56 protein-coding genes and 2 tRNA genes (2 of these 58 cut by a window edge) are annotated in these 57,671 nt (G+C 36.2%); 36 read left to right on the top strand and 22 right to left on the bottom strand.

Annotation, left to right across the window (positions count from 1 at the left end):
- Nucleotides 1–645, bottom strand: the 5' portion of a protein-coding gene (locus FC66_RS04410; RefSeq protein ID WP_057974177.1) for a VIT1/CCC1 transporter family protein. The gene continues 39 nt to the left of window position 1, outside the view; 645 of the gene's 684 nt are visible here — the first part of the coding sequence; the start codon lies at nt 643–645; its stop codon lies beyond the left edge, outside the window.
- Between the two features lie 12 nt (nt 646–657).
- Nucleotides 658–1,335 carry a VIT1/CCC1 transporter family protein gene (locus FC66_RS04405; protein ID WP_157051990.1) on the bottom strand — a complete coding sequence of 226 codons (678 nt, stop codon included), beginning with the start codon at nt 1,333–1,335 and terminating at the stop codon, nt 658–660.
- A gap of 269 nt (nt 1,336–1,604) precedes the next feature.
- Between FC66_RS04405 and FC66_RS04400 the strand changes: the two genes are divergently transcribed.
- Nucleotides 1,605–1,677, top strand: a tRNA-Ala gene (locus tag FC66_RS04400).
- 67 nt (nt 1,678–1,744) lie between these two features.
- On the opposite strand, the gene FC66_RS04395 is transcribed toward FC66_RS04400, so the two are convergent.
- The 7 genes from FC66_RS04395 to FC66_RS04370 all read right to left on the bottom strand — a co-directional run bounded on the left by FC66_RS04395 (nt 1,745) and on the right by FC66_RS04370 (nt 9,136).
- Nucleotides 1,745–2,080: an ArsR/SmtB family transcription factor gene (locus tag FC66_RS04395; RefSeq protein WP_057974175.1), complete on the bottom strand. Its 336-nt coding sequence runs from the start codon at nt 2,078–2,080 to the stop codon at nt 1,745–1,747.
- 7 nt (nt 2,081–2,087) lie between these two features.
- Nucleotides 2,088–2,687, bottom strand: coding sequence for a cadmium resistance transporter (locus FC66_RS04390; protein WP_057974174.1), 600 nt, complete (start codon nt 2,685–2,687; stop codon nt 2,088–2,090).
- A 176-nt stretch (nt 2,688–2,863) separates the two neighbouring features.
- Nucleotides 2,864–3,784: a WxL domain-containing protein gene (locus FC66_RS04385; RefSeq protein WP_057974173.1), complete on the bottom strand. Its 921-nt coding sequence runs from the start codon at nt 3,782–3,784 to the stop codon at nt 2,864–2,866.
- A gap of 167 nt (nt 3,785–3,951) precedes the next feature.
- Nucleotides 3,952–4,104, bottom strand: coding sequence for a hypothetical protein (locus tag FC66_RS07960; RefSeq protein ID WP_157051989.1), 153 nt, complete (start codon nt 4,102–4,104; stop codon nt 3,952–3,954).
- Complete coding sequence (locus FC66_RS04380; RefSeq protein ID WP_057974172.1) at nt 4,088–5,143, bottom strand: WxL protein host-binding domain-containing protein; 1,056 nt, start codon at nt 5,141–5,143, stop codon at nt 4,088–4,090. Before FC66_RS04380 ends, FC66_RS07960 begins: the two co-directional genes overlap by 17 nt.
- A complete protein-coding gene (locus tag FC66_RS04375) occupies nt 5,143–6,186 on the bottom strand; it encodes a WxLIP family cell surface protein (RefSeq protein ID WP_057974171.1) in 1,044 nt (347 codons plus the stop codon). The genes FC66_RS04380 and FC66_RS04375 overlap by 1 nt, the downstream gene beginning before the upstream one ends.
- A 13-nt stretch (nt 6,187–6,199) precedes the next feature.
- Nucleotides 6,200–9,136 (bottom strand): lectin-like domain-containing protein, encoded by a 2,937-nt coding sequence (locus FC66_RS04370; protein WP_057974170.1) that lies wholly within the window; start codon nt 9,134–9,136, stop codon nt 6,200–6,202.
- A 339-nt stretch (nt 9,137–9,475) separates the two neighbouring features.
- Between FC66_RS04370 and FC66_RS04365 the strand changes: the two genes are divergently transcribed.
- The gene (locus FC66_RS04365; protein WP_057974169.1) at nt 9,476–10,486 is read left to right on the top strand and encodes a YdcF family protein; all 1,011 of its coding nucleotides are present in this window, start codon (nt 9,476–9,478) and stop codon (nt 10,484–10,486) included.
- 210 nt (nt 10,487–10,696) lie between these two features.
- Nucleotides 10,697–10,918 carry a hypothetical protein gene (locus tag FC66_RS04360; RefSeq protein WP_057974168.1) on the top strand — a complete coding sequence of 74 codons (222 nt, stop codon included), beginning with the start codon at nt 10,697–10,699 and terminating at the stop codon, nt 10,916–10,918.
- On the opposite strand, the gene FC66_RS04355 is transcribed toward FC66_RS04360, so the two are convergent.
- Nucleotides 10,913–11,224, bottom strand: a complete 312-nt coding sequence (locus tag FC66_RS04355; protein WP_083478962.1) for a helix-turn-helix domain-containing protein — start codon at nt 11,222–11,224, stop codon at nt 10,913–10,915. The two genes, FC66_RS04360 and FC66_RS04355, sit on opposite strands and share 6 nt — an antisense overlap.
- Nucleotides 11,225–11,487: 263 nt before the next feature.
- On the opposite strand from FC66_RS04355, the gene FC66_RS04350 reads away from it, so the two are divergent.
- Both FC66_RS04350 and FC66_RS04345 read left to right on the top strand, forming a co-directional pair.
- Nucleotides 11,488–13,023 carry a zinc ribbon domain-containing protein gene (locus FC66_RS04350; protein WP_057974167.1) on the top strand — a complete coding sequence of 512 codons (1,536 nt, stop codon included), beginning with the start codon at nt 11,488–11,490 and terminating at the stop codon, nt 13,021–13,023.
- An 18-nt stretch (nt 13,024–13,041) separates the two neighbouring features.
- On the top strand, nt 13,042–13,938 hold the full coding sequence (locus FC66_RS04345) for a zinc ribbon domain-containing protein (protein ID WP_057974166.1): 897 nt from the start codon (nt 13,042–13,044) through the stop codon (nt 13,936–13,938).
- An 89-nt stretch (nt 13,939–14,027) separates the two neighbouring features.
- Here FC66_RS04345 and mnmG read toward each other — a convergent pair whose 3' ends face one another.
- The 4 genes from mnmG to jag all read right to left on the bottom strand — a co-directional run bounded on the left by mnmG (nt 14,028) and on the right by jag (nt 18,755).
- On the bottom strand, nt 14,028–15,938 hold the full coding sequence (gene mnmG / locus FC66_RS04340; protein ID WP_057974165.1) for a tRNA uridine-5-carboxymethylaminomethyl(34) synthesis enzyme MnmG: 1,911 nt from the start codon (nt 15,936–15,938) through the stop codon (nt 14,028–14,030).
- Between the two features lie 24 nt (nt 15,939–15,962).
- Nucleotides 15,963–17,351: a tRNA uridine-5-carboxymethylaminomethyl(34) synthesis GTPase MnmE gene (mnmE, locus tag FC66_RS04335; RefSeq protein WP_057974164.1), complete on the bottom strand. Its 1,389-nt coding sequence runs from the start codon at nt 17,349–17,351 to the stop codon at nt 15,963–15,965.
- 194 nt (nt 17,352–17,545) lie between these two features.
- A complete protein-coding gene (locus tag FC66_RS04330; RefSeq protein ID WP_057974163.1) occupies nt 17,546–17,998 on the bottom strand; it encodes a MarR family winged helix-turn-helix transcriptional regulator in 453 nt (150 codons plus the stop codon).
- Between the two features lie 25 nt (nt 17,999–18,023).
- Nucleotides 18,024–18,755 (bottom strand): RNA-binding cell elongation regulator Jag/EloR, encoded by a 732-nt coding sequence (gene jag / locus FC66_RS04325; protein WP_057974162.1) that lies wholly within the window; start codon nt 18,753–18,755, stop codon nt 18,024–18,026.
- A gap of 172 nt (nt 18,756–18,927) precedes the next feature.
- Between jag and FC66_RS04320 the strand changes: the two genes are divergently transcribed.
- On the top strand, nt 18,928–19,782 hold the full coding sequence (locus tag FC66_RS04320) for an aldo/keto reductase (protein ID WP_057974161.1): 855 nt from the start codon (nt 18,928–18,930) through the stop codon (nt 19,780–19,782).
- A 54-nt stretch (nt 19,783–19,836) separates the two neighbouring features.
- Here the strand turns inward: FC66_RS04320 and FC66_RS04315 are convergent, their stop codons facing one another.
- The 4 genes from FC66_RS04315 to rpmH form a co-directional block, all read right to left on the bottom strand.
- Nucleotides 19,837–20,034 (bottom strand): PspC domain-containing protein, encoded by a 198-nt coding sequence (locus tag FC66_RS04315; protein ID WP_225416502.1) that lies wholly within the window; start codon nt 20,032–20,034, stop codon nt 19,837–19,839.
- 85 nt (nt 20,035–20,119) lie between these two features.
- Nucleotides 20,120–20,959 carry a membrane protein insertase YidC gene (yidC, locus tag FC66_RS04310; protein ID WP_057974159.1) on the bottom strand — a complete coding sequence of 280 codons (840 nt, stop codon included), beginning with the start codon at nt 20,957–20,959 and terminating at the stop codon, nt 20,120–20,122.
- Between the two features lie 22 nt (nt 20,960–20,981).
- Complete coding sequence (gene rnpA, locus FC66_RS04305; RefSeq protein WP_057974158.1) at nt 20,982–21,320, bottom strand: ribonuclease P protein component; 339 nt, start codon at nt 21,318–21,320, stop codon at nt 20,982–20,984.
- A 65-nt stretch (nt 21,321–21,385) separates the two neighbouring features.
- Nucleotides 21,386–21,520 (bottom strand): 50S ribosomal protein L34, encoded by a 135-nt coding sequence (rpmH, locus tag FC66_RS04300; RefSeq protein ID WP_057974157.1) that lies wholly within the window; start codon nt 21,518–21,520, stop codon nt 21,386–21,388.
- 508 nt (nt 21,521–22,028) lie between these two features.
- On the opposite strand from rpmH, the gene dnaA reads away from it, so the two are divergent.
- The 15 genes from dnaA (at nt 22,029) to FC66_RS04225 (ending at nt 38,726) form a co-directional block, all read left to right on the top strand.
- On the top strand, nt 22,029–23,378 hold the full coding sequence (dnaA, locus tag FC66_RS04295) for a chromosomal replication initiator protein DnaA (protein WP_057974156.1): 1,350 nt from the start codon (nt 22,029–22,031) through the stop codon (nt 23,376–23,378).
- A 173-nt stretch (nt 23,379–23,551) separates the two neighbouring features.
- Complete coding sequence (dnaN, locus tag FC66_RS04290; protein WP_057974155.1) at nt 23,552–24,691, top strand: DNA polymerase III subunit beta; 1,140 nt, start codon at nt 23,552–23,554, stop codon at nt 24,689–24,691.
- A gap of 323 nt (nt 24,692–25,014) precedes the next feature.
- Nucleotides 25,015–25,242 (top strand): S4 domain-containing protein YaaA, encoded by a 228-nt coding sequence (yaaA, locus tag FC66_RS04285; RefSeq protein ID WP_057974154.1) that lies wholly within the window; start codon nt 25,015–25,017, stop codon nt 25,240–25,242.
- A gap of 8 nt (nt 25,243–25,250) precedes the next feature.
- Nucleotides 25,251–26,384 carry a DNA replication/repair protein RecF gene (recF, locus tag FC66_RS04280; RefSeq protein ID WP_057974153.1) on the top strand — a complete coding sequence of 378 codons (1,134 nt, stop codon included), beginning with the start codon at nt 25,251–25,253 and terminating at the stop codon, nt 26,382–26,384.
- Between the two features lie 19 nt (nt 26,385–26,403).
- Complete coding sequence (gene gyrB / locus FC66_RS04275) at nt 26,404–28,341, top strand: DNA topoisomerase (ATP-hydrolyzing) subunit B (protein ID WP_225428600.1); 1,938 nt, start codon at nt 26,404–26,406, stop codon at nt 28,339–28,341.
- 86 nt (nt 28,342–28,427) lie between these two features.
- A complete protein-coding gene (gene gyrA, locus FC66_RS04270; RefSeq protein ID WP_404825120.1) occupies nt 28,428–30,878 on the top strand; it encodes a DNA gyrase subunit A in 2,451 nt (816 codons plus the stop codon).
- Nucleotides 30,879–31,074: 196 nt separating this feature from the next.
- Nucleotides 31,075–31,368 carry a 30S ribosomal protein S6 gene (gene rpsF, locus FC66_RS04265; protein ID WP_057974150.1) on the top strand — a complete coding sequence of 98 codons (294 nt, stop codon included), beginning with the start codon at nt 31,075–31,077 and terminating at the stop codon, nt 31,366–31,368.
- Nucleotides 31,369–31,406: 38 nt separating this feature from the next.
- Nucleotides 31,407–31,940, top strand: a complete 534-nt coding sequence (gene ssb, locus FC66_RS04260) for a single-stranded DNA-binding protein (protein WP_057974149.1) — start codon at nt 31,407–31,409, stop codon at nt 31,938–31,940.
- A gap of 18 nt (nt 31,941–31,958) precedes the next feature.
- A complete protein-coding gene (rpsR, locus tag FC66_RS04255) occupies nt 31,959–32,213 on the top strand; it encodes a 30S ribosomal protein S18 (RefSeq protein ID WP_057974148.1) in 255 nt (84 codons plus the stop codon).
- A gap of 122 nt (nt 32,214–32,335) precedes the next feature.
- Nucleotides 32,336–34,348 carry a DHH family phosphoesterase gene (locus FC66_RS04250; protein WP_057974147.1) on the top strand — a complete coding sequence of 671 codons (2,013 nt, stop codon included), beginning with the start codon at nt 32,336–32,338 and terminating at the stop codon, nt 34,346–34,348.
- Nucleotides 34,349–34,354: 6 nt separating this feature from the next.
- Nucleotides 34,355–34,810 (top strand): 50S ribosomal protein L9, encoded by a 456-nt coding sequence (rplI, locus tag FC66_RS04245; protein ID WP_057974146.1) that lies wholly within the window; start codon nt 34,355–34,357, stop codon nt 34,808–34,810.
- An 85-nt stretch (nt 34,811–34,895) separates the two neighbouring features.
- Nucleotides 34,896–36,287, top strand: a complete 1,392-nt coding sequence (gene dnaB / locus FC66_RS04240) for a replicative DNA helicase (RefSeq protein WP_057974145.1) — start codon at nt 34,896–34,898, stop codon at nt 36,285–36,287.
- Nucleotides 36,288–36,471: 184 nt separating this feature from the next.
- On the top strand, nt 36,472–37,758 hold the full coding sequence (locus tag FC66_RS04235) for an adenylosuccinate synthase (protein WP_057974144.1): 1,287 nt from the start codon (nt 36,472–36,474) through the stop codon (nt 37,756–37,758).
- 138 nt (nt 37,759–37,896) lie between these two features.
- Entirely contained in the window at nt 37,897–38,307 is a 411-nt protein-coding gene (locus FC66_RS04230) for a hypothetical protein (RefSeq protein WP_057974143.1), read from the top strand.
- A gap of 17 nt (nt 38,308–38,324) precedes the next feature.
- The gene (locus FC66_RS04225; protein ID WP_057974142.1) at nt 38,325–38,726 is read left to right on the top strand and encodes a hypothetical protein; all 402 of its coding nucleotides are present in this window, start codon (nt 38,325–38,327) and stop codon (nt 38,724–38,726) included.
- A 189-nt stretch (nt 38,727–38,915) separates the two neighbouring features.
- On the opposite strand, the gene FC66_RS04220 is transcribed toward FC66_RS04225, so the two are convergent.
- Nucleotides 38,916–38,988: transfer RNA gene (locus tag FC66_RS04220), tRNA-Lys, on the bottom strand.
- A gap of 194 nt (nt 38,989–39,182) precedes the next feature.
- On the opposite strand from FC66_RS04220, the gene yycF reads away from it, so the two are divergent.
- The 12 genes from yycF to FC66_RS04160 all read left to right on the top strand — a co-directional run bounded on the left by yycF (nt 39,183) and on the right by FC66_RS04160 (nt 51,528).
- On the top strand, nt 39,183–39,893 hold the full coding sequence (yycF, locus tag FC66_RS04215) for a response regulator YycF (protein ID WP_057974141.1): 711 nt from the start codon (nt 39,183–39,185) through the stop codon (nt 39,891–39,893).
- A gap of 21 nt (nt 39,894–39,914) precedes the next feature.
- Nucleotides 39,915–41,768, top strand: coding sequence for a cell wall metabolism sensor histidine kinase WalK (walK, locus tag FC66_RS04210; protein ID WP_057974198.1), 1,854 nt, complete (start codon nt 39,915–39,917; stop codon nt 41,766–41,768).
- Nucleotides 41,755–43,074: a YycH family regulatory protein gene (locus tag FC66_RS04205; RefSeq protein WP_057974140.1), complete on the top strand. Its 1,320-nt coding sequence runs from the start codon at nt 41,755–41,757 to the stop codon at nt 43,072–43,074. Before walK ends, FC66_RS04205 begins: the two co-directional genes overlap by 14 nt.
- 12 nt (nt 43,075–43,086) lie before the next feature.
- Nucleotides 43,087–43,908 carry a two-component system regulatory protein YycI gene (locus tag FC66_RS04200; RefSeq protein ID WP_057974139.1) on the top strand — a complete coding sequence of 274 codons (822 nt, stop codon included), beginning with the start codon at nt 43,087–43,089 and terminating at the stop codon, nt 43,906–43,908.
- A gap of 33 nt (nt 43,909–43,941) precedes the next feature.
- Nucleotides 43,942–44,751 (top strand): MBL fold metallo-hydrolase, encoded by an 810-nt coding sequence (locus FC66_RS04195; protein WP_057974138.1) that lies wholly within the window; start codon nt 43,942–43,944, stop codon nt 44,749–44,751.
- Between the two features lie 114 nt (nt 44,752–44,865).
- Complete coding sequence (locus tag FC66_RS04190) at nt 44,866–46,170, top strand: S1C family serine protease (RefSeq protein WP_057974137.1); 1,305 nt, start codon at nt 44,866–44,868, stop codon at nt 46,168–46,170.
- A 408-nt stretch (nt 46,171–46,578) separates the two neighbouring features.
- Nucleotides 46,579–47,058, top strand: a complete 480-nt coding sequence (rlmH, locus tag FC66_RS04185; protein WP_057974136.1) for a 23S rRNA (pseudouridine(1915)-N(3))-methyltransferase RlmH — start codon at nt 46,579–46,581, stop codon at nt 47,056–47,058.
- A 133-nt stretch (nt 47,059–47,191) separates the two neighbouring features.
- Nucleotides 47,192–48,646: an MFS transporter gene (locus FC66_RS04180; RefSeq protein ID WP_202812834.1), complete on the top strand. Its 1,455-nt coding sequence runs from the start codon at nt 47,192–47,194 to the stop codon at nt 48,644–48,646.
- Between the two features lie 231 nt (nt 48,647–48,877).
- Nucleotides 48,878–49,768, top strand: a complete 891-nt coding sequence (locus FC66_RS04175) for an ABC transporter ATP-binding protein (RefSeq protein WP_057974134.1) — start codon at nt 48,878–48,880, stop codon at nt 49,766–49,768.
- 1 nt (nt 49,769) lies between these two features.
- Complete coding sequence (locus FC66_RS04170) at nt 49,770–50,639, top strand: ABC transporter permease (RefSeq protein ID WP_057974133.1); 870 nt, start codon at nt 49,770–49,772, stop codon at nt 50,637–50,639.
- Nucleotides 50,640–50,672: 33 nt separating this feature from the next.
- Entirely contained in the window at nt 50,673–51,125 is a 453-nt protein-coding gene (locus tag FC66_RS04165; protein ID WP_057974132.1) for a LytTR family DNA-binding domain-containing protein, read from the top strand.
- A gap of 10 nt (nt 51,126–51,135) precedes the next feature.
- The gene (locus tag FC66_RS04160) at nt 51,136–51,528 is read left to right on the top strand and encodes a DUF3021 family protein (RefSeq protein ID WP_057974131.1); all 393 of its coding nucleotides are present in this window, start codon (nt 51,136–51,138) and stop codon (nt 51,526–51,528) included.
- A 44-nt stretch (nt 51,529–51,572) separates the two neighbouring features.
- On the opposite strand, the gene FC66_RS04155 is transcribed toward FC66_RS04160, so the two are convergent.
- On the bottom strand, nt 51,573–52,910 hold the full coding sequence (locus FC66_RS04155; protein WP_057974130.1) for a dihydrolipoyl dehydrogenase family protein: 1,338 nt from the start codon (nt 52,908–52,910) through the stop codon (nt 51,573–51,575).
- A gap of 216 nt (nt 52,911–53,126) precedes the next feature.
- On the opposite strand from FC66_RS04155, the gene FC66_RS04150 reads away from it, so the two are divergent.
- Genes FC66_RS04150 through FC66_RS04140 form a run of 3 tightly spaced genes read left to right on the top strand, consistent with a single transcriptional unit; the run spans nt 53,127 to nt 55,894 of the window.
- Nucleotides 53,127–54,455, top strand: coding sequence for a glycosyltransferase family 2 protein (locus FC66_RS04150; RefSeq protein ID WP_057974129.1), 1,329 nt, complete (start codon nt 53,127–53,129; stop codon nt 54,453–54,455).
- The gene (locus FC66_RS04145; protein WP_057974128.1) at nt 54,442–54,969 is read left to right on the top strand and encodes a hypothetical protein; all 528 of its coding nucleotides are present in this window, start codon (nt 54,442–54,444) and stop codon (nt 54,967–54,969) included. The genes FC66_RS04150 and FC66_RS04145 overlap by 14 nt, the downstream gene beginning before the upstream one ends.
- Nucleotides 54,953–55,894, top strand: coding sequence for a pyridoxamine 5'-phosphate oxidase family protein (locus tag FC66_RS04140; protein WP_235804042.1), 942 nt, complete (start codon nt 54,953–54,955; stop codon nt 55,892–55,894). Before FC66_RS04145 ends, FC66_RS04140 begins: the two co-directional genes overlap by 17 nt.
- 126 nt (nt 55,895–56,020) lie before the next feature.
- Here FC66_RS04140 and FC66_RS04135 read toward each other — a convergent pair whose 3' ends face one another.
- Nucleotides 56,021–56,650, bottom strand: coding sequence for a TetR/AcrR family transcriptional regulator (locus FC66_RS04135; protein ID WP_057974126.1), 630 nt, complete (start codon nt 56,648–56,650; stop codon nt 56,021–56,023).
- Between the two features lie 8 nt (nt 56,651–56,658).
- Nucleotides 56,659–57,671: the 3' portion of an ABC transporter permease gene (locus tag FC66_RS04130; RefSeq protein WP_057974125.1), read on the bottom strand. It continues 82 nt past the right edge of the window; 1,013 of the gene's 1,095 nt are visible here — the last part of the coding sequence; its start codon lies off the right edge, out of view — the gene reads right to left on this strand; its stop codon occupies nt 56,659–56,661.

The following is a 57,671-nucleotide window of genomic DNA, read 5'->3' as shown; positions in this document are numbered from 1 at the left end:
CGTTACTAACCCCGCTATAACGTTACGTAATATTGCTGGTCCTTTTCTCGCACTTCCTAATGACGCGCTAATAAAGCCTGTTAACGCTAACGCAAAGGTGACAACCACGGCTGTTCCCCACATTTTAATGTTTTCGGGTAAAAAAGTCATCGAAAGCAATGGAAACACACCACCTAACGACGCCGCAAGCATTGATGAAAAAACGGCATCCCACGGATTCACGTAATCGCCAATTTCAATCCCATATCTTTCTTTGACGGTTCCTTCTAATGCATTATTTTCCATAATATTATCCGCTACCTTAATTGCCAAAGATTTCGAGACACCTTTTTCCAAATAAGCAGCGATTACCATTTGACGTTCTTCCTCAGGTTCTTCAATTAATCTGCGCTTTTGTGTTTCGACAGCTGCCTTTTCTGTATCTTTTTGCGTGCTAACAGAAACATATTCGCCGGATGCCATCGAAAATGCAACTGCCAACAGATCTGATATTCCGGCGATAAAAACGGCAAATGGACTTGATGTTGCTGCCGCCACTCCGAAGACAACGCCCGCAACAGTTAAAATTCCGTCATTTGATCCTAATACTCCAGCACGTAATATATTTAACTCCGCGCCTAATGATATTTTCTTTCTATCTGTCATTATTTCCTCCTTCTACGCGAATAAGTGTCCAATAAAATAAGTCATTGCCATCGTTAAAAGTCCAGAAATAACATTGCGCATTATGGCTAATTTGCGACTGGAGTTTCCGAGCGTTGCACTGACGTAGCCCGTCAATATCAAAGAAAAAATAACTGCCATGATTGTCATTGAAATTCTAATCTGTTTAGGGAATAATGTTATCGCTAATAAAGGTAAAGCGGCACCAACCGGGAATAATAACATCGAAGCAACTGCCGCATGCCATGGGTTCGTGTAGTGATCTGGATCAATCCCATATTTTTCTTTTACCGTTACTAAAACAGCATCTTTTTTCATCAGCTCATCTGCAATATCTACAGCGACATCCTCAGAAATACCCTGTTTTTGATAATAGGCTACCAAGTCATTTCTTTCATCATTAAAATGCGTTTTTATATTTTTTGCCTGCACGTCTGTTGCCGCTTTTTCCGTATCTTTTTGTGTATTCACAGATACATACTCCCCTGCTGCCATTGCGAACATTCCCGCAAACATCCCTGCGATCCCCGCAATAAAGATTCCAAAATTATTCACGGCGGCGCCCGCAACACCGAGCACAATCCCGGAAATTGAGATAATGCCATCATTAGCACCCATCACACCCGCACGCAGTATGTTAATTTTTTCCGCCAATGTTATTTTCTGTAGCATAGTTTTATCCCCCTTATTCATTTTATAAACTATCTAAAGTTAAATACTCTCTAGTCATTAAGTTTAGGTCCATTCTCATTCACAGTCAAAACTATCAAAATCAATACTTTTCTGACCCCTTGGTAATCCCTTTGCGACAACATTATTTATTCAAAAAAGAATTTAACCGTGCGCTATTTAATTGAGAACTATTATTATTTAGAAAAAATTACTTAAAAAGTCATTTTTTACTTTTAATTTCATATATTTAGTGTATTATAAAGCTATTCGGGCCCTTAGCTCAGTTGGGAGAGCGTCTGCTCCGCAAGTAGAAGGTCGACGGTTCAAATCCGTTAGGGTCCATTTAAACATCAAGTAATTTAGAAAAAAATGACTAACTTCAAATAAACGAAGTTAGTCATTTTTTCTATCATATTTTACCATCACAAGTTTTTCCATGAGCGACATGTTTAGCATGTTGTAGTAACGCCGTCATCGTTTCAATGATATGTGGATCATCAATGCGATAATACATCAACTTACCTTCTCGTCGTTGGCTAATGATTTGATGCGTTTTTAGTAAACTTAATTGATGCGACAAGTTTGTTTGCTCAATATCCAATATTTTAGATAATTCAGTCACATTGTATTCATGTTGTTCCAGCAAGTAAATTAATTGTAATCTTATTCGATTATTCAATAATTTAGTTAACATGATTGATTCATCAAGTTCATCCGCCGGAATTTCTTTATACGGTTGCATCATTTTCCTCCTAAATAAAGTGTTGAATGGTCCCGCTCTCTAGTAAGATATAGATCCCCAAGAAGACGTAAACAAGTAACGTAATTAAATCGCCAAATCTTTCAAAAAATACTTGGATCTTTGGCAAATTAGTAATCATTTTACTTAACCAAGTAATCATGCACAAGAATATAAAGAATAATCCCAACACGATTGGTATATCGCCAGCGTTTAACGTTGTGAAAAAGGGTACATAGATGGCAAGATTATCAGGACCACAAGTTGCAATAGTTATCATAATAACACTTAATATGATGCTACGCTGTGGTTTCCCTAATTTTTCACGAACTTCATTGCCTTCATCTTCGTCACCAAAATACATTTTTATTCCCATAACAATTGGAATGATTCCTAAAAATCCTAAAATCCATTCTTCCGGAATCATCTTTAACCAGAATGCGACGATCAGACTTACCCCTATCAGTGTCCCACTACCCAATAACTCACCTATGAATATTAGTTTATCATCATGTTTATTCTTATACTTCGCAAAAATAATAATTAAAATTAACAAATAATCGATATTTGTTGAAATAAATGCAAGTACAGTAGATCCTATTAATGCTGGCATTGTAACATCTCCTATATATGAACTATTTTTCACGTGAAACTTTTTTCATATGAATAATATATCATATGTTCATATCAATGTACACCGCTTAGTAACATATAAAAGCAAAAAAGAGACCACCCGGTAGGATGATCTCTTACATGATTATTAAGAAATGTCACTATTACTTAATTAAATTAAGCAACAGTTGATGACAATGTCCATGTTAAATCAGCTTGGTATACTGCATTATCAACAGAAGCCGATTTAGGCATTGTTAATTTAATATCATTAGTATTCCAACCAAAGACGTTAGCACCTTGTCCTTCAGCAGCTTTAGCTGTTGCTACAGTAACGTCTGTACCAGCTGTTTTAGCTAAAGTTAAACCAATATTTGGTGTAACAGTTGATACGGCAGCAGGTGTTTCAAGTGCTGGATTTGCTGCTTTTAATGCGGCAACATCGTCAGTCCAAGTTTTATCTTGTCCTTCTTGTGTTAAACCGTAAACATCTTGTGTTTGAGCTGAGGCAGTGTTTTTAAATGATAATGTTGCATCTGAAATGCTATCATTTGGCATTGCATTACCTTGAGAATCAACAGCTGTTAATTCGTTGTTTGATTTAACGCTCAATGTCCAGTCACCAGAAGCAGCTGTATTTTTAGCATCTGTTTCTGCAGCTGTACGTGTGATTTGTTTATCAACAACAGTTGCCCAAGCTTTACCATCAACGCTTGATAAAGCAGCATCACCCTTAGTATTTAAAACGGCTGTTTTATTTGTATCACCGTTTTCGTAGTTAGGGTAACGTGTGTTATCTTTCTTACCTTCATTCATACCGTCAGCTGTAAATGTAGGATATGCAGCATCAAGTAACGTATGGTTACCAAAATCTAAGATATGAGGTACCATTTGAAGACGTAGGTAGCCAGTGTTTGAGTTATGTGTATTATCACCAAAAGAAATACCAACTTTAGTATTATCTGTTTGTGGTAATGCTGTTCCCCCATTTGCTGCAGCGTTGCCATTTTCTGTAGCAGCAGATACTGTTGCTGGTGCAAGCAATGATAATAAAGTTGCCCCTGCTAAAACTGAACCAGTTAATTTATTGAATTTCATGAGAAATTCCCCCTATATTTTTTTTGCACAAATTGTGCGGTGTTATAATGTAACCTATAACCATTTTTAAAGTTGGTGCTCCAAAACCCTTATAGTTAATTACTATAAGCGCCACTACTTATGATTGTTAATTAAGCGTACAACCAGCGCAATCATATCCCGTAGATTTACATTGTTACCGTTGTGTAAACATCGTAATTATGATAAGTAATGAGTCCCAAGGTTAAACTTACCCCGAATACAATTAAGAACACGATCATCAGGATTGTCATACTCGTTATCACCCATTTTTTTCCAAAACGATTAACTAATTTTCGCATTTAATCTCCTCTTTCGTTTTCTTCTAATTAATAACCAAGTAACAATTATTATTAAAATTAAACCACCCAAAACACCTAAAATAATATTTCTAAATTTTAAATATTCGTAGTTATTTCGATTAATATATGATGCATCTGACGACGTAATTTTGACGTACTTGTGAATCGTTTTTGTATATTGATCAGTCTTCACATTTAACGTCATTTTGTATAAACCCGGAACTAGGCGCAATTCGCTTAATAAAAGATCATCATAAAAACTCGAATTTGGCGCAATTTTAATATTTTTAAGTTCATTATCGTAATGAATCATATGCCACTTATCATTTTGTAAACTCGCAGTCACCTTAACATTACTTAGAAACTTTGGATCTGGATTCTTAAGTTTAATACTGATTGCGGCTTTATGATCTTTAATAATTCGCGTTTTAATACCATCCGATAATATTGTTTTATACTCTTTTTTCTTTAAATCGGTCCCATTCAACACAAGACCTATTGCGTACACAAATTTGTTATTAATACTTGATTTAGTATCTGTTTCAGCTGAGCTAAGATTCAAGGCCATTAACTTTTGACCCGCAAACAGGGTCTTTCCTGGATTAATCTTAATAGTTACCCATTTTGTTTCATTCGGTTTAAGTTTAAGATTCTTTGGCATCTTAACGATGTCGTTTCCTACCTCAGGCAATAAACTACGATCAATTTTATGCAGTCCGAGGTAGTCAATTCCTCCGTTATCGTCTGTCGTTGCGTCCTTCACTTCACTCGTGATAGACAACACCTTATCGGTCGGATTATAGACTTTAATCCTAATTTGACGCGTTTTATCCGCGCTTAACTTAAGATTAAAATAACCGAGATGATTCCCGCCAATGTTATCCTTAGGTAATTCCGGCATTAGCATAAACGTTGCCTTGCTCTCATCATTAACGATTTTTTGAGCAGAGACGCTTCCTTGTGACAATCTGCCAACAGTTATCACGCTAAACATAACCAACATAATGCCCTTTAGAAATTTAAAGTGATTACGTCTCATTAGACTGTCATCCGTAAAACGAAGATTGCGCCACCTAACGTTGCTAACATCATTGCCCCACTAGCTGCTGCAATATAGAACCAGAAATTAATGGGTCTTTTAATTGCTTCACTATTGATATCATCAGCTTCTTTGCCCGTAACGTTAAATGTCTTTTTAAATGACCAATTCATTTTCTTTAAATCCCACAGATTTTGGCCGTTCACTTTAACTTCTACATGATATTTACCCGGCTTCATCGTCTCATATTGCCATGAGATAGGCAGCGTGACTGATGAGTTCGGCGCAATACTTGATTGTGTTTTATTAAACACGCGTCGACTACTGTACTGTCCATCCCTGTAGAGTACTGCTTGGAAGGTAACATTCTTCAAGACCATTGGTTCTGTATTCCTAAGTTTAATTCCCATAGCAGGATGCTTATTGAATAGCATTGGTTTTGTTGAATCATAGGCTAATTTTGGATAGACCTCATATTTCGATCCCCTAATATTAACGCTCACCATGTAAGCATAATTACTAGAAACCGATTGTTTTGCATTCCCGGTACTTTTTACATACTCGATAAAATGCCAACCACCGGCAATCATGCCGTCAAATTTTTGTTTAGGCATTTTGATAGTTGCCGAAATAGTTGTAGCCTCTTTTGGCCCCAATTTAATGGTTTGATCCGCTTTTTTTATGCTTGCCACGGTTGTGAATGGAATTTTTAAACTCACATCCAAATTTTTAATAGATTGTTGAAATTTCATACCACCGCCATCTTGCGTCATTCCATTTTGGAAATCGCTTTTAAGCGTCATTTCGTGATCCGTAAAATTTTGAACCTTCATTTTAATAACATGAGTTGTTCCCGGTTCATAGTTAACGTCATAATAATGTAAACTATTATCTACTTGTTCGCTAGGTAACACTGGTTGAATTTCAAAATCTGCATTCTGTGTCTGTGCAGCAGCCTGTACTGGCCGGCTCAACATCATAAATCCAAATAATAGTAATCCCAAACTAAGACCAAATTGCCCCAATCGTTGTTTCTTACTCATCTTTCATTTCCTCCTACGGCGCAACCGTTAATGACCATGTTAACTCTGTCTGGTAATGCGTCTTGTATCTCTTAGTTGTTGCTGGAACATGTAAACCAACACTGTAGTTGGCCGTTTTGTCATCTCCAAATTGGTAATCCCAAGCCCCTTTTCCGGGATTGGTATATGGATTATCTTTACTACTTTGATCTTTTTTCTCGTCGTTATCTTGATAAGTTCCTAACTTAGTAAAGGTCATCAATTGATCAATCTCACTACCAGTATCAATATTAAATTTATCTTTTGAATTAATATTTCCTTTAGCAGTATTGTCTTTATTGGCAATTACATTTCCGTTAGTAATTCTAAGTTGCGCATCAGTTAACTCATGTTTATCTGTATCAGTACTGATAAACGCGGTTGATTGTTGAACTTTTAATTGCCATGATTGAACGCCGTAGTTATCTACTACAGAAATTTTCTGCGGTTTATTTTCGGCAGTCTTTAGATAGTAAGTTGTATCCGATTGTGCCGGATCATTTGTACCGAAATCCCATAACTTAGGTGCATCAATCGAAATCATGGCCTTCTTATACCCATACGTGATCACCTTGTCTTTATAATCGAACAAAGGATCATCTTTATAAGCATCTGACCAGTTAGCCTTTGTTAAATCAGTGTCATTAGTAACTGAAATAACCGTGTAATCATTCAACACTTTAGGTGCAACTCTGTCAGAAATAACTGTTGATAAAGCTGCTTTAGGTTTTCCCGCCGCACTAACTTCAGTACTAATATATGTTGGACTCGCTAAATTATCGTCGAGATCAACATAACGAATCGTCATATTAGTATTACGAGGCTCCGTCACTTCGACATCTGCTTTACTAGAATCAGAATACGTTTCATTCCCACTTGTTTTGGCAGTCACCGATGCTTTATTTTCAATGTCTCCAACTGTTGTTCGTTTAACCGTTCCTGAGTAGGTGATTGTTGCGCTTTCGCCCTTCACCATATCTTTAAGTTTGATATCAGCAATTGAACTTTCTTTTTGAGTTGAACCATCCGCATAAGTCACTAAAATTGAGTTATTATCAATGTCTAAATCACTTGTCGGATCACTAACAACATCTTTTAAATCAATAGTTGTTAATTTATCAGCCGAGTTTGCATCCGGCTTCACTTTAATTTGATATTTAACTAAATCATCAACCTGTCCGCTTGTTTTGGACTGATATTTTGTCTCTTTATTTGTCTCATTAAGAACGCCTTTTTCAATACTTCCCTTGTAGGGTAGCTTATTAATAGTCACTATCGCATCATTACTCTTAACGCTTGAACTAGACGTACCAGCCGTTGCGTTATTAATAATCTTGTCTCCCGGAGAGACGCCTGAATTGATTGCACCATTTAGTTTCAATTTAAATGAGCCACCGGCAGGGATAACATACGGAAATTTAACTGTTTGATTACTAATAAAAATACTATCATCAATCGTTTTATATTCCCAATTACTATCAGGGCTCGCCATTTGTAAACTACCTTTGGTATACGTGATATTACTTGGTAATTTATCGGTGATATCACCGGAAGAAATATTAGTTAAATTGGTATACGTTAACTCGTAACTAATATTATCTCCCGTTTTACCGGTCGTATCCGTCACCCAATTTGCATCATTGGCGGTAACATTTTTAACCGCTTTTTTAAGCGCATAATTCTCTGGAGGCGTCTGTTTTTTGTATTTATACGTTACATTGTAGCCAGTTGTTGCCGAGAAAGTTCCATTATCTTTTGAATCGGGGGTATCAGCCGTGTAGTTACCAGTATATTGATACCATTCTTTATTGTACTGAATCCATTCTTGTCTTCGATCGGCACCATTCCAAGTCTCGCCCGCCTCACCATTTAAGGAAATTGGATCAATCAATTTTGTATTCGTTCCATCAATTACAAAATTAAGCGTAACTGGACTTGCTGTTTGGGGTAATTTATTCATGCTGGCAGCTTGGAAGTTATTAGCCCCACCTGTTGATCCCGTAAATCCATATAAAACGCTTTGATTTGAAGGATCAGATGTTGAAGAGTCAACACCAAAGTAAGTGTTAACATCTGGAATATCTAACGACATATCTCCTGGCATAATCGTACTATTATCTACTGCTCCCGTTTTAGGATCATAATTATTTCCAAACGTGTATGATAACTTACCACCTAGAATTCGTTTTCCATTTTGCCAAGTAACCTTAGGAACCCAGTTGATGTTGAATAAACGCCAATGGTTATTGGCTAACATATATTTAGGATCCTTATTATTATCAGTCGTTGGATTTTTTTCGTACCAATACTTAATATGTCCTAGTTTTGAATTTTTACCAAGATCTTTCGGTTGAACAAATGCAGTATGACCATTTGAATTTGCCGCATATGGGATATCTTCATCAAAATGTTCAGCCGGAAGGTTTGCAATATTATTCCACCAACTATCCATCTCAATAGCCAAGGAATCCTTAACATAATTGGTTTTTCCACTTTGTTGATTTCCGTATGAATAAGCCCCAATACCACCACCATTGGTTCCTATTGCCTGATTTTTTTTAACATCATTCTGCAAAAGGAACGCTATTCCATCAGATGCCGCGTCAGGTACATCGTATAGGCCATTTTTAGCACCTAACCATAACCACATACCATAAGAAAAACTATTATTTAAATCAATTCGTTTGTTTGACCAAATACCACCCAATTGATCCCTTTTATATGGGGTTATAATAACCGTTTGTGGGTACTTAGAACTCGTATCTGCGTTAGTTCCCGAGACAACTCCAAAAACGTCCCTAATTGTCAATGCAGATGGTGGTGGCGCCGGCACGCTTGAAGGCCACGTACTCGTTGCCGCTTCTGCTTTTAATCCGCCCAAGAAAAACAGAAGAAGTCCGCTAATTACATACAATAATATTTTCTTTTTCATAATAAGTTGCTTCCTTCCCCCGAAGAATTTTCACCTAATCTAAACTATTCTGATTGTTTATGTCCCTAACATAATAACATGTTAGACACAAAAAGCCAACTTAATCGCGCACGATTTAAATTGCTTATTAATAGTATAATCGAACTATATTTTTTTACCATTTTTAGAAGGATTAAGCACCTGTATTAATTGCTTAAAGCCCATATATACTTGATAAATACGGTAATCTTCAAAATACTAAAATAATTTATCTTTATCCCATACTAAGAGAACGTTCCAGTTCTTTACCCCTAAATAATGTGCTAAACTTGAGATATTCTTTCATTTGGAGGGTAATTTATGAGCTATTTAATTCTGTTATTACCATTTTTAATACTATTATCTTGGTATGTTAGTTTTCATATCGAACCACGTCGATTACTCAATGGATTTTTATTCAACGCGTTTCTCATCTCTTTAATGGGAGCCCTTGCTGGTATCTCTAATAGTTTTGTAGAAACGGTGGCACTTATTGTGATCACTGTTGGCGTATTGGGCGTGTTCTTAATATCCATTAGTACCATCCCTTTTCTTTTGATTAATGCACGCATGGTCTTTAAACGGGAAAGTCACTCACTAGCCAATATGTTAGGCTTAATACTCGCTATTATTCTTATTGTCCAATGGTTCACAAAATCACTTGTTCCCACATGGCCTTGGTATGTTCAAATCCCATTTACTTTCGCTTCATGGCTTGGTATTTATTTTATGTTAGCCTTTTTAAATTTTTTATCCGCCAGTATCTTATACAACCTTCGTCGTCCTAAATATGATCAAAATTATATTATTGTTTTAGGCGCAGGTTTAATTAATGGGCATAAGGTTAGCAAATTACTTTCAAATCGAATCCAACGCGCCATCAATTTTGCGGACAAGCAGGTTTCAGTAGGTGGAAAACGGCCAATTCTTATTTTTTCAGGTGGACAAGGTCATGATGAGGCCACTTCAGAGGCACTCGCAATGCAAAAATGGGCGATTGAAAATGGATATCCCGAAGCATTCACGTTGCTAGAGGATAAGTCGACGACTACCTTTGAAAACATGCTCTTTTCAAAAAAAATAATTGATCTTGATAATAATGGAAAAAATATTTTATTCAGTTCTAACAACTACCACATATTTCGCGCAGGACTGTTCGCACGAATGGTTGGCGTCAACGCTCAAGGAATTGGCGGAAAAACAGCTTGGTATTTTTTCCCGAACGCTTTTTTACGTGAATTTGTTGCAATTTTAGTGATGAACAAACCTCGACACCTTGTTGTTATTTTATTTCTCCTTCTAATTACTATTGCCCAACAGCTTTTAAATTAGCTCTATCAACATTTAGGTCACCCCTCATCAATACCTTGTTGACAACACTAGCTGTTATATGTCTTGTTGACAAAATTGCTGACTATCGTTAAAATTAATTTTTTGCAAGCGTCAGTCTTATATATTACATAATTTTGTTGTAATCTAAGCATTAGCTAATAAAAGCTAATGCTTTTTTTATATCATTTTTTTACAAGGGAGATTTTATTTATGAATGGGATAGATTTACACGATAACTTGAAGGTACGACAGGATTTAAAATTTTTAATCTATGATTTAAGTAATCATCGGATTGATTTTCACAATTTTGATATTTTAACTCTGGACTTACCTACCAAGCAAATTGATTTAGCGGGAACTTATCAGGTACAAAAAAAAGACCACACTATTGAAGAAATAGCGTGGTCTATCATTAATGATAATCAATTATAACCGAATAACTTTGAGCAATAATTCAGCAGTTGCTTCGCGTTTGTCTTCTGGTAATGAAGCAAGATAATTAATTAAATCCAGTGTTGCAACACCTTTTAAATTTTGATTAGTAAAAAAATCGGCTAGTGTCATGTTCAGAGCTTCAGCAATATCTGATAATTTTTTCATCTTAATATTGTCTAATCTCCCTCGTTCTATCAAGGAGATTAAACTAACAGAGGATTTTGACTTTTCAGCCAACTGCTCAATGGTCATATTTAATAATTTTCGTTTGGCACGAATTAAAATTCCTATTTTCTTAAGCATATTAAACTCCTAAGCAGAAACGTTATCTCTTTATGGTAAAGGATTTAAAATCAATCAAACAGACTACAAGTTATTCGTTTTTTAAAAATACATGTATACAATAACCTGTATCGTTGGTAAAATAAGTTAAGTTTCAATTAAGTTTCAGGTTCTATTTATTGATTTTAGCCATTAAATCTGGTTTAAAGAGGGTGTCTTACGGGGGTACATAGGTAACACGGTATTACGAAATAGCTTCAAATAATAATTAAAAAGGGGAACTAATGATCAAAAAAGAATATATCTATCATGCGCCTTTAGATGATACAGCTGGCGGGTCAGCGCAAAAATTTTGTCCTAATTGTGGTTCTAAAGTGCCACAAGGTGCTAATTTTTGCCCTAACTGTAACTTCGATTTACGGGTGAGTCCTGTTACACCGCAACAACCACAATCTGTCACTCCGACACAAAGTAAAGCGCCCGTCGAACAAGTACAAGTTGCTGCTCCAAAAAAACCAATTTCGGGTAAGACTAAATTTATCAGAATTTTAATTGGCGTTCTCGTCCTTATTATCGCAGGCGGCTACTATGTTGGCACTAAATATTATTCAAAAGACAACCAAATTAATCGTATTACTGATTCTCTTAAAGATAATAAAAATATGAAGAGCTATTTTTCGACGTCAGATACGTCATTCAAAATTACTGATTCAAACATGAAACCTGCATCAGACGCTTGGCACAGTGCGAGCTCACTTAAATACTTTAAAACTGGTCTAACAAATGATAAGGATACTTCAACGTACTTCCATTTGAAACAAAATGGTAAACATTGGTTATTATTTCCTAAATACACGGCTGATTTCTCAACTGCTTCCGTTAAATTATCAACGAATAGTTCAGGTGCAGAAATTAAATTAAATGGTAATAAAGTTGCCACAGCCGATTCTGATGATTACAGCAAAACAATTTCAGGACTAGTTCCTGGAAACTATACGCTAGAATCTATTGGTTCCATTGACGGTACCAAATTAACTAATAAATCGACCCAATTTATCGGTGGTTCAGCTTCTAAAGTGAACCTAGATTTAAGCACAATTACTTTTAGAATTAAGAGTATTGCGAACGCCGATATTTTTGTTAACTCAAAAAAGGTCGGTACAACCAGTGATTCTGGATCTGCCACAATTGGCCCCATTGCTTCTTCTGGGAATAACCTTTTACAACTTAAAGAAAAGGTTGGCGACAACACGCTTGTTACAAGTAAATACCAAATTTCAGGTAATGATGACGATAATAATGTGACTTTAGATAATACTGACGAAAATGGTTCTCAGGATAATTCTGATAGTAATCTATTCACTATTGCCTTTCCAGATATGTTAACGACGGATGATGCCCAGAGCTACATGGACAAATTATTTACCCATATCGATAATTATACTTCAGAGGGTGACGATTCTGATGAGTACTCAGATGAAAGTTACGGTTCAATTGATAGCTTCTTCGTTGACGGTAAGAGTAATGAAGATGCTAAAAAATGGGTCAAGATTGCTAAGGGATACCATGATAATCACTTACTTACAAGTGTCGATTATGAAGCTAAAGTAAAAGCGGTAACGCCTACTGCTAAAAATAAATTTAACGTGACTTACGATGTTACTTATACTTTCTACATTACTGATGATAACGATAAGAGCTCAACTAAGACACAAGTTTTCGAATTTACTGCTAAAACTAATTATTCTAACAACGATGATTTCTTAATTGATTCAATTTCACCAGGTAAACAAATTAGCGAAAAAATCGAAGACAACTAACCTTTGGAGGAAATAACAATGAAAACATGTCCTAACTGTGGTTCTCAACAACCAGAAAACGTCAAATTTTGTACGAACTGCGGGTTTGCCTTCCCAGCTGAACCGGGAAAAACACCCGTTCAAGAACCAACCAAAACACAAAGTGAACAAGAACCAACTAAGTTCCAACAACAATACGCACAACCACAAGAAACAAAGAACCCAAATGAAAACGTTGAACAAGCTAAATCATTTGCAAAGGACTACTGGTTTTACTTCTTAAATGCTGTAAAACACCCAACTATTTTAGAAAATGGCCATAAATATTTTGGTTTCGCCACAATTATCTTATTCGCACTATTCAATGACCTTTTTGTAAAATTATTAATGAACAGTGTCGCAAGATCAGTTACTTCAGCTGTAGATTCTACGAAGTCATTCCTTAGTGCCTTTGGCGAATCAACAACGACGGGTAGCAGTAGTGATGCCGTTAGTGCCGGACAAGCAACGCTTGAGAGCGGTCTTTACGCAAAATTATTTTTCTTAACGTTAATCGTCTTCGCCATTTACGTATTAATCGGTTTCTTTGTTAGAAACGTCGTATTAGGTGATAAAACCGATACACTAATGTCATTCACAAATCGCTTTACGCATTACTTAATGGTTAATCTTGGATTATCCGTTGTCAGCATGGTTTTAATGTTATCTGGTATGAAAGGTGCTGCAGTTTTCATTTATTTCTTAATGGCACTTATCATGAGTGTTGCGTTCATCCTAGCAATTGTGATTGATACAAATCCTGTCAAAATTGATCGCCTTTACGGTGTCGTAATTGGCCAACTTCTATTAGCATTTGTGGTCTTCATTATTATGACCGTATTTGCCGTTAGCTTGGCTTCAAATCTTACTTCAATCATGCACGCAGCTGGACTGTAAAATTATTATACACATAATATAAAATAAAAAGGTGTCAATTAAGTATGAAAAATATACTTAATTGACACCTTTTTTGCATCCCTGTAACGTTAACTATTAACCTTAGCAATTTTACCTTGTTCAATATAAACAGCGAGAATTGATAGGTCGGCGGGATTAACACCACTAATACGACTAGCTTGTGCCAACGTTTCCGGTTGGATTTTGATGAATTTTTGACGGGCTTCCGTCGCAATTCCTTCAATTGAATCGTAATCAATATTCGTTGGAATCTTTTTAGCTTCCATACGTTTTAATTTCGCAACTTTTTCTTGTGCTTTTTTAATGTAGCCTTCATATTTAAATTGAATTTCAACCTGTTCAATAATTCGATGATCTAATTCATGATCAGGACCTGGCATAAATTTCGCAACGTCCGCATAAGTTACTTCAGGACGACGTAAGAATTCGTTAGCCAACACACCATCTTTCAAAGCAGCACTTTCATGTTCTGCTAAGAAAGCATTCACATCATCGGTTGGTTTAATACGAAATGCTTGTAATCGAGCTTTTTCTGCTTCTATTTCTGCTTTTTTAGCTTCAAAAATAGCCAAACGGTCTTCAGAAATCAACCCAATATCATACCCTTTTTCAGTTAAACGCAAGTCGGCATTATCATGACGTAAAATCAAGCGATATTCAGCACGAGACGTTAATAAACGATAAGGTTCATTTGTTCCCTTTGTTACTAAATCATCAATCATAACGCCAATATAAGCATCACTACGGTTCAACGTAAAGTCTTCGCGACCAAGAGCACGTAATCCAGCATTAATTCCTGCTATTATACCTTGTCCAGCAGCTTCTTCATATCCAGAAGTTCCGTTAGTTTGACCAGCAGTATATAAGTTCTTCACTAATTTTGTTTCAAGTGTTGGGCGTAATTGGTAAGGTGCCACAACGTCATATTCAATTGCATATCCAGGACGCATCAATTCGGCGTTTTCTAAGCCCTTAATTGAATGAATAATCTCTTGCTGAACTTCTTCCGGCATTGATGTAGAAAGCCCCTGAACGTAGAATTCGTCTGTTGAACGACCTTCTGGTTCCAAAAAGAGTTGGTGACGAGGTTTATCCGAGAAACGCACAATCTTATCTTCAATTGATGGACAGTAACGTGGACCCACACCTTTAATAATTCCTGAGAACATTGGTGCTCGATCAAGATTAGCATTAATAATTTCATGCGTTTTCAAGTTAGTGTAAGTTAACCAACAAGAGAGTTGGTTCTTAACATCAATATAGTCTTCATCAGGTGTTTCAAAGCTAAAATGATTAGGTTCAATATCACCAGGTTGTTCATCAGTTACACTGTAGTCAATGGTATTACCATCAACACGGGGTGGTGTTCCCGTTTTGAAACGTTCTAAATCAAAACCAAGTGCTTCAAGATTTTCAGATAATTTAATAGCGGGTTGAGAATTATTAGGACCCGATGAATAACTTAATTCACCAATAATAATTTTACCTCGAGCGGCCGTTCCAACTGTTAAAACAACACTTTTAGAACGGTATTTAGCACCAGTATTTGTCACAACACCACGGCATTCGCCATCTTCAACAATTAAACTATCGACTGTTCCTTGACGTAACGTTAGATTTTCTTCTTTTTCCATCGTATGTTTCATTTCACTGGAATAAAGATGCTTATCAGCTTGTGCCCGTAGCGCTCTGACAGCTGGGCCTTTACCAGTATTCAACATCCGCATTTGGACATAAGTCTTATCAATATTACGTCCCATTTCGCCACCTAAGGCATCAATTTCGCGGACAACAATTCCCTTAGCTGGGCCACCAATTGAGGGGTTACATGGCATAAACGCAACCATGTCTAAGCTAATTGTAATAAGTAATGTTTTGTTACCCATTCGCGCAGCAGCAAGTGCAGCTTCTGAACCGGCATGCCCAGCACCAACGACAATGACATCGTAATCCGAACCATTATAAGTTTTAAAATCCATTTATATTCTCCTATTTGTTAATCGTTATTTGCCTAAACAGAATTGACTAAATAATTCCGTGAGTAATTCATCTTTGTAACTATCGCCGGTGACTTCACCGAGTAGTTCCCAACTTCTGGTCATGTCAATTTGAACTAAATCGATTGGCATCCCTGCAGCAATTCCCGTTATAACATCATCTAAAGACGTTTCAGCCTGGTTTAACAAACCAATATGACGAGAATTTGTAATCATAACAGTTGTCTGACTATTTTCAATACCGCCAAAGAATAAGTTAGCAATCTTTTCTTCAAGCTGCTTCATACCCTCATGTTTTAAGACAGAAATTGAAATAATTTCAGCTGGATCAACCATACTCTCTAATTCTTTACGATCTAAATTCTCAGGTAAATCAGTTTTATTCAAAATAACGATTCGTTTATCATTTTGCGTTAATTTAATGAGTTGTTTATCTTCAGCAGATAAAGGTTCGTTACTATTTAAGACAAGCATGACTAAATCAGCTTGAACAATGGCTTCTTTAGAACGTTCAACCCCAATTTTTTCAACTTTATCCTCTGTGTCACGAATACCGGCTGTATCCACTAACTTTAAAGGCACGCCCATAACATTAACGTATTCTTCAATGACATCACGCGTTGTTCCGGCGACATCAGTTACAATGGCTTTATCCTCGTGTAATAGGTGATTCAAAAGACTTGATTTACCCACATTAGGACGCCCGATAATGGCCGTAGCTAATCCTTCTCTTAACACTTTACCTTGTTGTGCAGTTTTTAGTAATTCTTGAACATATTGCTTAACATCTTGCGCTTTTTCGAGTAATAATTTAGTCGTCATTTCTTCACCAGCATCGTACTCTGGATAATCAATATTAACTTCAACTAATGCTAAAACATCCACGATATCTTTACGTAAATTACGAATTAAACGTGATAAATTACCGTCTAATTGATTTAAAGCAACTTTCATTGAGCGATCTGTTTTAGCACGGATTAAGTCCATGACGGCCTCAGCTTGAGATAAATCAATTCGACCATTTAAGAAGGCTCGTTTTGTAAATTCTCCGGGTTCAGCCAGTCTAGCACCATTACTTAATAGTAGTTGTAATATTTGGTTCGTTGGCACAATCCCACCGTGACAGTTAATTTCGATCACATCTTCACGGGTAAATGTTTTAGGCGCTAGCATAACAGAAACCATCACTTCATCAACTTCTTCATCCGTTTTAGGATTTAAAATATGACCATAATTAATGGTATGACTATCAACATTCGCTAAATTTTTCCCTTTAAACACGTTGTTAGCAATTTGGACAGCGTCTTCCCCACTTAATCGAACAATCGAAATAGCACCTTCACCAGGTGGCGTTGAAATAGCGGCAATTGTATCAAATTCTGTTAGTTCTGGCATGTCTTTAAATACTCCCTTCGATTTTGAATTATTATTCGGGTAACCTTATTTTCTAAATTTTTTCAAACAAAAAAAGGGCCCACTCCACGCCTTAAAAAAGACGTGGATAAAGCACCTTCACTACTTTATCTAATATTAAGTTCAATGCCAATAATATACTTTTTTTACCGACATTTGTCAATAAGTCTGTTTAACTAGTCGCGATTAACCCGATTTTCTAATTTACTAGTAATCATTTTTAATTCATTAACGTAACCAAGATATTCTTCCTCAGTCATATCAAATGAAGCAAAACAATTAGACATTTGTTTAATAATCTTAGTCTTACTCTTCTTTGCTTTTTCAGTTAACGACACGTTCACGCGACGTTCATCTTCTGGATCTCTCGTTCGTTCAACCCACTCATCTTTTTCCATTCGTTTTAAAAGAGGCGTTAGGGTTCCGTTATCTAAGTGTAACTTTGCGCCTAGTTCTTTCACCATCACTGGCGATTTTTCCCATAGTGAGAGCAAAGTAATATATTGTGGATACGTCAAACTGAATTCCTTCAGTGATTCCGTATAAAATTTATTATAATCTTTTTGTGCCGTGTAAATTGAAAAACAAAGTTCATCTTCTAACTTGTTAGGATTATGATTTAAGGTCATGTGGGGGACTTCCTTCCATTATTGACTAATGTGTTTTCTTCTTTGGCGCAACCACGACTGAACGTTTAGGTTCAGTTCCAATTGACGTTGTTTTAATACGACTATTCCGTGCCAGATAGAAATGAATTTGTTTACGTTCATTCGCTGGCATTGGATCTAATTGAATTGTTTCACCTGTTCTAATGACGTCTTTAGCAACCTTAATTGCGAGGCGTTCAATAGTTTCCTCGCGGCGCTTACGATAGCCACCAACGTCTAATATGACATTCATTCGACTAACAGCTTTTTGATTCATATTAACCTGTGCTAAGTACTGTAGTGCATTTAAACTTTTACCATGTTTACCAATTAATAAACCTTGTTTACTCGTATTAAAGTCATACGTAACTTGACGGCGTTCAAATTGAACGTTAATTTCCGTATCAATTCCCATTAATTCAGTAATATCGGCCAAGTAATAACCAACATCATGAACTGCCTTTTCATTAAGCTGACTTCTAGCAGCTTTTTCTTCTGCAGTGAGCGGTTTTGACACAACATTTTCTTCTTTTTTCTCATCAACTATTTTTTTACTTGTTGATTTTTTTGTTACTATTTTTTCAATTAATTCAACTTCCGCTTTTTGACGACCAAAAAATAAAAATCCAGACTTACCTTCATTGATTATTTTAATCTCAACCTGCGATTTTTCAAGCTTTAATGTAGCCAAACCGTTAGTTACAGCCTGATCAACATTTTTTCCAGTAAATATGGGCATGTTCATCCTCCAAGTATAGTTATCATCATTGTATTATAGCACTAAATGAGCCTTCACCTAAACCCTTTTTCAGAACGATTTTTTTGAAAAGGTCTTTCATTTGACAAGGTCTATAGGACCCGGGCTATAATGGATACATAAAGTAAGTAAAAATAATTGGAGGTTCAATTCTATGAATAAATTAACAGATACATATGAATTATCAAATGGCGTTCAAATCCCAGTTGTTGGTTTTGGGACATGGCAAACACCCAGCGGCGATGTCGCTAAAGCATCCGTAAAATCAGCCTTGGCTGCTGGCTACAGACATTTAGATACTGCCGAAATGTACCATAATGAAAGCAGTGTTGGTGAAGGAATTGCTGAAAGTGGTGTGGCTCGTGAAGACATCTTCTTAACAAGTAAGTTAGCTAATACAGAACATACTTATGATCAAGCACAGGCTGCCTTTGCGCAAACGTTAAAAGATTTAGGCGTTGATTATCTTGATTTATTCTTGATTCATTGGCCAAATCCTGCTGCTTACCGTGAAGATAATTGGGAAAGTCACCTTCAAGAAACATGGCGTGCATTTGAAGACCTTTATAATGAGGGCAAAATCAAAGCAATCGGTGTTTCTAACTTCCGCCCTCGTCATTTTAAAGTTTTAGAAGAGACGCAAACAATTATGCCAATGGTCAACCAAATTCGTTTGGCTCCCGGAGACACAAATAAAGAAACAATTGATTATGCTCATGACCACAACATTCAACTAGAAGCATATAGCCCATTAGGAACAGGCGCTATCTTTGCAGAACCAACAATGGTTGAAATTGCTGAACGTATTGGTCGTAGTGTGGCACAAGTTACCTTACGTTGGTCATTGCAAAATGGTTTCTTACCACTTCCAAAGTCTGTCCATGCTGATAGAATTGAAGAAAACACTCATTTATTCGATTTCGAATTATCAGATGAAGATATGGCGAAGATTAACGCGCTTGAAGGCGTCGTTGGTTATGCTCAAGATCCAGATACAGCAACTTTCTAAATTGTTTCACGTGAAACAAATGCGCAACCAGAAATTCTGGTTGCGCATTTTTATTTATCTATATTTTGAAGGTGCTTCAGGCATAATTATGGCGCAAAGAATGTACACAATAATACCAGGAAACGCGACACTCATGACGCTTAAAATAATATAACCTATTCTTGTCAACGTAGGGTCCCAGTTAAAGTATTCGGCAATTCCACCGACAACCCCAGCAATAACCTTATTATTAGATTTTGTTAATTTTTTCATCTTTAACATCCCCTTTCCTACCTCTTTCCTTAATTATAGCCAAAATAAAAAGCCAATTCCACTAAACGGAATTGGCCTCATCTTACTATTTTTTATTACGGCCCTTATAGGCCTTCTTTTTAGCTTTTTGAATAGCTTGCGCTTTTTCTTTTTCAAGACGAACTTTTTCTTCACGTTCACGAGTAATCTTGAACGGATTATTGATTAATAATGTCTGTCCAACTGAGAACGCGTTAGTGATAACCCAGTATAATGATAAAGCAGATGGTAAATTAATAGCCGTAACAAGAATCATGATAGGTGTTCCATAAACCATGATTGTTGACATTGAATTTGCCTCTGGTTGCGCCATAACGCCCAATTTAGAAACAAAGTAAGTTAAGATTGCGGCCAAGATAGGTAAGATGAAGTATGGATCCTTGTCTCCAAGTTGTAACCACAAAAATTCACCAGTTTTCAAAACATTGGTTCTTAAGATAGCTTGGTAAAGAGCCAACAAGATTGGCATTTGTACCAACAATGGTAAACATCCAGCAATTGGATTAATACCTGCTTCTGCGTACAATTTTTGTTGTTCTTCACGTAATTTCTGAACTGTGGCAGCGTCTTTACCAGAATGCTTAGCTTGAAGTGCCTTCAATTGAGGTTGTACCTCAGCCGTTTTACGCATACTTTTTGTTTGATAAATCATTAATGGTAATAAAATAACTCTAATGATTATGGTAAAGACAATAATACCAACACCATAGTTCCCACCGAATAAGTTTGATAGAAAGATAATTGCTCTAGAGAAACTAAGAATAATCCCGCCATCCCAGATACCTGTACTATTTTCCGTTATTGGTGTTGTGCTACATCCCGCTAGGACTAACATTAACCCTAACATACTGAATAGGACTAAAAATCGCTTACTCTTCTTTTTCACAAGAATACCCTCGCTCACTTTATTAGTCTAAAATTTTGGCTATTTTCAAGACGTGTGTTAATTGTTTTTTTGATTCTTCTTGCGATAACCAGGCAACTGATGGTCTAGCAATCACTAAGAAATCACAATCTTGTTTAAGATCTGGTTTCAATTCTAATAGCGATTGACGAATACGACGCTTAACCCAATTACGGGCAACCGCATTCCCAATACGTTTTCCAACTGAAATACCGACCCTAAAATGAACCTGTCCTGGTTTTTCCATCATATAAATAACATATTTTCGGTTTGCACAAGACTGACCCTTTTTAAAGACGGTTTGAAACTCTGCTTCTTTTTTAACGCGATATGATTTTCTCATGTGATATCTCCAGTTAAATAGGTACTCGTATCTTTGTAATAAAAAAAACCACTGAAATCAGTGGTCTATGCAGACAATACTTTTCTACCTTTACGGCGTCTACGTGCTAAGACGTTACGTCCGCCTTTTGTGCTCATGCGTTTACGGAAACCATGTACGCGTTCACGGTGACGTTTTTTAGGTTGGTATGTTCTTTTCATAATTTAGGCACCTCCTTAAATACTTAATGTTTCAACTAATCGGTATCTTATAAAATAAGACACCAGTGATGTCAATTTCACTTACCGGAATATAATACCATACTTCTTTCTTCTATGAAAGAAATTTATTAAAATTCACTGTAAATTAGTTATCCACATTTTTAAGATGATTATTTTTTTGCTGTGGATGACTTGTGAAACACATCTTGCGTTCCACAGTTCGGGTCACAGGCTTTTTCACAACGAACACCCTGTTAACAAGTTATACACACCCTTAACTAAAAATTGTTAATAACTAACATAAACGCTTTTACCATAACACTTATATTCACTCCTGATTTGTGGATAACCTTGTCATTTTTCACCAACTCACACTTTTACTCCCACCCTGTGGAAAACTTATTAATACCCCTGTTATTCTTTTTTACACAATTTTTTAAACCTGTGGAAAACTCTGTCTTAAAATGCTAAACTAAGGTTACGATTTATTTAAACAAGGAGGCTTTTTGTGCTTACTCTCGAAAATTTATGGACTTCGCTGACAGATTATTTCAAAACGCAACTTAATCCCGTTAGTTACGAAACTTGGATTTCATCAGCTGAACCAAAACAATTTATCAATAACGATCTTATTATCGAACTACCCTCCCAACTGCACAAAACATATTGGATACAACACTTAGCTCCAAAAGTTGTTGCTTTTCTTTATGAAACAACGGGCGAAGAAATTAATCCCGTTTTACAGATAAAGGGTGAAATCACTGCTAGCGCGCAAACAAAAATGTCTCTAGCAAATGCCGCGCAATCTAATAACGACAACGTTCCCACCTTTATGCGTGACGCCAAGTTAAACGACCGCTATACCTTTAGTACTTTTGTTACTGGTAAAGGCAACCAGATGGCGCATGCCGCCGCTTTAGTTGTTTCCGAGGAACCAGGCCGTCTGTATAATCCGCTATTTTTCTATGGTGGCGTTGGATTAGGTAAGACCCATTTGATGCACGCTATTGGTCACCAAATGCTTCTAAATAACCCTGATGCCAAAGTGAAGTATGTTACCAGTGAAGCTTTCACAAACGGTTTTATAAATTCACTCCGAAATAATACACCGGAAGATTTCCGTAAGGAATATCGCAGTGTTGACCTTCTATTAGTAGATGATATTCAATTTTTTGCCGATAAAGAATCAACTCAAGAAGAATTTTTCCATACGTTTAATTCATTATATGATGATAAAAAACAAATTGTTTTGTCATCCGATCGCTTACCAAACGAAATTCCGAAACTACAAAAACGTTTAATTTCTCGCTTTAAATGGGGACTTTCGGTTGATATCACACCGCCCGATTTAGAAACTCGAATTGCTATTTTAAGAAACAAATCTGATGCTGAGAACCTTGAAATTCCGGATGATACTTTAAGCTATATTGCCGGTCAGATTGATTCAAATATTCGTGAACTTGAAGGCGCACTTGTAAGAGTTCAAGCCTATGCAACATTATCAAATTCAGAAATTACAACCAGTTTAGCTGCTGATGCCCTTAAAAACTTAAGTTTAAAGGACAAATCAAACGAAGTTTCAATTGCTATCGTTCAAGATCGTGTTGCCAAATATTTCCATGTAACCGTAAGCGACTTAAAAGGTAAAAAAAGGGTCAAAGCGATTGTTATGCCTCGCCAGATTGCCATGTATTTAAGCCGTGAACTAACTGAAAATTCTTTACCAAAAATTGGATCTGAATTTGGTGGTAAGGACCACACGACCGTCATCCATGCTCACGAAAAAATTGCCGTAATGTTGGAAACAGATGACAAATTACAACGTCAAATTTCGGATCTTAAGAGTGAACTTAACTAATCTAGTTTGTGGATGACTGTGGATAAAACAGTTTATTTACTCACAGGTTATCCACATGTGGATGCTTTTATTCATACGGTCCCAACCTATTTCTTAACATGATTAACAGGCCCTACTACTGCTTCTATTCTTTTATTACTTAATTAATAACTAAACTCACCGGAGGTTTCACTATGGAATTTACAATTAATCGATCCGCTTTTATTAAACAATTAACAGATGTTCAAAGAGCCATTTCTTCAAAAACGACGATTCCTATATTAACGGGTATTAAAGTCGTTTTAACTGCTTCTGGATTACTTTTAACAGGAAGCGATGCCGATGTTTCAATCGAAACTTTTTTATCTGTTGAAGATGAAGCTAATAATTTAACTATTGAATCAACTGGCGAAATTGTCTTACCCGCTCGTTTTTTCAGTGAAATTGTTAAAAAATTACCACAAGATACATTTTCATTAACTGTAACTGACGGTTACCAAACTGAAATCACTTCAGGATCAGCTTCTTTTAATATTAATGGGCTAGATGCTAATAATTATCCTCATTTACCAGAAATTGATACGGATGATAATTTAATCTTCTCTGGTTCAATTTTAAAACAGATTATTAGCCAAACCGTTATCGCAGTTTCAAACCAAGAAAGTCGTCCTATTTTGACGGGTGTCCATTTTGTAATCGAAAATGGTGAATTCTTGGCTGTGGCAACGGATAGTCATCGATTAAGCCAACGTAAAATTACATTACAAGGCGCTAATGATTCCAAGTATGATGTTATTATTCCAGGTAAGTCATTGGTTGAATTATCACGAATGATTGATGATTCAAATCCAGATATTGAAATGCGTATCTCGGAAAACCAAGTACTCTTTATTCTTGGTAACACCTCATTCTATTCGCGTTTATTAGAAGGTAATTATCCCGATACAAGTCGTTTAATTCCTAATGAATCTGCTACAGGTATTGAATTTAGTGCACCAAAACTGTTATCAGCAATTGAACGTGCTTCATTGTTATCACATGAGAGTCGTAATAATGTTGTTAAACTTGCGATTAACGCCGCAGAACAAAAAGTTGTTATTTATAGTAATTCACCTGATGTTGGTAATGTTGAAGAAGCGTTGGAATTCAGTAACTTATCAGGAAATGATCTTGAAATTTCATTTAATCCAGATTATATGAAAGATGCATTGCGTTCATTTGGCCAAACTGAAATTAAAGTTGCCTTTACACAACCATTGAGACCTTTTACTTTGGTACCAACTGAAGATACAACACAATTTATTCAATTAATTACACCCGTTCGTACATTCTAATTGTCCATTAGATAACGGTAATTTATGAAAATAGAGTGAAAAGTCGTTTTAATTAACGATTTTTCACTCTATTTTTTTATCAATTAAACCTTAAACCTAAAAATTGATAGAAATGGCGTTTAGAGTTTGGTTTTACTAAAAAAAAAGAACTGATAGCGGATTTTAGTCAATTAATTAAAAATATGGCCTTTTTAGCATTTTGAGAGTAAAAGGACTAAATAAAAATTAAATCGCTTAAATCGCCTTAAAATGAGATGTCAAATTGTAATTTTGCATAAAAAAAGGTATAATGAAAAAAGAAGAAAATGGAGGTTGACGACGATTTGAAATCAGATATTTATTTAGAAACACCTTATATGATGTTGCAACAGGTCTTGAAATCAGAAACAATTATTAATTCTGGTGGCGAAGCAAAATGGTTTTTACGTGAGAACGAAGTGCTTGTGAACGGCGAATTAGAAGATCGACGTGGACGTAAATTATATCCTGGGGATGTCATTGAAGTACCAGGCATTGCAATTATTACGATGCATTCAATGGACGAAAAGTAGGCTTATCCATGTATTTAGAAAGTCTGACCTTGAGGGATTATCGTAACTATGAAGACTTAAATGTCTCGTTTTCTCCAGCAATCAATATTTTGCTTGGTGAAAATGCTCAAGGTAAAACCAATTTGTTGGAAGCCATTTATGTGCTATCGATGACTCGGAGTCATCGAACGAATAATGACAAAGAGTTAATCAAATGGGATAAGACGGCGGCAATCATTCAGGGTCGAGTGAATAAACAATTAGGCACCGTTCCACTTGAAATTCAAGTTAATTCTAAGGGAAAAAAAGCTAAAGTTAATCACCTTGAACAGGCTAAATTATCACAATACATTGGTCAGTTCAATGTGATTTTGTTTGCACCAGAGGATTTGGCCCTTGTTAAAGGGGCGCCGGCGGTTAGAAGACGCTTCGTTGATATGGAATTCGGTCAAATTAATGCTCGATACTTGTATAATTTAGGCCAGTATCGAACAATTTTGAAACAACGCAATCAATATTTGAAACAGCTGCAACATAAAAAAAATCAAGATTTAGTTTTTTTAGATGTACTATCTGATCAATTAGCCGCTTTTGGCGCCGAGATCGTGCATCAACGATTGATATTTTTGAAACAACTTGAATTTTGGGCTAACCAATTGCAAGAAGAGATTACACAATCAGCTGAAACACTAACGTTTGAGTACGCAACTCATTTAGAGGATGCCGCAGATCAGACGATTGAGCAATTATATGCGCAACTCCAAAACGATTTAAAAAAAGCAACGAAAAAAGAAATATTTCAAGGGACAACCCTGGCTGGACCACATCGTGATGATGTGCGTTTTTTGATTAATGGCAAAAATGTCCAGACTTATGGATCGCAAGGGCAACAAAGAACAACTGCATTATCGGTTAAATTAGCCGAAATTGAGTTAATGAAAGAAGAAACGGGTGAATACCCGGTCCTTCTTTTGGATGACGTGTTGTCTGAATTAGACGATATGCGCCAAACTCACCTTTTAAAAACAATTCAAAATAAGGTTCAAACGTTTTTAACAACGCCTAATCTCAGCGGTATTGCCAGAACGTTAATTAATGAGCCGAAGATTTTTCATATTAATCAAGGTAATTTACTTGAAGAGGAGGAACACACAGTTGACTGATCAAGAAAAACAGGCTGAAATAGCTGAAGAATTACATGAAGAAAAAGCAAAAGAATACGATGCGAGTCAAATTCAAGTTTTAGAAGGACTTGAAGCTGTTAGAAAACGTCCCGGTATGTATATCGGAACGACGGCCTCACAAGGTCTTCATCACTTGGTTTGGGAAATTATTGATAATGGTATTGATGAGGCATTAGCTGGTTTCGCTGATGAAATTAATGTCGTTGTTGAAAAAGATAATAGTATTACGGTTCGCGATAATGGCCGTGGTATTCCCGTAGATATTCAAGAAAAAACGGGTCGTCCAGCGCTTGAAACCGTCTTCACAATCTTACATGCCGGTGGTAAATTCGGCGGTGGCGGATATAAAGTTTCTGGTGGACTTCATGGTGTTGGTGCTTCAGTTGTTAATGCATTGTCAACTGAATTGGATGTTCAAGTAATCCGTGAAGGAAAAATTTACGGTATGGCTTTTGCTCGTGGTAAAGTTACGAAGGAAATGTCTGTTGTTGGTGAAGCACCCGAGAATGAACATGCAACAATTGTTCATTTTGTGCCGGATCCTGATATTTTCACGGAAACAACCGTTTACGATATTAAAATCCTAACAACACGTATTCGTGAATTAGCATTTTTGAATAAAGGACTTAAAATTACGATTGATGATAAACGTGATGGCGGACCTGGATTACAAGAATTCCATTACGCCGGCGGTATTAAGCATTATGTTGAATTTTTAAATAAAAATAAAGATGTTATTTTCCCCGAACCTATTTACGTTGAAGGTGAACAAAAAGGGATTATTGTGGAGGTCGCTTTACAATACACCGACGATTATCACAGTAATTTATTAACTTTCACAAATAATATCCATACTTATGAGGGCGGAACACATGAGTCTGGGTTTAAGACAGCCTTAACCCGGGTTATAAATGATTATGCCCGTAAAAATAACCTGATGAAGGAAAATGATGCTAACCTTTCTGGTGAAGATGTCCGCGAAGGGTTAACAGCCGTTGTTAGCATTAAACATCCCGATCCTCAATTTGAAGGCCAAACAAAAACAAAATTAGGAAATTCCGATGCACGTTCTGTGACTGATCGAACTTTCTCTGAACATTTTACTAAGTTCTTAATGGAAAATCCTAAGGAAGCTAAGATTATTGTTGAAAAGGGCTTATTGGCTGCTCGAGCTCGCGTTGCCGCTAAGCATGCTCGTGAAGTAACTCGTAAAAAGAGTGGACTTGAAATTAGTAATTTACCCGGTAAATTGGCTGATAATACAAGTAAAGACCCCGCAATTAGTGAATTATTCATCGTTGAGGGTGATTCAGCCGGCGGTTCTGCTAAACAAGGTCGAGCTCGCTTAACACAAGCTATTTTACCTATCCGTGGTAAAATTTTGAACGTTGAAAAGGCGAGTTTAGATAAGATTTTGGCTAACGAAGAAATTCGATCATTATTTACAGCCATGGGTACGGGATTTGGTGGCGAATTTAATGTCGAAAAGGCGAACTACCACAAATTAATTATTATGACAGATGCCGATGTCGATGGTGCACATATTAGAACATTATTATTAACGCTGTTCTACCGTTATATGCGTCCACTTGTTGAAGCTGGATTTGTGTACATCGCGCAACCACCTTTATACCAAATTCGTCAGGGTAAAATGATTCGTTATGTTGATACTGAAGAAGAATTAGAAGAAATTCAGGGTCAATTATCACCAACACCAAAACCTGTTATTCAACGATATAAAGGTCTTGGAGAAATGGATGCTTCTCAACTATGGGAAACAACAATGGATCCAGATGCACGCCGTTTATTGCGTGTTAACGTTGAAGATGCAATTGAAGCCAATGATGTCTTTAATATGTTAATGGGCGATCGTGTAGAACCTAGACGTGAATTTATTGAAAATAATGCTACTTACGTAGAAAACTTAGATATTTAACAATTTAGTCGTAAAGGAGGTCGAGTATTTTGGCAGAAGAACTACCAACTACAAGCCGGATAACAGATGTTAATCTTTCCGGAGAAATGAAAAAATCGTTCTTGGATTACGCTATGAGTGTTATTGTTGCCCGTGCGCTTCCCGATGTTCGTGATGGGTTGAAACCTGTTCATCGTCGTATTCTATATGGTATGAGTGAACTGGGGATCACGCCTGATAAACCATACAAAAAATCAGCTAGAATCGTTGGGGACGTTATGGGTAAGTATCATCCTCATGGTGACTCATCAATTTATGAAGCGATGGTTCGTATGGCTCAAGATTTTAGTTATCGTTATATGCTGGTTGATGGTCATGGTAACTTTGGTTCTGTCGATGGTGATGGAGCTGCTGCTATGCGTTATACCGAAGCTAGAATGAGTAAGATTGCCGTTGAAATGATGCGTGATATCAATAAAGATACGATTGATTTCATGGATAATTACGATGGTAGTGAACATGAACCAGTTGTTTTACCTGCGCGTTTTCCTAACTTACTAGTCAATGGTGCTACGGGTATTGCCGTTGGTATGACAACGAATATTCCACCACATAATTTGTCAGAAGTTATTTCTGGATTACATATCTTAATGGATAATCCTGATGCAACTGTGGCTGATTTAATGGAAGCTATTCCTGGACCTGATTTTCCTACTGGAGCAACCGTTTTAGGTAAATCCGGTATTCGTAAGGCTTATGAAACGGGTAAAGGCACAATTACAATTCGCTCAAAAGTAGAAATTGAAGAACAAAAAAATGGTAAGGAACGTATCATCGTTGATGAATTACCATACATGGTCAACAAAGCACGTTTAATTGAACGAATTGCTGACTTAGCTCGTGATAAAAAAATTGAAGGTATTACTGATATTAATGATGAATCCGATCGTGAAGGATTACGAATTGTGATTGATATTCGTCGTGATATGAGCGCCTCAGTTGTGTTGAATAACCTTTATAAATTAACGTTATTACAAACATCATTTAGTTTTAACATGTTGGCAATTGTTAATGGTATTCCTAAAGTCTTGAGTTTAAAGGAAATGCTTGTTTATTACCTTGAACATCAAGAAAAAGTTATCCGTCGTCGTACGCAATTTGAATTGAAAAAGGCTCGTGCCCGTGCACATATCCTTGAAGGATTACGAATTGCGCTTGATCACATTGATGAAATTATCAGAATTATTCGTAGTTCAAATACGGGTGAGCTTGCTAAGAATCAATTGATGGGCAACTATGGATTATCAGATAAACAAGCTCAAGCTATCTTAGATATGCGATTGGTTCGTTTAACTGGCTTGGAACGTGAAAAAATTGAAGAAGAATATCAAAACTTAATGGCCTCAATTGCCGATTTTGAAGATATCTTGGCCAATGATTCTCGAATTCATGATATTATCTATCAAGAATTGTTAGATTTACAAGCCAAATTTGGCGATGAACGTCGTACTGAGCTATTAATTGGCGAGGTGTTAAATCTTGAAGATGAAGATTTGATTGAAGAAGAAGAAGTGATGATCACATTAACTCATAATGGTTATGTTAAACGACTTCCAACGGATGAGTTTAAGGCACAAAACCGTGGCGGACGTGGTGTTCAAGGGATGGGCGTTCACGATGATGACTTTATTGAACATCTCGTGTCGACATCAACGCATGATACTTTACTCTTCTTTACCAATGCTGGTAAAGTTTACCGTATGAAGGGATATGAAATTCCTGAATATGGTCGTACAGCCAAGGGAATTCCCGTCATTAATCTCTTAGGGGTTAATTCTGGTGAAAAAATCCAAGCCGTTATTAACGTAAGCAAACAAGAAAATGATGAACGTTATCTTTTCTTTACAACGCTTAACGGAACGGTTAAACGGACACCAGTTTCAGAATTCTCTAACATTAGAAATAATGGGTTAAAAGCGATTAAATTGCATGACGAAGATGAATTAATCAACGTTGCAATTACGGATGGCTCACAGAATATGATTATTGGAACGCATCTAGGGTATGCTGTATCATTTGCTGAGAATGATGTTCGTTCAATGGGTCGTTCTGCTTCTGGTGTTCGTGGTATTCGTTTAAGAGAAGGCGATTACGTTGTTGGCGCTGATTTATTAGCTGCTGATAGCCATGTCTTTATTATTTCTGAAAAAGGATATGGTAAACAAACACCTGCTTCTGCTTACGCAATTAAAGGACGTGGTGGAAAAGGGATTAAGACAGCCAATATATCTGAAAAGAATGGGCCAATTGCTGGATTAGCAACCGTTCAAGGTGATGAAGATATTATGTTAATCACTGATCAAGGCGTTATGATTCGCTTTAATGTGAAAAACGTCTCGAAAACGGGTCGTGCTACTTTAGGGGTTCATTTAATTCGAATTGATGAAAATGCTAAAGTTGCAACAATGGCTAAAGTAGAGGCTGCTCCTGAAGAAACAACAGTCGTTTTGGATGAAGATGTGCCAAACGTCGAAGCCGAAACAATTGATCCAGAATAAAAATTTTTAAAAATTAAAATAAAATCCTAATTAACCGCGTACTTAATCAGTGTGTAGTTAATTAGGATTTTCTTGCTTTAAGCGAATGGCAGTGATATAATTTTAGTTCGTAAGTGTCTATGGCATTAAATAGATAACTTTCCTTGTTCTTACCACGAGGTAAGGACCTAAAGTCCATAAGGAGGTGTAAACAGTCATGAGTAAATATGAAATTACTTATATCATCCGTACCGATCTTGATGAAGCAGCTAAAGCAGCTTTGATCGAACGTTTCGATGGTATCTTAACAAGTAATGGTGCAGAAATCGTTACTTCAAAAGACTGGTCAAAACGTCGTCTTGCATACGAAATCAGCGGTTATAATGAAGGTATCTACCATATCATTAATGCTACAGCCAACGATGATATCGCAATTAACGAATTTGATCGTCTTTCAAAGATTAACGAAGGAATTTTGCGTCATATGATCATTAACAGAGATGAAAAATAATTCATTTTTAATAAAATAACAGGGAGGAGCAATACATTATGATTAATAGAACAGTACTTGTCGGACGTTTAACAAGAGACCCTGATTTACGCTACACAGCTAGTGGTGCTGCAGTTGCAACTTTTACAGTTGCAGTTAATCGACAATTCACGAACGCTTCTGGCGAACGTGAAGCCGATTTTATCAGCTGTGTTATCTGGCGAAAAGCAGCCGAGAATTTTGCTAACTTTACGCATAAAGGTTCATTAATTGGTGTCGATGGACGTATTCAAACACGTTCATATGATAACCAACAAGGAACCCGCGTTTATGTTACTGAAGTTGTCGTAGAAAACTTTTCGTTGCTTGAATCAAAATCTCAATCAGGCCAACAACAAGATAACGCTAATAATCAAAGCAGCGCTCCTCAATCAAGTTCATCTTCATCATCAAATAACAATGCTAACCCGTTCGGTGGCGCAAGTTCGAATAATAATTCAAACACAACGCAAACAAACGATTCAGCAGCGGTTGATCCATTTGCAAATAATGGCCAACAAATTGATATTTCTGATGACGATCTACCATTCTAATTAGAGGAGGAAACTCACATGGCACAACAACAACAACGTAGAGGTGGTGGCGGTGGCGCACGTCGTCGTCGTAAAGTCGACTTCATCGCAGCTAACCATATCGATTATATCGATTACAAAGATACAGACTTGTTAAAACGTTTCATTTCAGAACGTGGTAAGATTTTACCTCGTCGTGTTACGGGAACAAGCGCTAAAAACCAACGCAGTTTAACAATTGCAATCAAACGCTCACGTATTATGGGCTTATTACCATTCGTTTCAGAAGAATAGTAATCAAAAAAGAAGACTATGCAAATAGTCTTCTTTTTTTGTGCCCCTAGCAAGATTTGTGCAGTAAAATGGGGAATGTGATAAAATAGATAACATCTAGGATTCAAAGATGAGGAGATACTATGAAAAAGTTCCTTTCAAAAGAGAGGCTTCCCAGCTTCTTGAAGAATGAACGCTTAAGATGGATTGCGATTTTTATTATAATCTTATCTTTATTTAGTGTTGTTCTGTCTTTTACGGTCAATTTCTTTTTAGGACTTATGTTATTAATCATTGCACTGGGTGCTACTAGTGCAAGTATTTATATTATGTCCCAAATTACCGCAAATACGAATGAGTACATATCTGAATTATCATATCGAATTAAACGTGGTGAGCAAGAAGCGCTCATTAAAATGCCAATTGGTATTTTAATATTCAATGAACAAAACGAAATAGAATGGGTTAATCCTTACCTGCAGCCTTATTTTGAAAAAAATGATGTTCTAGGTAAGAAATTAGAGGCCGTTGATGAAGAGTTGGCAACGATTATTACCAATAATGTGGACAACAAGACAGCAGCTACGGTTTCATGGCATGAGAAAGATTTTGAAATGATTATTCAAAAGGATATTCATGTTGCTTATCTAATGGATGTCACGCGTTATTCGGCAATTGAGAAAGAATTTGAGGCAGAACGTGTCGTTATTGGACAAGTCTTCTTGGATAACTACGACGAAGTGACGCAATCGATGTCAGATAAAAATGTTTCTAATTTAAGTAATTTCGTCACAAATGAGCTATCTAACTGGGCTCGTCGTTATGGAATGTATTTGAAAAGAACGGACACAGATCGCTTTTTTATCTTAGTACATGCGCATTCTCTGCAACAAATTGAAGAAGAAAAATTTAAAATTTTAGATCGGATTCGCGATCGAACGTCAAAACAAAATTTCCCATTAACATTGAGTATGGGAATTGCGTATGGTGATGGCGATTTAAATTCACTCGCAAAATTGGCTCAAAGTAACTTGGACTTGGCATTAGGTCGAGGCGGTGATCAGGTTGTCGTAAAATCACCCGAAGAACAAGCAAGATTTTACGGTGGAAAAACAAACCCAATGGAAAAACGGACTCGAGTTCGGGCAAGAATGATTTCTCAAGCCTTACAAGAGATTATGAAACCATTGGACCAAGTTTTCGTTATGGGACACCAGAGCCCCGATATGGACTCTGTGGGTGCCTGTCTGGGTATTAGACGAATTGCTTTAATGAATAATATGAAATGTTGGATTGTACTTGATCAAACGGCTATTCATTCCGATGTACAGCGACTAATGGAAGAATTGGATCAATATCCTGATATTAAATATAATGTTATTACGCCTGAAGAGGCATTAGAAAAAGCGACGGAACAAAGTTTATTAGTAATGGTTGATCACTCTAAACCGTCAATTTCTGGAAGCCCGGAACTGTATGAAAAACTTAAAAATCGTTTGATGGTTATTGATCATCATCGTCGCGGTGAAGAGTTTCCCGAAAATCCGATGTTGGTTTACATTGAACCTTACGCATCATCGACTTGTGAATTGATTACTGAAATGTTTGAATATCAATCAAAAGATAGTGAGCCAATTAATAAAATTGAGGCAACTGCAATGTTGACCGGAATTATTATTGATACAAAGTCGTTTTCATTACGAACGGGTACGCGAACATTTGATGCAGCTAGTTATTTAAGATCCGTTGGAGCCGATGCAACAATGGTTCAAGACTTTATGAAAGAAAATGTTGATAGTTACTTGAAAAGAAATCATTTAATTGATAAAGTGGAGTTCATAAATAGTGATTTAGCATTGTGTGTGGGCGAGGATGATACAATTTATGATCCTGTGACAGCAGCGCAAGCAGCAGATTCGTTATTATCTGTTTCGGGCGTCTCGGCTTCATTTGTTGTAACAAAAAGACCAGATAATCGTGTTAGTATTTCAGCCAGAAGTACAGGTGAAACGAATGTTCAGGTCATTATGGAACAAATGGGTGGCGGCGGCCATTTATCAAATGCCGCAACACAGTTAACCGGCGTGAGCGTGAGTGAAGCCGCAGAACAATTAGTTAGCATTTTAATGACAAAAAAAGATGAAATTAAGGAGTGATCAATTATGAAAGTTATATTTTTGGAAGACGTCCGTGGAAAAGGTAAACGTGGAGAAATTAAAGAAGTTCCAAGCGGTTACGCACAAAACTTTTTAATTAAAAATGGTAAAGCTAAAGTGGCAACAAACTCAGCTATGAGTTCGTTAAAAGGCCAACAAAAGGCTGAAGAAAAAAAAGCTGAAATAGTTTTACAAGAAGCTAAAGATGAAAAAGTTGTTTTAGAAAGTGATAAAACAATTGTTGAATTAACAGCTAAAGCCGGTGAAGATGGTCGTTTATTTGGCTCAATTCCCAGCAAACAAATCGTTCAGGCAATGGAAAAACAATACGGTATCAAAATTGATAAACGTAAAGTTGAACTACCAGAACCAATTCGCGCTTTGGGATTTACAAACGTCCCCGTGAAATTACATGTCGATGTAACAGCAATGATTCGTGTGCATGTTTCGGCCAATAACTAAAGTAGCGTTTATTTGAAAAACTGGGCAAAAGTTGATTTTGCGCCAGTTTTTTTCTTGATTTTGGAAGTAAGGAGAATACTATACAATGAATAATGAACTGTTAACAGACCAAACACCACCGCAAAATATCGAAGCGGAACAAGCTGTTTTAGGCGCTGTTTTTTTAAAGGGTGATGCCCTTATTGAAGCAATGGAATACTTGGAGCCAGAAGACTTCTATCAACGACGTCATCAATTAATATTTGCCGCTATGGTAGATTTAAATGACAGGGATGAAGCAATTGATATTGTTACAATTCAAGATAATTTAACGTCCAGGAATCAAATGGATGACGTTGGTGGCGTCAGCTACATTGTTGAGTTGGCGGGATCTGTCCCAACAGCTGCTAACGTACAATATTATGCTAAAATTGTTGAAGAAAAATCAATGATTCGACGTTTAATTGCTACGGCAACGTCAATTGCGACAAAAGGTTTATCGCAAGAAGACGATGTGGCGACACTTTTAGATAACGCAGAACGTGAAATTATGAGCGTCTCTGAAAAAAGAAATAGTAGTGGCTTCCAAGCCATTGCGGATGTATTAAAAAGCACGTTTACAAACATTGAAAAGTTAGCTAAAGAAGGCGACACGATTACAGGATTATCGACAGGTTATCCTGAATTAGATAAGATGACTGCCGGATTACACGCGGATGAATTAATTATTTTGGCTGCTCGTCCAGCTGTTGGTAAGACAGCTTTTGCATTAAATATTGCGCAAAATGTAGCGACTAAAACGGGCGAATCGGTTGCAATTTTTAGTTTAGAAATGTCAGCAGAATCCCTTGTAAGTCGAATGTTGTGTGCTGAGGGTAGTATTAATGCCAACCATTTACGGACAGGACAACTGGACGAATCTGAGTGGTCTAACTTAATCGTGGCGATGAACTCGTTATCAAAAACAAATATTTTCATCGATGATACTGCCGGATCAAAAATGGCTGAAATTCGTGCAAAATGTCGTCGTTTAGCGAAAGAAAAAAATGGTTTGGGATTAATTGTTGTCGATTATTTGCAATTAATTGAAGGCTCAGGTCGTGAAAGTCGTCAACAAGAAGTATCAGAAATTTCTCGACAAATGAAGAAGTTAGCGAAAGAATTGAGTGTTCCGGTAATTGCCTTGTCTCAATTGTCTCGTGGCGTTGAACAACGTCAAGATAAACGACCAGTCTTGTCGGATATTCGTGAGTCCGGGTCTATTGAACAAGATGCCGATATTGTGGCATTTTTATACCGTGACGATTATTATGAACGTGATACGGATGAAGATGAAGACGGAAATCTGCCTGATCCAAGGGATGAAGATGACCAAAATGTTGGTGAAGTTGAAGTTATTATCGAAAAAAACCGTGGTGGTGAACGAGGGACGGTTAAATTATTATTTGTTAAATCGTACAATAAATTCTCATCACTTGCGTATATACCTGAAGGTTAAAAAATATCTCGTTAAGAGATATTTTTTTTGCATAAAGTAATAAAAGTTCGTTATATAGCCGATAAATGTTTTATTAAAAACTTAACGTTCGTATTTTACTTGTATTTTAATCGTTTTATTGCTACAATGTCCTAGGATTGTATTTATGAATTACTAAAATATAAATTATGAGGTGGATGAAAATATGTCATCAGTAGTCGTAGTAGGTAGCCAATGGGGCGATGAAGGTAAAGGTAAAATTACAGATTTCTTGAGCCAAAATGCCGATGTTATTTCACGGTACCAAGGTGGCGATAATGCCGGACACACAATTGTATTCGAAGGTAACACTTACAAATTACATTTGATTCCATCAGGTATTTTTTTCCAAGATAAATTAAGCGTTATTGGGAATGGGGTTGTCGTAAATCCTAAAGCTTTGTGTGAAGAACTCGATTATCTTCAAGCGCTCGGCATTAAAGGCGATAATTTACGAATTTCTGATCGTGCACATGTTATTCTTCCTTACCATATTCTTTTGGACGGTCTGCAAGAGGCTGCTAAGAAAGATGATAAGATTGGAACAACTAATAAGGGAATTGGACCAGCTTACATGGATAAAGCTGCCAGAGTTGGTATTAGAATTGCCGATTTAATGGAAAAAGACACATTCTCGGCCAAATTAAAACTTAACCTAGAACAAAAAAATCGTGAATTTACAAAACTGTATGATCATGAACCACTTGAATTTGATGATATCTTTGAAACATATTTTGCTTACGGACAACGTCTTAAACAATATGTGGCGGATACATCAGTGATTATTAATGATGCATTGGATGCCGGAAAAAAAGTCTTATTCGAAGGTGCACAAGGTGTGATGTTGGATATTGATCATGGGACATACCCATTTGTAACATCTTCTAACCCAATTGCCGGTGGTGCAACAACTGGTGCCGGTGTTGGGCCTTCTCAAATTGATACAGTCGTTGGTGTCTGCAAGGCGTATACATCTCGTGTAGGTGATGGCCCATTCCCAACTGAATTGCTTGACGAGATAGGGGATACTATCCGTGAAATTGGTCACGAATATGGTGTAACAACGAAGCGTCCACGTCGTATTGGATGGTTTGATAGTGTTGTTATGAATCATTCTAAACGTGTCTCAGGCTTAACTAATTTATGTTTAAACAGTATTGATGTTTTAACGGGATTAAAAGAAGTTAAAATTTGTACGGCATATGAATTGAATGGCGAAATTATTCATCGTTACCCAGCAAGTTTTAAAGAGTTATCACAATGTAAACCAGTTTACGAAACATTACCTGGCTGGACTGAAGATATTACTCAAATGAAAACACTCGCCGAATTACCTGAAAATGCCAGAAATTATGTAAGACGAATTGAAGAAATCGTAGATGTTAAAATTTCTACATTCTCAGTTGGTCCCGATCGTGATCAAACAAATGTTTTAGACGACGTTTGGGCATAAGAGAATTACAAGTTGTAATCGAAAGACCTAAAATTAATTTTAGGTCTTTTTTGTTATATTAAAAGCTATTTGGAATGGTTTGAACTGTATTAGCAGTATAATGAATGATGTAAAAAGGGGTTCATGGAGGAAAATAAAATGGATTTAAAACAATTATTAGACCAACAAACTTATGAGATATTGACTCGAGAATATGGGTTACATGATGCGTATATTGACGCGATGACTTATGAAAATACGGGAGACAGTGAGTTAAAAAGTAATATTAGATTAGTTATAAAGTTAACTGATTATGAAGATGAACATTTGAAAATCGACTTAATCTTTGAAGAAATTTGGCGCATTAATTACAATATGGATCTTAATACTTACAGATATGTGGAGTCAGGTAAGCCGATATTTAAAGAGAAACTAGGACAAATAATGGATTCTCGCGTTGATTACAGTGACCAAAAATATACTGTCACAATACGAATGCAGGGAGACTACCGATTAGTTGTGTCGGCGAAAAGATTTAGAATAGAAACGAGACATTTAGAAAATAAATAACTTGGGGAGAAACTCGGATGAAGTTAAAAAAAATTCTGGATCGACAGACATTTGATCTGTTGGATCGTAATTATGGGAACGGATTAGAAAATGCTGACATTGGTGCGATGACGTATGTAAATACGGGAGATAACAGGAAAAAAAGTAATGTTAAATTAGTCATTAAAATGATAGATTTTGAAGGGAAGCACCTGAATTTAATATTTGAAGAAGTTTGGGGTGTTAACCATGACATGGATCTTAACACGTTTAGGAATGAGGAGACCAACGAACCTTTATTTAAAAAGGGATTAGGGCAAGTGGACGGCTTTCATATTGACTATGTTGATAGGAACTATCTTATTTCAATAATAACGTATGAAGATTACAGGTTAATTATATCAGCCAAAAAATTTAGAATAGAAACGGAACTCGTTTGAGAGTAGTCGTTTATCTAAGGTGAGGTTGGTTTAAAAAGGAATTATGATTGGGATAATTTTATGGCACCTCAATTATTGAACGGTCCTTTTGTTTCACGTGAAACATTCATAAAAAAAGAGTACAAAAAAAGCACCTAGCCGCAGCTAGATGCTTCAACATATCTTGCGATATGTTGGGTTTGGCACCCATGGGTGGTTAGGGGCTCGAACCCTAGACCCACGGATTAAGAGTCCGTTGCTCTACCAACTGAGCTAACCACCCAAACCGTTAATAATAATTCATCAACTTAAATATATTATCATATATTTTTAGAAAAAACAATAACTTTTCAAAAAAAGACTTCCAACAGATGAAGGACCGTGTTTGGCAATAACGATTGAATAGGCTATAATATGAAGGGTTAAGAAGTTGCACACGGATTTAATTTTGCGATTTCCTATAAGGAGGATCATATTATGAAGAAAATATTAGTTGTCGACGATGAGAAACCAATTTCTGATATCGTTAAATTTAATTTAACTAAAGAAGGATACGACGTATATACTGCCTACGATGGTGAAGAAGCCTTAGAAAAAGTTAAAGAAGTCGAACCAGATTTAATTTTATTAGATTTAATGTTACCCAAGGTAGATGGTTTAGAAGTTGCTCGCCAAGTTAGAAAAACTTACGATATGCCAATCATTATGGTGACGGCGAAAGATGGAGAAATTGATAAAGTCTTGGGCCTAGAATTAGGTGCTGATGATTATGTCACGAAACCTTTTTCAAATCGTGAATTAGTGGCCAGGGTCAAGGCCAACTTAAGAAGACAAAAAACAATTGAAAATGTCCAAGCAGAGGAACAACCACAAAACAGTGAAATACAAGTGGGTCAATTAACGATTCATCCTGAAGCCTACATGGTTTCGAAACATGATGAAAAAATTGAATTAACACATCGTGAGTTTGAATTGCTACACTATTTAGCGCAGCATCTAGGCCAAGTAATGACTAGAGAACACTTACTACAAACGGTATGGGGTTACGATTATTTTGGTGACGTCAGGACGGTTGATGTTACGATGCGTCGTTTGAGAGAAAAAGTTGAAGATAATCCAAGTCATCCGGAATGGTTAGTAACACGCCGTGGTGTCGGTTATTATATGAAAAATCCAGATTTAGAATAGAGCAGGAGCATAACGATGAAAATGAATCAAAAAATTCGTTTTTTTAGATCTATTCAATTTAAAATAGCCCTCATTTTTACGTTATTAATTTTAATAACGTTGGAAATTGTCGGGGCTTATTTTGTTAGACAATTAGAGCAACAGAATTTAGACACATTTAAGCAACAAGTGCAGTTACCAACCTATGTTACTAATTCCATTACCAAGGATTTAGCGAATCCGGATGTTTCTGCCGGCAATAAAGATATTAAAAAGATATTGGAAGACGTCAGTAATTCAAGTATCACAGAAATTCGGGTCATTGATAACAAGGGAACCATTCGCGGGAGTAGTGACTTTAATAATCAGACCGTTGTTGGTCAAAAAACAACGGATGCAACAATTAAACAGGTACTATATACGCCCAAAACATTTGAAAAAAAGATTTATGATGAATCTAACGATAAACGGTATTATGTTTCAATTGTGCCATTAGTTAATACTTCTGGTAATGCCACGACGACAGTCGGTGTAACGTACGTTAAAGCCAATCTTGAAAATCTATACTCTAATATTAACGATATTACCGTTATCTTTGTGACCGCCTCACTTTTTGCGGCAATTTTAGTTCTTTTAATAACGATTGTTATTTCCCGGGCTATAACGCGACCGATTGACGAGATGAAAAAGCAAACGATTCGAATTTCGCGTGGTGATTATTCGGGTAAAGTCCGCGTATATTCTAATGACGAACTGGGTCAATTAGCCGATGCAGTAAATAATTTATCCGTTCGTGTTGAGGAAGCACAAGAATCGTCTGAGGCTGAACGTCGTCGTTTGGACAGTGTTTTATCACATATGACGGATGGTGTAATTGCGACTGATCGTCGTGGAAATGTCATTATAATGAATGAGTCAGCTTCTACTTTATTAGATCAGAATGAAGATGATTCAATTGGAAAATCAATCCTCGACATTCTCGACTTGCGTAACCAATACACGTTACGCGATTTGTTAGAAAATCAGGATGAAATTATGATTGATTTATCTGACGTAGAGCACGAACAGATCTTAAATGCTTACTTCTCGTTGATTCAGAGAGAATCTGGATTTATTAGTGGTCTGGTCTGTGTGCTTCATGATGTTACAGAACAACAAAAAATTGAACGTGAACGTGAAAGCTTTGTTTCTAATGTTTCGCATGAATTAAGAACGCCATTAACGAGTATGAAGAGTTATATCGAAGCATTAAACGATGGCGCATGGAAAGATCCAGAAGTTGCGCCAGGCTTCTTAAAAGTTACGCAAAATGAGACAGAACGTATGATGCGGATGATTAATGATTTACTTAATTTATCACGGATGGATTCAGGAACGTCTAAGTTAGAACTTGAATTAGTTAATTTAAATGAATTATTCGGCTACGTCTTGGACAGATTTGACATGATGATTAACACGGATGATGGTACCGGTAAAAAATATACGATTAAACGTGATTTTACTAAACGTGATTTATGGGTTGAATTGGATACCGATAAAATTGTCCAAGTAATTGATAATATCATGAATAATGCGATTAAATATTCACCAGACGGTGGGGAAATAACCTGTCGTTTATTAGAGACGCATAAACATGTTATTTTAAGTATCTCTGATGAGGGTCTTGGTGTTCCTAAAAAAGATTTAACCCACATTTTTGATCGCTTTTTCCGTGTTGATAAGGCACGTTCAAGGGCACAAGGTGGGACTGGACTTGGGTTAGCTATTTCCAAAGAAGTGATTGAAATGCATAAGGGCAAGATTTGGTTAGATAGTTCAGAGGGTAAAGGGTCAACCTTCTACATCTCGTTGCCTTATGAATCATATGAGGAGGACCTGTGGGATGAAATTGAGTAAATTTATTTTACCAACAGTCTTATTTTTATTAATCATGACAAGTGTTGGATTATCATGGGTTATTTGGACGGATCCAACTTGGAACGGTAAAAGTGAGTCAACAAGAACGACTAATTCAACTCAGACTGATTTAACGAAAACCGCAAAATTGAGTGAGGTTTATTCACCAACATCGATTATTTATAATGATGATCAAGAGCAAAATGTTTTATATAGTGAAAAAGTTAATATTATTGCCAATATTCAAAAACAAATGCGTAAATGGGAAGAAACTTCAATTGTTGAGGTTCCAGTTAAAGATGAAAAGGAATACCTCTCTTTTTTGAATGAAAAAAATCAGTTAATGCTTAGTTATTCAGATGAGATTACGATTAGTTTGTTCAATCAAGTCTTTAATCAACAAAATAAAAATTATCAAACACGTCCTTTTGATCGTATCGTTATTCCTCGTAATAATAAACGTAGTATTTATCTCTTGAGTGACAAGGATAAAAAAGTTTACGAAATTTCTTTGAGTAAATCATATAATAAAGACAAAATGATTGATGAAGCTTTAAAAAGTGGGAAGTTCTCACAACTACTAGTTACATTTAAATTGCACAATAATAATATTTTTATGTACTATAATCAAGATTTTAAAGTGGCGCGCTTCCGGTACTTAGTGGATAAACAAACGGCTAGTAAGTATGTCGCTAAACTACTAGGACAAACAAACGGATCAACGGTTAATATTAAGGAAAGTAAAAAAACGAGTACTTATTACGATGGTTCAGACAGACAATTAACTGTTCAAAATGAGACAAATTTAGTTTCATTTGAAGATGATAAAGATACAAATCAAGAACAAAAAATCGGTCGTGGGAAAGCGCTAGAACAGAGTTATGATAGTATCAAAAATACGGGTATTGGTCTAGATAACATTCACTTTTATCGATTTAATAGTGACACCATGACAACCGTATTTAGAAGTTACATTGAAGGATTTCCAATTTTCAATCAGACTAAGAATGGCGCGATTGAAGTGGAACGATTATCCAATGGTGGAAATAAGATTAATTTTTCATTGTCAACGTTACAAATTGCCGTTCCATCTGGGAAGGCAGACGTGACACTACAAAGTACAGAAAAAGTACTGAATGATTTGGTTGCGGCGGGCTATAAAGATTCCGATATTTCCGATATTCAATTAGGTTATCGTTGGGTATCAAGTTCTGATTCTGATTTAGTGGTTGATTTATCGCCTACTTGGTACGTCCGTTACAAAAATGAATGGAAAAACTATGCCGGGTTGTTAAAAATAGACTAGGAGGTGAATTAATTGGATTTTAAACGAATTGAGATTATTTTTATTATTGTTTTTCTTGGTTTGAATATCTTTTTATTCACCTCGCTGCGTCAAAATCAGAAGATTGAAATATCTAGCAGCTCTTCAGCCGGGACAACAAAAACGGGAACAACGCTAAAAGAGATGCGAGAAGATAATATTAAATATGGTAGTGTTTCGAATAAAGTTGGTACTGGTGTATATATTGCTAATAAGGCATCTGATTCGTTAAAAAATGATACAGCACAGCTACAGGAGCAAGTGACATCGTACAAAGATAATACGTTATCAAGTGTTTTTGTGACCCCAATCAGTATTTTGGATGGTGTTAATCCGAATAAAACGATTGATAAAACAATTGTAGATAATAAGAAATTGATTCTACACGGAGCGGATTATCGTTATAATGACAGCCTTTCAACGGATACCGAGGTCGTATATTCGCAAGTTGTTTATGGGAAAATGGTCTATGCGGATGTTGGTTTAATAAAATTTACCATTAAAGAAAATAAAGTTGTTGGATACTCGCAAACTTATATGGCGAATACGGAAAAATTACGTGAAAATGAGTCAATTATTAGCCAACAGCAAGCAATCCTGATATTGTATCAATATAATCAATTTGTCAGTGCAAGTAAGGTGAAGTGGTCCGAGATGGGCTATGCGGAACTACTGAGTTTGGATAAAAAATATAGCGTCTACATTCCAGTTTGGATCGTGGCAATCAAGAATCCAAGTAATGGCGCAATCCAGTATAAACAAGTTAACGCATTCTCTGGGGCCATCATGAAGGACAGTAATAGTATTTTAAATTAATTGAATATTAAAGGATAGAGGCGTAGACGAGTAATGAATGAAGAGACAGACGACATGAAGATTAGCATTCTCGCAAGTGGCAGCGCGGGAAATGTCACTTATATTGAAACACCGAAGCACAAGGTACTTGTAGATGCCGGCTTAAGTGGTAAAAAAATAGCGAGTTTAATGACTGATATTGGTCGAGATATTAATGATGTCGATACATTACTTGTGACTCATGAGCACACGGATCATGCTAAGGCTGCCGGTATTCTGGCCCGTAAGTATGATATGAACGTTTACGCGAATGAGTTAACGTGGGATGCTATGGCCCATACCGTTGGTAAAATTCCTGTTGAGAAGAAACATATATTTGATATGGGAAAAGTCATCACATTTGATGACTTGGACGTTGAGAGTTTTGGCGTCTCTCACGATGCCGCTGCGCCACAGTTCTACCAATTCCATCATAATAATAAGTCATTCGTTATTTTAACGGATACGGGATATGTTTCAGAGAACGTTCAAGGGACAATCTCTGATGCAGATGCGTACTTGTTTGAGTGTAATCATGACATCGAGATGTTACGGATGGGTGGTTATCCGTGGTCATTAAAACAACGTATTTTGGGTGATAAAGGTCATCTTTCAAATGAAGATGGCGCTGATGCGTTGATGAATGTCATGGGTAATCGAACGAAAAAAATCTTTTTGGGTCATCTTAGTAAGGATAACAATATGAAGGAACTAGCTCATTTAACTGTAGAATCAACGATGAAAGAACATGATTTGGCGGTTGGCAGTGACTTTAATGTCTTTGATACGGACCCAGAAAAAGCAACAAAATTAGTTATTTTATAAAAATAATCTTTTTTCAAAATTTGTTCATAAATAGTTCACAATTAATCGTTATTCTTAAGAGAGTAAAAAGACTACGTTTAAGGAGGCAGCGACAAATGTGTCGCGTATATAAAAATGTCAGATGAAAAGAGAACAGGATCTGGTTTAGGTAAAACAATCGTTACGGCGCTTATCGCGGGTTTAGTTGGTGGAGGAATTGCATTCGGTGGTTACCAACTCTATCAAAATAATAGTGGTGATAATGGTGCTATAACGACGTCTTCAAATAAGTCAGGAACAACAAAAGTAACAAATGTTAATGTTAAATCTAGCAATGAAACGTCAAAGGCGTTTTCTAAAGTTGAAAATGCCGTTGTTTCAGTAATTTCATATACAAAATCAAGCAGTTCAAGCAATAGTTTAACTGATATCTATGGGACGGCGGGTGATTCTTCTTCAACCGCAACGGAATCCGAATCAAGCGAAGGCTCTGGTGTTATTTATAAAAAATCAGATGGTAATGCTTATGTTGTAACGAATAATCACGTTATCTCTGGTGCAAGTAAAGTTGAAGTTTTATTGAGTAATGGTAAAAAATTAAGTGCCACGGTTGTTGGTAAAGATGCCGTTACGGATTTAGCTGTTTTGAAGATTTCAGCAGACAGCGTCACTCAAATTGCGACATTTGGCGATTCTGATAACATAACTGTTGGAGAAACGGCATTAGCTATTGGTTCTCCACTTGGTTCTGAATATGCAACGTCATTAACGCAAGGTATTATTTCAGCTAAGAAACGGACAATTGATGTCACAAATAGTTCAGGTATTAAGACAGGTCAAGCAACGGTTATCCAAACTGATGCAGCGATTAATCCTGGTAATTCAGGTGGTCCATTAATTAATACTTCTGGACAGGTAGTTGGGATTAATTCGATGAAGTTGGCAAGTACAGCAACAGAATCATCTGCTGGTTCAGGAACGTCTTCAACTTCCGTAGAGGGGATGGGATTTGCTATTCCAAGTAACGAAGTTGTCTCAATTATTAACCAATTAGTTGCCAATGGGAAAGTTAAACGTCCAGCATTGGGTATCTCGTTAATTGATTTAGATTATGTTTCTGCAAGTGATCAAAAGAGTGTTTTAAAATTACCAACGAGTGTTAATTCAGGGATTGTTGCTGTTAAAATTAATAGTGACTCACCCGCTAAGAATGCTGGAATTGGTAAATATGATGTTATTGTTAAGTTAGATGGTAAGAAAGTGGCTGATACTTCAAGTTTACGAGAAGTTTTATATGCTCATAAAATTGGTGATACAGTGGCCGTTGAATTTTATCATAACGGTAAGTTACAGAAAGCCAACATTAAATTGACGTTAGAGGCAACTGATTCTAATACGGGATCAGATACAGCTAGCAAATCGGCATCATCAGCACAATAATTAACTAAGAAATATCCGTAAAGTCCTTATTTACGGATATTTTTTTTATTTTAATTAAAGAATGTGTATAACTAAGTGGACAGATAAAATGATGGGTGTGAGTAACAAGATAAAAGGGCAGTACAAAAGGACTTATTTAATAAAATAGTTATGCACAAATGAGTAGCTAAGTTGTGTGTAACTTTTATTTTTAGAAATTTTAAAATAAATAAAGGCTGATATACCGGTAGATAAAGCGTATAATTAAGAAATGTTAAAGGTCTTTAAATCTGTGCATAACTAATATAGTGTTGACAAATGGGTGACAAATAAATATAGTGACGAACACATATTCGCCGCAATATGTTGTGGTCTAAAATGTGGATATGTGCGTAACTTTGTGGATAACTTGTGAAAAAGGTGGAAATGATGAATATTAAAATTATTGGTGTCGGTAAATTAAAAGAAAAGTATCTTAAACAAGGAATTGAAGAGTACTCAAAACGATTAAGTAAGTTTTGTAAATTTGAAATTGTTGAAGTAAATGATGAAAAAGCACCAGAGAAGTTAAGTTCGGCAGAAATGATTGATGTTAAAGGAAAAGAAGGCGAACGAATTCTTAGTAAGATTAAGGATAAAGAATATGTCTACGCATTAGCTATTTTAGGTAAGGAACGTACATCTGAGGATTTCGCTAAGGAAATAGCTGATCTTGGGACGTACGGTCATTCAGATATTACATTTGTGATTGGCGGATCGTTAGGCTTGAGCGATGCCGTTTTAAAACGGGCAGATACTCAGATTTCGTTTGGTAAATTTACGTTGCCCCATCAACTAATGCGCATGATTTTAACAGAACAAGTTTATCGAGGATTTATGATTAATGCGGGTAGTCCTTATCATAAATAGATTACTATTTGAAGAAAACGAGCTTAAATTCTCCTTGTCATAGAGTGCACTCAAAGGTGTACGATAAAGACAATCAAGATGATTATGAGTTGATAAAAAGGAGAATCTATATATAGTGAGTAAAAAGAATTTAATGATTGTGACCGTTGCATTATTACTATCCAATGCAATGGCAGGTCTTGATGGCACAATAATCAATACCGCACTACCAGCTATTGTTAGTGACTTACATGGGATTCAGTACATGGGTTGGATAGTCGCGGTATTTCTGTTAGGAATGGCAGTCGCGACACCACTTTGGAGTAAATTTGGTGAACGTGTTGGAAATCGTGGCGCGTATCAATTAGCAACTTTATTATTTGCGGTTGGGGCAGTATTTCAAGCAACATCTAGTAATATTGTCTATTTTTTAATTGCACGAACAATTATGGGAATCGGTGCTGGTGGAATGAATACAATCCCATTTATAATCTATGCGGATATCTACCAAAATATTAAGAAACGATCACAAGTAATTGGCTATGCAACAGCTAGTTATAGTATTGCTTCGATTATTGGTCCTTTAGTTGGTGGGTGGATTGTTGATACGTTCAGTTGGCATTGGGTTTTCTATATTAATGTACCAATTGCTCTAATTTCAATTATTGCGGTTCAATTTTTCTTTAAAGAACCGATTAAAAAACGACAAAAAGGAAATATTGATTACCTAGGTGCTGGACTAATGGTTGTTAGTTTGGTTACGTTACTGACTGGAATTCAAATGATTGGCGTTGGTTCAATTGAACTTATTATTGGGCTAATTGTTATGGGGTTCATTCTAATTGGTGTTTTAGTTAAAGTCGAAGAAAGAGCCGTTGATCCAATTATCCCTAATCGATTATTTACAAATAGTAAATTGATAATTGATTTCATTTTATTTGCTCTTTTATGGGGAGCCTTTATTTCATTCAATATTTATATTCCAATGTGGGCGCAAGGATTATTGGGTATGAGTGCATTAATTGGTGGAGCAACACAAATTCCTGGTGCGTTGACTAACTTAGTAGGTTCATTGGGAGGTCCGTCAATGATTCCCAGATTAGGAAAATATCGTGTTATTACAATTGGGACAATTAGTTTTATTATTTCATTTGCGGGGATGTTAATTGTTGGAATAACCGTTCCATTTTGGTATTTATTGTTAATGGGTGCCTTCGAGGGGTTTGGATTAGGGATGTGTTTCAATGTCTTACAATTGAGTGTTCAGCAAGATGCCGAAGGGCGAGATGTGCCAATTGCGACTTCGTTTGCCTATCTCTTACGTATTTTAAGTCAAACATTTATGTCTTCAATTTACGGGGTTGTTCTTAATCATGCATTAATAGAAGGAGTTAATAATTCACACGGGAAAATTTCAATGGATATGTTAAATAAATTAAGTGATTCTAAGAGTGTTTCAAGTCTTCCAAAGCAATTAATTCCTAAAATGCGACAAATTATGTACGCAGGATTACATAACATTATGGTTATCGCAACAGTATTATTGGTTATTGGATTATTATTTAATTTATGGATTCAAGCGAAATCAAAGAAGAAAAGTACTAATTAAATACCAATAGTAATCTTCTTAAAGCGACTAGGCTCAGGTCTGGTTACTTTAAGAGGATTTTTTTAGGTCTATTGATAAATTAAAAAAACTCAGTGGAGCTGTTTTAATTTAGTATTTGGGATAGCAGTTTAAACCACTTAACTCTGAATGAGGACCACTTAACCAAATATGGCTCACAAATCCTCCTTTTGGGAATAGACTTAGGTCATTCAGTAAAGGGAGGATTTTTTAATGACATTATTAACTGCAAAATCGATTAGTAAAACATATCGCGAAAAAGTAGCTGTTAACCATATTGATTTAACTGTGAAAGAAGGGCAATTAATTGCTTTTCTTGGACCAAATGGTGCCGGTAAATCAACAACAATTAACATGCTGACAGGATTAATTCAAACAACATCTGGTGAAATTAGACTGGCAGGGCTAGATCCAAAGCAAAAAGAATACCACCACAAAATAGGTGTTGTTTTTCAAAATAGTGTATTGGATGGGCAATTAACGGTACAACAAAATATTCAAAATCGAGCAAGAATGTATAAGAATATTGATTTGGATTTTGAAAATCAATTAATTGATGATTTTGGACTAACCACCATCTTGGATCAACGATACGATACTTTATCTGGTGGGCAAAGGCGTCGTGTAGATATTGCAAGAGCACTCGTTCATCAACCAGATTTATTGTTTCTTGATGAACCGTCTACGGGCCTTGATATTCAAACGAGAAAAGTTATCTGGGGTACATTAGAAAAATTACGTGAAACAAGAGGACTCACCATCATACTCACGACACATTATCTAGAAGAGGCCGAGGAAGCTGACTTTGTATATGTTATTGATCACGGAGAAGTCATCGCACATGACACGGTGAAGCAGTTGAAGGAAGATTACGCACAAAATCTATTAACGATTGAGTCTGAGAATAAGGATGCCGTACTTGCCGAAATAGATTCAAGCTGGAGTGTGGTACAAGAAAAGGGCTCTTTATTAATTAAGGTACCTAATGAGCATGATGCAATTGACTTCTTACAAAGGGTGGAACCATTAATTACACACTTTGAATTTCGTCATGGCAATATGGATGACATATTTATGGCGTTAACCGGAAAGGAGATTCGTTAATATGCAAAGTTTAATTAAGCGTCATTTAAGTTTATATTTTGGTAATCATAGTGGGGTAATTTTTTCTTTAATGGGGGCACTTATCTCATTTATTTTATATCTTGTTTTTTTGAAACAAAATATGGTAGCTAATTGGGCAAGCGTTCCGGATACTAAGCTCTTATTGGATCCTTGGTTAATCGGAGGAACATTAGTGGTAACCGCAATATCAGCGACGTCCTATGGGCTGAGTCAAATGATTAAAGATCGCGAGAGTGGGGCTTTATCTGATTTATATTTAACGGATATTTCTTATATTGGCATTCAGATTAGTTATTTTGTGAGTGCTATTATTATTGGGATTGTTATGCAGGTAGTGATGTTATTAGGTATGGAAGTTTACTTTATTGCCGTAGATGGTATCGACTTTCAATTAGATATCATTTTGCCACTTCTGGGAACTATTGTACTGAGCAGTGTGGTTTGGACAACCTTTAATTTACTTTTATTCTCGTTCGTGAAGAAAGTTGATTCATTGGGGAAAATTAACGCCATTATTGGAACTGCATCTGGTTTTTTTGCGGGGGTTTATATGCCAATGGAATCAGTTCCCAATACGGCCCAATTAATTATGAAGTTAACGCCGGCACCTTATAATGCATCAATTTTCCGTCAAATATTGGTTAAACAACAATTAGATGAATCGTTCCAAAAGGCAACGGTGGCTGATATATTAGAATTCAAAAAATTGATGGGTATCGGCATTAATTTGAATGGACTGACAACTATTCAACAAAATGGACTGATCTTGGGAGCATTTACAGTGATTTTTATTATTGCAGCACTTATTTTAGCCGGCAGTAGTCGTCGGTCGGTGGTAAGTAGGGTATAATTAACGAATATTAGTGGAGAAGAGGGATGCGACTTGAAGGTTAATTTTGAACAAGATGATGAACTAAGTAACGATGAAGTGATCATTAATCTTCGCGCTAACTCTCTTTCCGGGGATGTTTTAAAATTACTACAACAACTAGAAAATTGGAATGAACAGCTTGATATGATTCCAATCACAACGGAAGACCGAACTGTTATGGTTCAAACGAGTGAGATACTTGCTATTGAGGTGTACGGTAGTGAGTTGACTATTCATACGATTACGAAGGACTACGTATCAAAAGGACAACTTAAAACAATTCTTGAACGGTTAAATAATAATGATTTCATTCAAGTTGCAAAGAGTACCGTTATTAATATTAATCAGTTGGACTCATTAGAAGCTGCTTTCTCTGGAAATATGACAGCAATTATGACAAATCAACTGAAAATCAGTGTTAGTCGTAAGTATTTACCAGAGCTGCGTCGACAATTAAGAATGTGAGGACAATTTGATGATAAAAAAAATAATGCGTCATATTTCAATTGGAGTGTTAATTGGTTCATTTATCTTTTTGCTTATGTTACTAACTCAGATGAAGCCAGTTACTGTGACACCTGAAGACATTATTAGAGTCTTTGTGATGAGTGCGTTAATCGGCGTGTTATCAATGATTTTTAGTATTGAACGTCTGAATTTTTTTGTAGCCATACTAATTCATTATGTGGGCGTCATACTAATTGTTGGATTTAGTAACAATATAACTGACATGTTAGGTAACCCCTTTGTTTATTTAACCGAAATAACCGTGATATATGTGATTGCGTGGATTATTTTACGCGTCTCAACTGGATTAAATGTCCGGTCTATCAATAATGCGTTGCAACGTAAGCGACAGAAAAAATAAAAGAAGCTATAAAACGAGAAATCTCCGTTTTATAGCTTCTTTTTTTATAAATAATAATCTAAATCACTTGCCGGCGTTGGGTAAGCGAAGATGAGTTGGTCAACAGCCGATTTTGGCGTTTTATTTGCGATTAGTGGCGTTAAGTAGTTGATGAGTTCTTCAGCAATTGTTGTGTAAGCAACGGCTCCGACTAATAAATGCGTTGATTTATCAAAAATCGTTGTCACGGATGATTCAGGCTCTTTAATCCGATTAAAGGTATACCATTTTGTTGTATCTTGGATTCTCACTTCGTAATGTTCTGGGTCTCTTTGGGCCTGTTCTAAGGATATACCCACTTGTGAAAGTTGTGGACTCGCGTAGACAGTTACTGGAATTGGCGGATAAGAGATTGCGTGGGTTGATTGACTAAGTAGTTGATTCGAAACATAGTGACCTTCGAATGTTGAAACGGGTGTTAATTTGGGTTGCCTTCGTGAAATGACGTCACCAACGGCATAAATGTGTTCATTTGAGGTTGTTAAGTGATTGTCAACCACAATACCATGAGAATCAGCTTCCACACCAGTAACGGGTAAATTAAGGGTATCTACATTTGGATGACGACCCAGCGCAGATATCGCTAAATCAATAGTTAAATCAAGCTCATTATCTCCCAACAGTTGATAGCCTATATCAGTTTTTCGGACTTCAGTGACCGTGGTATCAAAATGAAAATGAATACCACTGTTTTTTAGATTATCAATAAGTCGATTCGTGTAAACTGTCGGGAATTCACGCAAAATTTGATTATTATGCTGAATGATATGGACTTCTGCTCCAGCTGCGGCCGCGATATTAGCGAGTTCAATTGAAACATAACCGGCACCAATGAAGACCATTTTTTCCGGTAATGATTTAAGAGATAAAAATTCTGTACTCGTTTTTAAAAATTGTTGTCCCGTAATATTAGGGATAACGGGTGATTGACCAGTTGCAATTATAAAGTTATCTGCGGAATATACAGCGTCATTTATGCTGATTTCTGTTTCTGAAATAAATTTGGCGGACCCATAGACTGTTGTGATATTTGAACCAGATAATCCGGCCAGTGTGTTCGTTGGCACGCTATCTGTATAGGCAGATTTAAAAGCCATTAATTCTGGCCAATTGATAGTCGTGTTACCTGTTAATCCAAATCCGGATAATGATTCTTGGCGTTGTTTTGTTTCAACGGCGGAATAAAGCATCTTTTTAGGATCACAACCGCGGTTCGGACATGTGCCTCCCCAAAGATCATTTTCAATGATTAATACGGACTGTTGCTGACTTAAATCAAAAGCAGCTGAAAGGCCACCAGGTCCGGCGCCAATGATAATAGTATCGTAATGAGATTGTTTCATGTTTATTCCCCCTATGTATAAGTTACTCAACCTGATGGTAGCATAAAGGTGGGAATTAGTTAAAAATAAGTAACTAAAATGTTTCACGTGAAACATAAATCAAGAAAAATTGGTCTATTTGAATATCCGTTTGATTATTTAAATAACAGAGGGTATAGTTTAAAGGGCCTCAAATCGGAGGTATTAATAATTTAAAATAATTTCTGGGGGTATCAGATGACAGCAGCGGCACTAGATGAAATAACGCGGATCCTAATTTATACGATTGTATCGTATCCAATTGTTGGTGGCTTGGCATTTATTGTATCAAGTCTCTACTATAGAATATTTATGGAGAAGAGGGAGTTACCCAAGTATCTTGAGAAGGGGGAACCTTTTATCTCCATTTTTGTGCCCGCACATAATGAAGAGAAATCAATCGAGGCAACAATTCGTCATCTTGAGACCAAGATGAACTATCCTCTGGATAAATATGAAGTAATCGTCATTAACGATGGGTCTACCGACAAAACGGGAGATATTTTAGCGACATTACAAGATGAGTTTAAGTCACGATTACGAACAATCACAATTGTTAATAATCGTGGTAAGGCAGCTGGATTTAATATCGCATTGGCTTTTGCGAAGGGCGAATTTATTCTATCTAATGACGCCGATTCAAAACCCGAAGTGGATGCCTTATGGAAATATATGTCGTACTTTGAAAGAGAAGATGGTAAGAACCTGGGGGCTGTTACAGGTAACATGCTGCCTATTAATAAAACGACAATTGTAGCGGAAGCGCAACAAAATGAACTGAATTCAATTATTGGATTGATTAAAAGATCTCAATTATCGTATGGCGGTTTATTTGCTTTCTCAGGAGCTAACACGATGTATCGAAAAGCAGCAGTTTTAGATGTTGGCGGTTGGGAAGCTGAGCAACCAACAGAAGATATTGCGATAGCCTGGGATATGCAAGCCTTAGGTTGGAGAGCTTATTTTGCGCCACATATCCGTTTCTTCATGGATGTACCTGAAAAGTTGGGTGAGTTAATTAAGCAAAGACATCGGTGGTCATCAGGTGGTGTCTATGTTCTTTTAACGAAAACATTACGTGTTTTACGCCATCCAATCAAACAGTTTTCAAGCGTACCGATTATTATTGATTACGCGTTAAGTGTTATTTGGTCCGTTTTTTATTGGTTAAGTATGATTGCATTTATTGCCATTCAGATTATCTGTATCGTGAATAAGGATTGGTTGCAACTAAGTAATAATTTAGCATTTGCTAGTATTTTTATTTCTATAGAGGTCGTTATCGGCTTAATTCAATTAATCATGGCCTCATTGTTCAATGATCAGGGCAAGTCTTTAAAATACGTCATTTTTGCGCCTTGGTATCTCCTTATCTACTGGATGGTTAACACGTATACAATGGTGGCAGAGTTAATTCCAACCATTCGTAAAATTGTTACGGGCGAAGATGGTGGTGTTTGGCATTCACCTGAACGCTCAGAAAGTATTACGGCGGATTTAGGAGGCGATGAAGATGATAGTAAATAAACCAGATTACATCATAAATGAAGTTGATGAAAAATCATTAACGATTGATTGGTTTTTTGGTCAAAAGCAATTAAGTCTTAAATTAAAACAATTAGTCTTAATTACGATTGGGTGGATTGCATGTTTAGTACCAATTGGTATTACAACGATACTAATCATCTTTAGGGATAAGAATATACCAATTAATCAGGCGGCATTTACGGAGCTTTTTGACACCATTATAAGCACATTTTTACAGTATTATTTATTTTTCATCATCTTCTTTTTTATTTTGCATATCTATAATCTTATTTTATCGAGAAATCGTCGGAGAAATGATAAGGCGAGTTATAATCCTAAATTATTAAAAAAGCATACTGATTTAGCTGAAGAGATGTACTACTCAAAATATGGGCCACGAGATCATAGGGAAGGCCAAAATAGAATTATAATCCAAGATTATGCTGATATTGGCACGTTTGAATTAAGACAGCAATTTGATTATTTTGGAGATGAGGATGAAGATGCCTTCTAAAGAAGATAAAGTATTACTAGAAGAAATGGTTGTACGAGAAAGAAATATGAAGCGAAGACGTGACATATCTGGCTTAATGTTACATAAATTAAGGTTATTTAAGCGAAGATTGGTTGCATTTTTAACAGTGTTATCGTCTGGGCTATTATTAGGGTTTTATTCGACATTTGAACAATTTAAATCGATGTCGATTGTGAGTGTTATTGAAGTCAATGTATTAGTAGCGGCTATTTTAGTCCTATTTACGTCCTATTTTTGGCAATTAATGCTTAAATATTGGCCATTAAAAAATTTAATTAGCTGGTATAAAACAAGATTAAGAACAATGTACGCAGGTCCATTACTGGCGTCAAAAAGATGGTTACAGTTCTATTATAAAGGCCGTGATATTTCGCCGTATATTCCACAAATTTTATATTACTTACAAAATGAGTCGGCATTAAAAACGGTTGATGAAGTATTGGCCTTTATTGATGGCGAAACGCCTTCTGAAGTGAAGGAACATAATGTTTTAGATAAATTTCGTCGCTTTATTGGTGAAACAAATCAAATGGTACTTAGCACGGCTACGGCTGATGGGATACCATCAAGTCGACAAATGCGCTTTATTGTGTCGCCTGAAAAATCGAACGTTTGGTATTTTGGTTCAGCCCCAGAGACGCCTAAAATTGCTGAACTTGATTTAGGAAAGGCCGCCATTAATACGATTCCGACTAGTACAGGGATGACGATTGCTAGCAATAAATTGAGTATTAAGCGATCGAAGTATAAATTATCAGATTTAGCTGATTTGTACCGCGTTCAGGTGCCAGGATTTATGGATGGGTTATTAGAAGCAGATATTGATAACGAAATTATTTATGAAATTGTGATTGAAAGTGCTCGATTGGATACTTGGACACAGCATGATCAAGTGAAATTTTAGATCAATAATAGCGGTTAACGAAGAACCTGAATTATGGTCATAATCAATCTAAAAAATAGTGAACGAAAACTTTTGAGTTTTCGTTTACTATTTTTTTAAGATTTACCCAGCATATTTTTTAGGGTTTTAAGTTAAAGCCCGGATAATCTGCATTTCAATGGTAGCTAAAGTCTGTTCTTCCGTCTTAGCTGTCTCTATATCAAAAAGATTAACTTGCATAAAATAGGTGAGCAGAAAGCCTATAATGGTTCGAGCAAAATCGTCTGCCGTTAATTGGGGATTCAGGTTGTTATTTTGTTCCAATAGATGTAATAAAATATTTTTAAGAAATGGTGTATGGATGTTCATTGTTTCAACGAAAAGTCGTTTAATTGACGAATCTGTTAAAATTTCTGTAATTAAAATTTGGATAGATTCATGATTTTGTTTCAAAAAATCCCAACGATTTTGAACAAAAAAGTGAACGAAGGTATCTAATGTTAAATCAGTTTCTTTGATTTCAGATTGGAGAGCTAATGCTGATTTTGGAATGAAATTAGCTATCATCGGGTTGATAATTGCCAATAACAAATCATATTTTGTTTTAAAATATTTGTAAATAGTTGCTTCGCTGACTTGTGCTTCAGCTGCAAGTTCAGAGGTTGAGGTATTATCAAATCCTTGAGCCGAAAATAACGTTAAACCGGCCAATAGAACAGCTCTTTTTCCGTTCGGAATATTTTTATCGGAAATCCAATCATTTTTAATGTTTTCCATTTGAATACCTAAACCTTCCTATAACGTTTCAATCCAATAATATTCAAAATTAGTAAAACAATCAAGAAAATTAATAATGCGACTAGCATAGGCCATACGGTCAGTAAATGATAACCGTGCATGATAACACCTGTTAATGCCTCACCGGCATATCTCATTGGTAAGATATACGAAAAATATTGAAGCCACTGGGGCATTGAATCGAGTGAAATGATACCGGATAGAAAGACTTGAGGTAGAACGATGATGGGAATAAACTGCATCAATTGGAATTCTGATTTCGCAAAAGTCGACATTAAAATACCAAATGCTAAAGCAACTAGCGATAATAATAAATTAATGATAATAACTGACCATATGTTACCCAAAATATCGACGGACAGAACTTTAACTGTAAATAAAACAATTAATATCGTTTGTAGAAAGGCTAGAACGCTGTAACTAAGCATATAACCAAAGACAATTTCTGATCGTTTAACGGGTGTGGCCAATAAACGATCAAGGGTACCAGATGTTCTTTCTTTCAATAAAGACATACCAGAGATTAGGAAAATAAAGAAGAAAACGAAGAATCCCATTAATATTGGTAGCATCTTATCAAAGTAAGAGGTATTTTTATCGCCGTAAATATAGTGATTTTTGAGTGATAAAGGTTGAGCTACATTTAATTTGGGTGATTCGGGTAAATTTTTTGTTAAGGTCGTTAATTCATTTTCGATTTTTTCTTGTTGGATGGAACCAGCGGCCGTTTTGATAGCCATTTTCGTTGCGGCCGTCTTACTGGCATCGACGTTTGCATAAGTAGCAGATAATTTTTGACCAGATTGATTTATATATGAGTCAATCTGGTCCTTTTTAAGTGCTGCTTTAGCCTGGCTAATAGTTGCGTATTTTTTAATGATGATATTTTTTTGATCCAATTTTTGATTAAATATTTTAGAGACAGAGACGGTTCCAATCTTAGTTGATTGCGTTGAATTATTATTAAATGCAAAACTCATCAGTGTTAGGACAAGTAGCG

Origin of the sequence: Dellaglioa algida DSM 15638 (genome assembly GCF_001434695.1) — a bacterium.
In the GTDB taxonomy this organism is placed as follows: Bacteria; Bacillota; Bacilli; order Lactobacillales; family Lactobacillaceae; genus Dellaglioa; species Dellaglioa algida.
This window is presented reverse-complemented; position numbering and strand designations above follow the sequence as displayed.

What these genes read in the sequence shown, in the direction of transcription:
- FC66_RS04405 (WP_157051990.1), bottom strand. Translation starts at nt 1,335, where the DNA reads ATGCTACAGAAAATAACATTGGCGGAAAAAATTAACATACTGCGTGCG.
- FC66_RS04395 (WP_057974175.1), bottom strand. Translation starts at nt 2,080, where the DNA reads ATGATGCAACCGTATAAAGAAATTCCGGCGGATGAACTTGATGAATCA.
- FC66_RS04390 (WP_057974174.1), bottom strand. Translation starts at nt 2,687, where the DNA reads ATGCCAGCATTAATAGGATCTACTGTACTTGCATTTATTTCAACAAAT.
- FC66_RS04385 (WP_057974173.1), bottom strand. Translation starts at nt 3,784, where the DNA reads ATGAAATTCAATAAATTAACTGGTTCAGTTTTAGCAGGGGCAACTTTA.
- FC66_RS07960 (WP_157051989.1), bottom strand. Translation starts at nt 4,104, where the DNA reads ATGCGAAAATTAGTTAATCGTTTTGGAAAAAAATGGGTGATAACGAGT.
- FC66_RS04380 (WP_057974172.1), bottom strand. Translation starts at nt 5,143, where the DNA reads ATGAGACGTAATCACTTTAAATTTCTAAAGGGCATTATGTTGGTTATG.
- FC66_RS04375 (WP_057974171.1), bottom strand. Translation starts at nt 6,186, where the DNA reads ATGAGTAAGAAACAACGATTGGGGCAATTTGGTCTTAGTTTGGGATTA.
- FC66_RS04370 (WP_057974170.1), bottom strand. Translation starts at nt 9,136, where the DNA reads ATGAAAAAGAAAATATTATTGTATGTAATTAGCGGACTTCTTCTGTTT.
- FC66_RS04365 (WP_057974169.1), top strand. Translation starts at nt 9,476, where the DNA reads ATGAGCTATTTAATTCTGTTATTACCATTTTTAATACTATTATCTTGG.
- FC66_RS04360 (WP_057974168.1), top strand. Translation starts at nt 10,697, where the DNA reads ATGAATGGGATAGATTTACACGATAACTTGAAGGTACGACAGGATTTA.
- FC66_RS04355 (WP_083478962.1), bottom strand. Translation starts at nt 11,224, where the DNA reads ATGCTTAAGAAAATAGGAATTTTAATTCGTGCCAAACGAAAATTATTA.
- FC66_RS04350 (WP_057974167.1), top strand. Translation starts at nt 11,488, where the DNA reads ATGATCAAAAAAGAATATATCTATCATGCGCCTTTAGATGATACAGCT.
- FC66_RS04345 (WP_057974166.1), top strand. Translation starts at nt 13,042, where the DNA reads ATGAAAACATGTCCTAACTGTGGTTCTCAACAACCAGAAAACGTCAAA.
- mnmG (WP_057974165.1), bottom strand. Translation starts at nt 15,938, where the DNA reads ATGGATTTTAAAACTTATAATGGTTCGGATTACGATGTCATTGTCGTT.
- mnmE (WP_057974164.1), bottom strand. Translation starts at nt 17,351, where the DNA reads ATGCCAGAACTAACAGAATTTGATACAATTGCCGCTATTTCAACGCCA.
- FC66_RS04330 (WP_057974163.1), bottom strand. Translation starts at nt 17,998, where the DNA reads ATGACCTTAAATCATAATCCTAACAAGTTAGAAGATGAACTTTGTTTT.
- jag (WP_057974162.1), bottom strand. Translation starts at nt 18,755, where the DNA reads ATGCCCATATTTACTGGAAAAAATGTTGATCAGGCTGTAACTAACGGT.
- FC66_RS04320 (WP_057974161.1), top strand. Translation starts at nt 18,928, where the DNA reads ATGAATAAATTAACAGATACATATGAATTATCAAATGGCGTTCAAATC.
- FC66_RS04315 (WP_225416502.1), bottom strand. Translation starts at nt 20,034, where the DNA reads ATGAAAAAATTAACAAAATCTAATAATAAGGTTATTGCTGGGGTTGTC.
- rnpA (WP_057974158.1), bottom strand. Translation starts at nt 21,320, where the DNA reads ATGAGAAAATCATATCGCGTTAAAAAAGAAGCAGAGTTTCAAACCGTC.
- rpmH (WP_057974157.1), bottom strand. Translation starts at nt 21,520, where the DNA reads ATGAAAAGAACATACCAACCTAAAAAACGTCACCGTGAACGCGTACAT.
- dnaN (WP_057974155.1), top strand. Translation starts at nt 23,552, where the DNA reads ATGGAATTTACAATTAATCGATCCGCTTTTATTAAACAATTAACAGAT.
- recF (WP_057974153.1), top strand. Translation starts at nt 25,251, where the DNA reads ATGTATTTAGAAAGTCTGACCTTGAGGGATTATCGTAACTATGAAGAC.
- gyrA (WP_404825120.1), top strand. Translation starts at nt 28,428, where the DNA reads ATGAAAAAATCGTTCTTGGATTACGCTATGAGTGTTATTGTTGCCCGT.
- rpsF (WP_057974150.1), top strand. Translation starts at nt 31,075, where the DNA reads ATGAGTAAATATGAAATTACTTATATCATCCGTACCGATCTTGATGAA.
- ssb (WP_057974149.1), top strand. Translation starts at nt 31,407, where the DNA reads ATGATTAATAGAACAGTACTTGTCGGACGTTTAACAAGAGACCCTGAT.
- rpsR (WP_057974148.1), top strand. Translation starts at nt 31,959, where the DNA reads ATGGCACAACAACAACAACGTAGAGGTGGTGGCGGTGGCGCACGTCGT.
- FC66_RS04250 (WP_057974147.1), top strand. Translation starts at nt 32,336, where the DNA reads ATGAAAAAGTTCCTTTCAAAAGAGAGGCTTCCCAGCTTCTTGAAGAAT.
- rplI (WP_057974146.1), top strand. Translation starts at nt 34,355, where the DNA reads ATGAAAGTTATATTTTTGGAAGACGTCCGTGGAAAAGGTAAACGTGGA.
- dnaB (WP_057974145.1), top strand. Translation starts at nt 34,896, where the DNA reads ATGAATAATGAACTGTTAACAGACCAAACACCACCGCAAAATATCGAA.
- FC66_RS04235 (WP_057974144.1), top strand. Translation starts at nt 36,472, where the DNA reads ATGTCATCAGTAGTCGTAGTAGGTAGCCAATGGGGCGATGAAGGTAAA.
- FC66_RS04230 (WP_057974143.1), top strand. Translation starts at nt 37,897, where the DNA reads ATGGATTTAAAACAATTATTAGACCAACAAACTTATGAGATATTGACT.
- FC66_RS04225 (WP_057974142.1), top strand. Translation starts at nt 38,325, where the DNA reads ATGAAGTTAAAAAAAATTCTGGATCGACAGACATTTGATCTGTTGGAT.
- yycF (WP_057974141.1), top strand. Translation starts at nt 39,183, where the DNA reads ATGAAGAAAATATTAGTTGTCGACGATGAGAAACCAATTTCTGATATC.
- walK (WP_057974198.1), top strand. Translation starts at nt 39,915, where the DNA reads ATGAATCAAAAAATTCGTTTTTTTAGATCTATTCAATTTAAAATAGCC.
- FC66_RS04205 (WP_057974140.1), top strand. Translation starts at nt 41,755, where the DNA reads ATGAAATTGAGTAAATTTATTTTACCAACAGTCTTATTTTTATTAATC.
- FC66_RS04195 (WP_057974138.1), top strand. Translation starts at nt 43,942, where the DNA reads ATGAATGAAGAGACAGACGACATGAAGATTAGCATTCTCGCAAGTGGC.
- FC66_RS04190 (WP_057974137.1), top strand. Translation starts at nt 44,866, where the DNA reads ATGTCAGATGAAAAGAGAACAGGATCTGGTTTAGGTAAAACAATCGTT.
- rlmH (WP_057974136.1), top strand. Translation starts at nt 46,579, where the DNA reads ATGAATATTAAAATTATTGGTGTCGGTAAATTAAAAGAAAAGTATCTT.
- FC66_RS04180 (WP_202812834.1), top strand. Translation starts at nt 47,192, where the DNA reads ATGATTGTGACCGTTGCATTATTACTATCCAATGCAATGGCAGGTCTT.
- FC66_RS04175 (WP_057974134.1), top strand. Translation starts at nt 48,878, where the DNA reads ATGACATTATTAACTGCAAAATCGATTAGTAAAACATATCGCGAAAAA.
- FC66_RS04170 (WP_057974133.1), top strand. Translation starts at nt 49,770, where the DNA reads ATGCAAAGTTTAATTAAGCGTCATTTAAGTTTATATTTTGGTAATCAT.
- FC66_RS04160 (WP_057974131.1), top strand. Translation starts at nt 51,136, where the DNA reads ATGATAAAAAAAATAATGCGTCATATTTCAATTGGAGTGTTAATTGGT.
- FC66_RS04155 (WP_057974130.1), bottom strand. Translation starts at nt 52,910, where the DNA reads ATGAAACAATCTCATTACGATACTATTATCATTGGCGCCGGACCTGGT.
- FC66_RS04150 (WP_057974129.1), top strand. Translation starts at nt 53,127, where the DNA reads ATGACAGCAGCGGCACTAGATGAAATAACGCGGATCCTAATTTATACG.
- FC66_RS04145 (WP_057974128.1), top strand. Translation starts at nt 54,442, where the DNA reads ATGATAGTAAATAAACCAGATTACATCATAAATGAAGTTGATGAAAAA.
- FC66_RS04140 (WP_235804042.1), top strand. Translation starts at nt 54,953, where the DNA reads ATGAAGATGCCTTCTAAAGAAGATAAAGTATTACTAGAAGAAATGGTT.
- FC66_RS04135 (WP_057974126.1), bottom strand. Translation starts at nt 56,650, where the DNA reads ATGGAAAACATTAAAAATGATTGGATTTCCGATAAAAATATTCCGAAC.